Below are 55,281 nucleotides of genomic sequence, written 5' to 3'. Positions count from 1 at the left end.
GGGGCAGGGGCTGGCGCGACGGGTGGTCGGGGCAGCCCTGGAGCACGCGCGGACCATGGGCCCCGAGCGGGCGCTCCTCTTCTGCAGGCCGCCGCTCGTCGCGCTGTACGAGAAGCTCGGCTGGCGCGCGGTCGACGGCGAGGTCCGGGTCGAGCAGCCGCAGGAACGGATCGTGCTCATGCCGCTGCGGACCATGTGGACACCGCTGCGCGGCGACGCGGACTGGCCGGAGGGTGCGGTGCGCCTGCGATCACTGCCGATGTGAGCGGATGAACCAGGTGGGAACCAGCTGAGCGCATGAGAGCGGCTGGTGGAGGGGCGGCAGAGGGAGTACCCACCTCCTGCCACTCTTAACTTATAACGCACTGGGGGCCTTGCGGCAAGGCCCCCACCATGCCGCACAATCACTGGCCTAACGCTTGTACCTGCGGAAATGGGAGATTCACGAAGTGCGTGTGGCTGCTGACACGACCGCTCTGACCACCAGCGCGTTCCACCTGCCCGACCGTCTCGCCGCCAAGGCCGCCCCGACGCTGATCGCCGGCGACGAGAAGCACTTCGAGGCCATAGCGACGAGCCTTGAGGAGTCGATCACCGAACTCTCCGACCGCCTCGACGAGATCCGCAAGGCACCCGGTGGCATCGGCCGCGAGGCGATGGACCGGGACGCGGAGATCCACCGTCTGACCGCCCGGCTGCGCACCCTGCGCCGCTTCGGTCTTGACCTGTGCCTCGGGCACGTCGTCCAGAAGGGCGGTGCGGACGACACCGAGCGCGTGTACATCGGACGTCTGGGCCTCACCGACAGCACCGGGCGCCGACTGCTCGTCGACTGGCGCTCGCCCGCGGCCGAGCCGTTCTTCGCGGCGACCCACGCCAACCCGATGGGGCTGGCGAGCCGCCGCAGGTACCGCTGGACCGGCGGCCGGATCAGCGACTACTGGGACGAGGTGTTCACCGCCGACGCGCTGGAGGGGCATGCCGCGCTCGACGACCAGTCCGCCTTCATCGCCAGCCTGGGCAGCAACCGGTCGGCCCGGATGCGGGACGTTCTCTCCACCATCCAGTCCGACCAGGACTCCATCATCCGCGCGGGATCCCGCGGCGCTCTCGTCGTCGACGGCGGTCCCGGCACGGGCAAGACCGTCGTCGCCCTGCACCGCTCCGCCTACCTCCTCTACGCCGACCCCCGGCTCGGCCACCGCAGGGGCGGCGTGCTGTTCGTCGGCCCGCACCGGCCCTACCTGGACTACGTCGCCGACGTCCTGCCCAGCCTCGGCGAGGAGGGCGTACAGACCTGCATCCTGCGGGACCTCGTCGAGGAGGGAGCCGGAGCGGCGGTCGAGACCGACCCGGACGTGCTCCGTCTGAAGTCCTCCGCCGACATGGTGAAGGCAATCGAGCCGGCCGTCGGCATCTACGAGGAGCCGCCCACCAAGGGGATGACGGTCTCGACCCACTGGTCCGACGTCTGGCTGAGCGCCGACGACTGGTCCGCCGCCTTCGCAGCGGTGGAACCGGGAACTCCGCACAACGAGGCCCGCGACCAGATCCGCGAGGAACTGCTCACGATCCTCATGGACAAGCACAAGGACGAGTACGGGGAGGACGGGGACGACGAGGACGGCGAAGGGGACGGCGCGGTCTCGCCCGAGCTGCTCCGGAGGTCGCTGCTCCAGAACAGGGAACTGATCGGGACCCTCAACCGGGCATGGCCGATGCTGGAGCCGACCGACCTGGTCGGCGACCTCTGGTCGGTACCCGCCTACCTGCGCAAGTGCGCTCCCTGGCTCGACGCCGACGACGTACGGAAGTTGCAGCGCAAGGACGCCCCGCACGCCTGGACGGTGTCCGACCTGCCGCTCCTGGACGCGGCACGGCAGCGGCTCGGCGACCCGGAGGCGTCCGTGCGCAAGCAGCGGCACGAGACCGCCGTCGCCGCCGAACTCGCCCGCAGGGCCGACGTCATGGACAGCCTGCTGCAGAACGTCGAGATCGACGAGAGCGAGGGCGCGCTGGGGATGCTGCACGGGCAGGACCTGAAGGCCTCCCTGGTCGACGAGAACGCGCTGCCCACCGCCGAACCGGACCTCCTCGCCGGTCCGTTCGCGCACGTCATCGTGGACGAGGCCCAGGAACTGACCGACGCCGAGTGGCAGATGCTGCTGCTGCGCTGCCCGTCCCGGAGCTTCACCGTCGTCGGCGACCGGGCGCAGGCCCGGCACGGGTTCACGGAGTCGTGGCGGGAACGGCTGGAGCGGGTCGGCATCGACCGGATCGACGTGGCCTCCCTGACCGTCAACTACCGCACGCCGGAAGAGGTCATGACCGAGGCCGCGCCGGTCATCCGGGCCGCGCTCCCGGACGCCAACGTACCGACCTCCATCCGCAGCAGCGGCGTTCCGGTCGTGCACGGATCCGTGACGGAACTGGACTCGGTCCTCGACACCTGGCTCGGTGCGAACCCCGACGGGATCGCCTGCGTCATCGGCGATCCCCACTTCCGGGCGACGCCCCGCGTCCGGTCACTGACCCCGTCGCTCTCGAAGGGGCTTGAGTTCGACCTGGTCGTCCTCGTCGACCCGGAGGCGTTCGGCGAGGGCGTCGAGGGGGCCGTGGACCGCTATGTCGCGATGACCCGCGCGACACAGCAGCTCGTCGTCCTCCGCAGCGACGCTGCCTGAAACGCCCCATGCCGTCGCGGAGGTGCCCGCGACGGCATGGGCCGGTTCGGCCGGGACCTACGGCCGGCGGGGCTGGGTGAAGCGCACCATGTTCCCGGCGGGGTCGCGGAACGCGCAGTCACGGACGCCGTAGGGCTGGTCGACCGGCTCCTGGAGCACCTCGCCGCCCGCCTTGCTGATGCGCTCGAAGGTCGCGTCGCAGTCCTCGGTCGCGAAGATGACGCCGCGCAGCAGGCCCTTCGCCATGAGTTCGGCCACGGCCTGGCGGTCCGCCAGGGAAGCGTTCGGGTCCGCGAGCGGCGGCTCCAGGACGATGCTCACGTCCGGCTGTGCGGGTGACCCGACGGTCACCCAGCGCATCGACTCGAACCCGACGTCGTTGCGCACTTCCAGACCGAGGACGTCCCGGTAGAAGGTGAGCGCCTTGTCGTGGTCGTCGACGGCGATGAAGCACTGCGAGAGGCTGATGTCCGACTGGCTGGTGACCGACTGGCTGGTGACCGGCTGGCTGGAGTCCGACTGGCTGGTGTTCGTGCGGTTGGTTTCCATGGGTTTCACGCTAGGGGCGGGGGACCGGATCTGGCTTCTCCGTTCCTGACCGGTCGCGTGTGGATCTTGGCGATGCAGGCGGGGACGGCGGCGCCCGCTTCATGGCTGCGGGCCCGGTACGCGCTCGGGCTCTCGCCGACCAGCTCCGTGAACCGCGAGCTGAACGACCCCAGCGACGTACAGCCGACCGCGAAGCACACATCCGTCACCGACAGGTCGCCCCGCCGCAGCAGCGCCTTCGCCCGCTCGATCCGGCGCGTCATCAGGTAGCTGTACGGGGTCTCCCCGAAAGCGGTGCGGAAGCTGCGGGAGAAGTGGCCCGCCGACATGAGGGCGTCGCGCGCCAGCGCGGGAACGTCGAGCGGCTGCGCGTAGTCGCGGTCCATCCGGTCACGGGCCCGGCGCAGCCGGACGAGGTCTTCCAGGTTCACGCACTCACCATCCCACAGCACCGGACGCCCGGTCGGCGGCATCGGCGCACTGCCCACCGCTACTCCGTGCCGTGCTGCCGCTCGTAGTGGCGGGCCACCCGGGCGCGGTTCCCGCAGGAGGGCTTGCACCACTCCTGGCGGCCGTGGCGCTTGAGGTAGTAGCGCACGCAGCGCGGGGCGGTGCAGGCGCGCAGGCGGTCGCGTTCGGGCCCGGCCAGGAAGTCGATGGCGTCGCGGGCCAGGGCGGCGGTGAGCCGTACGAGAGGGTCGGGCTCCGTCGTCAGGAGGCGTGTCGTGGGGAACTCGCCGTCCGCCCAGGCAAGTTGAGGCGCGATCGGCTCCCGTGCGGCGGCGGTGTTCAGGCGTGCCAGGGCCTCGTCCACGGGGAGCAGCCGGCCTGCGTCCGCCGGGCTGGGCGGTGCGGGGCTCACCGCCCGCGCGAACAGGGCCCGTACGGCCTGGCGCAGTGCGACCAGCTCGCTCCGTGCCGCCCGTACGGACTCCGTATCGGTGAAGTCCCCCTCGCCCACCGCGTGGATCCAGCGCTGCGCGCCCCGTTCGTCGGCCAGGTCGTCGGCCACGCCGCCGTCCCCGTCGTGCCGAATGGTGCTCGCCAGCTCCAACGCCAAGTACCGCTCCACTGCGCGCCCTTCGTCCGTACGCGTACCTGTACTCGTACCTCTTGATCATGCCCGGCGGGTAGCTTACGGTCCCTAATGGGAAACAAGCTATTTTCCATTAGGGACATTAGGAAGAAGAGGGAGGGGTCCCGAACGATGAGCACCTTGCTCGCCCAGATCAGCGACCTGCACCTGGACGGCAGCGCACGCGCCACCGAACGCGCCGTGCGCGTCATGGACTACCTGCGCGCGCTGCCGCAGCCGGTGGACGCCGTCCTGGTCACCGGGGACATCGCCGACCACGGCGACCTCGCCGAGTACGAGGAGGCAGCCCGCATCCTCGACGCCCCGTTCCCGGTGCTTCCGTGCCCCGGCAACCACGACGTACGGGCGGCCTACCGCAAGGGCCTCTCCGTGTCCGACGGCGCGGCCGGAGGCGCTCCCGTCCATCAGGTGCACCACATCAACGGCACCGCGATCCTCATGTGCGACGTCACTGTCCCCGGCCGGGACGAGGGCCGTCTCGACGCGGGGACGCTGCGCTGGATCGCCGCCACCCTCGACGCCCTGCCCCGCGAGACCCCCGCGCTCCTCGCCTTCCACCAGCCGCCCGTCGTGCTCCACCACCCGCTCCCGGACGCAGGCCGGCTCGAAAACCCCGCCGACCTGGCCGCCCTGCTCGACGCGTACCCCCAGGTCGCAGCCGTCCTCACCGGCCACGCCCACACCGCCGCCGCCTCCACTTTCGCGGGCCGCCCGCTCGTCGTGGGTCCCGCCGTGACGTGGACCCTGCGGATGCCCTGGGAGGGGGAACGGGCGGCGGACCGCGAGCAGCCGCCGGGTCTCGCGTTCCACGTCCTGGACGACGAGCACCGGTTGACGACCCACTATCGCGTGGTGCTCTGATCCGTTCCCGCCGCCGCCCCTGTCCGGTACTGACCCGGAGTCATGCCGAATTCGCGGCTGAAGGCATGGGAGAGGGCGTACGGGGTGCCGTATCCGACCTGCCGGGCGACGGCGGCCAGCGGGTCGGGGGTGTCGCGGAGCAGGGTGGCGGCGAACGTCAGACGCCACCAGGTGAGGTACGCCATCGGCGGGCGGCCGACCAAGGCGGTGAACCGGCGGGCCAGGGTGGCACGGGACACGCCCGCCTCGGCGGCCAGCCGGTCGTTGGTCCACGGGGCGGCCGGGTCCGAGTGCACCGCCCGCAGGGCGGCGGCCGCCACCGGGTCGCCCAGTACGGCGGACCAGGTGCCGTTCGTGTCCTGGGTCGCCCAGGAGCGGATCATATAGACGAGAAGCAGGTCGAGCAGGCTGGGCACCGCGAGGCAGGAACCGGGCCCCTGGGTGCTCAGCTCGTGGCCCAACAGGTCGACGGCGGCGCGCAGTTCGGGGTGGGCGCCCACTCTGTTCGGCAGGTGGACCACCTCCGGCAGCTCTGCCATCAGCGGATGTACGCGGCTGCGGTCGAGCCGGTACTTGCCGCACAGCATCCGCATCTCGCCGGAGGCGGCTCGGGGCAGCTGAGGTCCGGTCCCGTCGAGCCACCGCTCGAACGGCACGGCCTGCTCCACGGTCGCCGCGTCGGCGGGCGCGTCGGCCATCACATGTCCCGTGCCGTGCGGCAGCAGCACCACGTCACCCGTGCCGAGCGAGAGCGGCGGGCCGCCGTCGGGCAGCAGCCAGCAGCTTCCCTCCAGTACTACGTGGAAGCCCGCACCGTCGTACGGGTCCAGCCGTGTGCACCAGCTCCCGCTCACCCGCACCCGGTTCGATGACGGTCGCCCAATGCGTACCGCCGAGACCGCGTCGCTCACCACATCCATCGGGCGAGGATACCCATGACATCAAGAGTGAGACGGATGCGTATTCGATTGAGTCGAGCGGGCATTGAGAAGCTCATTCGCTCTTCCTAGGGTCGAGGACATGAAGAGCGAGAGCAGCACGAAGAGCGAGAGCACGCAGAGCAATGTGAGCACGCAGAGCAACGTGAGCAGTCAGAGCAGCGCGAGCGCGCCGAGTCTCGTGCTCGGTGATGTCGAGGTCGTCCGGGTCGTCGAGTGGCAGGGGGCGTTCGCGCCCGCACGCAGCCTGGTTCCGGACTCGCGGGCCGAGCTGTGGCAGGACAACGAGGAGTGGCTGGCGCCGCACCACTGGGAGCCGGAGAGCGACAGTGCGGCGGGCGCGGTGCAGAGCTGGGTGCTGCGCAGCTCCGGGCGGACCGTCCTGATCGACACCGGGGTGGGGATGGGGCGCGAGCGGCCGGGGTCGCCGATGTTCCACCACTGGCAGGGCGATCTCCTGGGCGGTCTTGCCAGGGCCGGCATCCGGCCGGAGGACGTCGACGTCGTCGTCAACACCCATGTCCACGGTGATCACGTCGGCGGCAATACCGTGGGTACGGAGGGGGGTTGGGAGCCTGCGTTCCCCAACGCCCAGTACCTCATCCCGGCCGCCGACGACTTCCACTACGGCCCGGACAACGGATACGGGGGCGGCACCGGCCGACCGGACGACCAGTTGATGTACGAGGACAGCATCGCGCCCATTCACCGGGCCGGGCTGAGCGTCCTGTGGGACGGCGCCCACCGCATAGACGAGAACCTCACCCTGGAGTCCGCGCCGGGCCACACACCCGGCTCGTCCGTACTGCGGCTCGCCTCCGGGGACGACCGGGCGGTCTTCGTCGGCGACCTGCTGCACAGCCCGGTGCAGATCCTCGACCCCTCCTGCAACAGCTGCTTCTGCCTGAACGCGGAACAGGCAGTGGCCAGCCGTCGCCGGATCCTCGAACGAGCCGCCACAGAGCGGGAGTTGCTGGTTCCGGCGCACTTCGGCGGGGCGGGCGCCGTGGAAGTCCGGCAGGAGGGCGGCGGATTCACCCTCGGCCGGTGGGCGGCCCAGGGGTGACGTACCGGCCGCAAGAGGCAACCGGCCGTACCCGGGTCATGAGGTAGTGGCGTACCGGCCCCCGCGAGGCATCGGCGGGGCGCACGGGGGCACGTGCCCGTTCCCGGCGCCGGGTCGTGCGCTCGCGGCGGACGGCCAGTGCGCTTGCGCGCCCGCTCGGCCGCCCTTGGCGTCCTGGAGGGTCGGCACTGCAATGAGTCGGGCGTACGAACCCGCGAGAGGAGCACAGAAGTGATCAACACGTCCGAGACCCTGGCCGTTCAGACGATCGAGAGCTTCCTCACCCCCGAAGAGACCGCCCAGGTCACCAAGATCGTCGATGACCAGCTGGCCATCACCGGCTGGGTTCCGGCCCGGCCCAGCGAGGGGCTCGCGCCGCCCGACGCCGTGCAGGAGATCCTGTCGGGCGCGATCGACCGGGCGATGCCCGTCATCCGCCGGGCCTTCCCGTCCGCCGACTCCGTCGCCCCCTGGCTGTACCACGACCTCAAACCCGGAGACAGGATCCGCTCGCACGTGCACGGCCTCGGTGACCCGGACGAGCGCCCCGTCCGGCTGGGCCGGGTGGTGTTCAACCTCCAGGAGGCCGAGAGCGGCGGGGAGTTCTACCTCGACACCAGTGCGTGCGAGGAACTGTGGACCGACCGGCTGACCGAGGCCGACGACATCTTCGAGCCGGGCACCCGGCTGGTGCACGAGATCACCGCCAGGTCGGGACCGGTCTCCCTCGACGCCATCGCCGCCACCCGCTGGGTCTGTCACCCGCCGGCCGGGACCACCCTGGTGTACGGGACGCAGCTGATCCACGGCGTCACGCCGGTGATCGCGGGCCGGGCCCGCAAACTCATCACCGATCTGTGCGCCGGGTCGGCCGCGTGGGCCGGGGGACCGCTGCAGTCGCGGCCGCACTCGGGTCCGGCGCAGACTCCTCCGCACTGAGTGCACTGAGTGGACTGAGCGCACTGAGTGGACTGAGCGCACTGAGGGCCGCCAGGCCCTGCTCCAGCCGGGCGATGGCGGATTCGACGGGCGGCAGCAGGGTTCCGGCGGGCAGCCGGTCCAGCCATTCGCGTACGTCGGCGGCGCGGGCGGGCGTCGTGGCGAGTACCGCGCGGTGGAATCCGGAGGTGCGGGGACCGGGGTAGCCGGGGTTGGCGGTGAAGGCCGACAGGGTCGTGCCGGCCGGGGGCGGCGGCAGCGTCGTGCCGTTCGGCACCGGCAGCTCCAGTGCGGCGCGGACGGCGCGGGTGTGCTCCGGCAGCCGGCCGTGCAGCACGGCTTCCGCGTGGGCGCGGTGCGGATCAGTACCTGTGCTGGTCCAGCTCATGTTGGACACTCCGCCGAACCGTCCGTTGATCTCGATCAGTTGGAGCCGTCCGGCACGGGTGACCGCGAAGTCCAGCTGCCAGGGCCCCACCGGACGGGAGGTCTCGACGATGTCCCGCACCAGGGCGTCCAGCGCGAGACGGGCCGGGCCGGGCAGGAGAGCGGGCTGCACCCGGGCCCGCCGACCCGGGGCGCAGTCGCCGTCGAGGGTTCCGAGCGCGGTGACGGGCCACCGGACGGTGCCGGTGGGCAGAGTGAGCAGCTCGACGGCGAACTCCTCGCCCTGGAGGGCCTGTTGCAGCAGTACGGGGTACGTGAGCGAGGTGCCGAGGGCCGTGAGCCGGGCGGGTTCGCGGACGAAGTGCCGGCCCGCGAAGGACTCGCTGCGTGCTTCCTTCGCCAGCACGGGAAACCCCAACTGCCGGGCAGCACCGATGAGTTGCGCCGGTTGCTCGCACACCACTCCGGCCGGTACGGGCCAGCCGCGCCGGGCCGCCTCCCGGTGCAGGGCCACCTTGTCGCACGCCAGGGTGGCGAACGCTTCGGAGTGCAGCGACATCCGTCCGCCACCGACGGAACGGCCGGTCCTGGCGTACAGCGTGAGCATCTGCTCCTGGCCGGGGGAGGACATACCGGCCACCACGGTGTCCGCCCGGTGTGCGTCGATGAGTACGCGCAGCGCCTCCTCGGTCAGTTCCTTCGGCAGCGGTGCGCAGGTCACCCGGGGGTCCAGGAAGCCCGTCAGGTCCGTGAAGCCGAGGACCGTCACCTGTGCACCGGACCGCAGGAGCGGAGGCACCAGCCGGTCCGCCCGGAACTCGCCCAGTACCAGTACGCGTCTCACGGCTCTTCCCCCCACGGCTTCTCCTCCCACGGCCCTTCCCTCCACGGCCCTTCCTCCCACAGCTCTTCCTCCACGGCTCTTCCTCTCGACAAGCTGCCCCTGAGCCACCGACTCACGCATGAGGAGCACCCAGGTGTCCGAAGCCCTGCACGACAACTTCAAGACCATTCCGCTCACCCACGAGCTGTACGACTACCTGGTGCGCCAGGGCGAACCCCAGACCCCGGCCCAGCGGTGGCTGGAGGAACAGACGCGCGCCCTGGGTCCGGCGGCCGTCATGCGGGTGCCGCACGAGCAGGCCACCCTGCTGACCCTGCTCGCACGTCTGGTGGGCGCGCGGAAGATCGTCGAGGTGGGCACCTTCACCGGCTACTCCACCCTGGCCCTGGCGACCGGACTGCACCCCGGCGGGACCGTCCTCACCTGCGACATCTCCGAAGAGTGGACATCCGTCGCCCGAACCGCCTGGCGGGAGGCGGGAGTTGAGGACCGCATCGACCTGCGGATCGGCCCCGCGCTGGAGACCGTGACGGCCCTGCCAGCACGGAGCGACATCGACCTGGTCTTCCTGGACGCCGACAAGCCCCACTACTGCCGGTACTGGGACCTCCTCGTGCCCCGGCTGCGGCCCGGCGGACTGCTGATCGCCGACAACGTGCTCCAGCAGGGGCAGGTCCATCTGCCCCACGCCACCGGAAACGTCCGCGCCGTACGCGAGTTCAACGCCCGGGTGCGGGCCGACCCGCGCGTCGAGTCCGTGATGCTGCCGGTGGCCGACGGCCTGACCATCGCCCGCAAACGGTCCGAGCCCACGTAGCGCGAGAGCCACCCGCCACCGGAAGTGAGCCACCCGCCACCGGAAGTGAGGCCGATGCGCAGTGAGGCAGACACGCGTGGAACCAGAGACCGAGGTGCTCGTGGTCGGTGCCGGACCCACCGGCCTGCTGCTCGCGGCCGAGCTCGCGCTCGCCGGCGTACGGACGGACGTCGTCGAGCTCCGTACGCGCCCGCAGCGGAACTCGCGTGCGCTCAACCTGCATCCGCGCAGCCTGGAGCTGCTGGACCAACGCGGCCTGGCCGAACGGTTTCTGGCGGCCGGCCGCACCGTGCCCGGCTGGCAGTTCGCCGCCACCCTGCGGACCCCCCTCGATTTCTCCTCGCTCGTCTCCCCGCAGCCGTACGCCCTGCTCCTCGCCCAGTCGCGGACCGAAGCGCTGCTGGAGGAGCGGGCCAGGGAGCTCGGGGTCCGCATCCACCGGGGACACGAGGTGACCGCGCTGAAACAGAAGGACGACAGCGTCGAGGTGGAACTGCGCGGCCCGGCAGGCCCGGCAGGCCCGGCAGGACTGGCAGGCCCGGCAGGCCCGGCAGGCCCGGCCACGGTCCGGGCCGCTTACGTGGCCGGATGCGACGGCGCCCGCAGTACCGTCCGCCGCGCCGCCGGCATCGCCTTCCCCGGCACCGACGAGTCGTTCACCGCCATGGTGGGCGACTTCGCCACCGCCGACCACGCGGACCTGGACCGCGCCAGGCAGCACGGGGTCCTCGTCTCCCGGCTGGAACCCGGCCTGACCCGGTTCGTCGTCATGGACCCCGAGCGCATGAGGGTCCCCTCCACCGCACCGGTCACCCTCGCCGAGTTCCGTACCGCACTCCTCGGCGTGTGCGGCACTGACTGCGGCATCGGGGACCCGACCTGGCTGTCCCGCTTCGGCAACGCCACCCGCCTCGCCGAGCGCTACCGCTCAGGCCGGCTCCTCCTCGCCGGTGACTCCGCGCACATCCACTTCCCCGTCGGCGCCCAAGGGCTCAACACCGGCCTCCAGGACGCGATGAACCTCGGCTGGAAACTGGCGGCGTGCGTCCGGGGCCGGGCCGCACCCGGCCTGCTCGACACGTACGACGCCGAACGCCGCCCGGTCGGCCGGGCCGTCACCGAACGCACCGAGGCCCAGACGCTCCTCGTCGAACTGCCGCTGGTCGAGCGCTACCGCCGACCCGCGAAGCTGCTGTGCGCCCTCTTCGACACGCTCCTCGGCCTTCCGGAAGTCAACCGGCACCTCGCCGGGCACCTCTCCGCACTCGACACCGTCTACCCGCCCACCAGCCCCACCGCACACCCGATGACAGGCCACCGCATGCCCGACGTCCCCCTCACGCTCCAGGACGGCCATCGGATCCGTACCTACGAACTGCTCCACGACGGACGGCCCGTACTGCTCCAACTGGCCGCCGCCCCCGCCGACTTCGCTGCCCCGGAGTACGTCACGGCGGTGACCGCACGGTGCGCGGCCCCCGGCCCTGGGCTGGACGGCACCGCCGAAGTGCTCGTACGGCCCGACGGGCACATCGCCTGGGCCGCCGACATCGCCGACACCACGGACCCCGACACGCTCCGGACCGAGCGGGCACGCGCCATGAGGAACTGGATCAGGCTCTGACGCCTACGGGTACTCGGAGGGCTCGGTCCGCTCCGGCTCGGTCCGCTCCAGTTCGACGCAGGCATCCAGGAGCGCGGTCAGCCGGTGGGACGGGGGATCCGGGCGTACGGCCAGACAGGTCCGGACGGCCGGGGCGGGAGCGGTGAACGGCCGGAAGGCGACGCGGGGAGCCGGCTGGAGCCGGGCCTGGGCCGCGTAGTAGACCGTCCAGCTCGGCCTGCCCGAGGCGATGGCGGCCAGGGTGTCCTGGTCGGTGGTGAAGGCGGGACCCATGACGGGTTCGAATCCGGCCGTCCGGCAGGCGCCGACGACAGTGTCGACCAGCTGCGGGTTGGCTTCCCGGGACGCGATGCGCAGGGGCAGGGCCGCCAGGTCGGTGAGGGCAACCTCCTGTTGTGCTGCCAGGGGATGGTGCGCGGGCAGGGCCACGACCAGGGCGTCCCGCCACAGGGGGAGGAGCTCCAGGTCCTGGCTGTGGTCGACGCCCCGGACGAGGGCCGCGTCCAGCTCTCCCGCGCGAACCTGCTGGAGCCGGGGCGCCCGGTCCACGCTGACCAGCTCGACCGCGAGCCGGGGGGCCCGCTCGGCGAGCGCGGTCAGCAAGGCGTCCAGGCGGGTGCCGAGACCGACGCTGGTGCCGAGCCGCAGGGTCGAATCCTGTTCGGTGCGCAGGACCGCCATCGCCTCGACCGCCGCGCGCTCGGCCCGCAACAGGGCACGGGCGTACGGCAGGAAGGTCCGGCCCGCCGAGGTCAGCACCACGGTGCGCGTGGTGCGGTCGAACAGAGCAAGCCCCAACTCACGCTCCAGCCGCCGCACTTGCTGGCTGACGGTCGGCTGTACGACGTGCAGCCGCTCGGCGGCGCGTCCGAAGTGCAGTTCCTCGGCCACGCCCACGAAGTGGAGCACCTGACGCAGCTCCATGAGCGCCTCGCATTCATCACGGTTCCTGATCAGTCTAGGAGCGGATCGCCCCTTGGTCCGCACCGGCCCGTCCGCTGGAATGGCCCCTGGAACCACCCCTGGAACCGCCCCACGAGCGGCCTCTGAAATGGCCTCTGGAGCAAGGAAGCGAGAGTAGAAATGCCCTACGCGTTCGTCGACGGCACCCGGCTCTACTACGAGGACCACGGCGCCGGCCGCCCCCTGGTGTTCCTGCACGGCTGGGGCACCAGTGGGCGGGTGTGGGACGGCCAGACCGCCGACCTGAGGGCCGATCACCGTGTGATCACCGTCGACTGGCGGGGCTGCGGTCGCTCGGACCGGCCCGCCACCGGCTACACCATCGCCGGGATCACCCACGACATCCTGGAGTTCGTCGACGCTCTGGCACTGGACGAGCCGGTGCTGATCGGATCGTCCATCGCGGGGGCGTTCACCGTCGAGGCGGCCCTGGCCGCTCCGGACAAGATCGGTGCGATCGTCCCCGTCGACGCCGGCCTCCACCACTTCTCCGGGATGCGGGAGTCGATGGACAGGCTGCTGGCGGAGCTGCGCGCCGACCGGGCGGGCACCCTCGCCGACTTCGTCCCGCACTGGTACCGCCCCGGTGCGGACACCGCGACGATCGACCGGACGGTCCGCGAGCTCCTGGAGTCGACCCGCCGCATCGACCGACTCGTCGTCGACCAGGCCGACTACGACCCGCGCGGTCGGCTGGGCCGGGTGCGCGTGCCCACCACGTTCCTGCACGGTGAACTCGACACCGAGGTCCCGCTCGCCATTCCCCGCGAGTGCGCGAGCCTGATCCCCGGTGCCCGGCTGACGGTCATCGAGGGCGCAGGGCACATGTCCCAGCAGGACCAGCCCGAACGCTTCAACCGGGCGCTTCGCGCAGCCCTGCACCAGACGGCCCCCGCACCTGCCGCACCGTGACCCGCCGACGGGCGGAACCGGTCTGCGCGGGATGTTCACACTCGGTGACATGGTCTCCGCAGCAGCTCCGCAGGCTAGGAAGATCACCTTGTTAACTTGCGGTTCTGACCTTCGAGTTCGACGTCCGGTGCTTGGTGACGAGCGTACGGACCGCAGGTGCACGTGATGTACGGGGAGAGGGGCTTCACCATGGCGTTGGACGGCACGCTACCGGGGCCGGGCGGCGGGCCCGCCGGGCCCTTGGGGCCGAGTGGAGGGCTGCCGAACATGGCTTCGTCACCCGCCAGGAAGCGCGCCGCCGCGAACGCGCTCCAGGAGCACATCGAACCGGACACCCGCAAGGCGGGCGACCACGCCGATCAGGAGACCGGGACCGCGGTGAAGGCGTTCGACGCCAAGGACGGGCACGGCTGGCTGACCTCGGCGGGCCTCAGGAAGGTCAACAAGGCGTGGGAGAAGCAGGTACGGGGCCTGATGAGCCGGCTGGGTTCGGAACGTACCGCACTGCGCAGCACGAACCTGCTGCTCACCGGCACCGATCTCGGGGTGGGCGGGGACATCCGGCCGCCGTCGGCAATCGACCGGCTCTGAGCCAGGCTCCAGCCGACGGCCGACGGCCGAAAGGTGCCAAGCGCCAAGCGCCAAGTACCAAGTGCCCGCTTCAGTTTCAGCGTCTCCGGGGGAAGCATGCCGACGTACCACGAGATCATGACCACCGAGCTCTCCGCGCTCACCACCGCCGCCACCCGATGGGACGGCATGGCCGGTGAGTTCAAGAAGCAGGAGCTGGCCTACCGGCGGGACGTGTACGGCGTCTCCCTGGGGGAGACCTGGCAGGGGCTCAGCGCCGACGCGGCCCACAGCCGCTTCGGCGTCACCCTCAGGGAGTTCCGGTACGCCAGGAAAGAGGCCAAGGCGGTGGCCGACCTGCTCCGGGACGCGCACACCCGGTTCGTCGAGCTGCGCGGCAAGCTCCAGAGCGCCCGGCGGGAAGCGGTCGAGGCCGGGATGAAGGTCTCCGACCAGGGGGTCGTCACCTTCGACTCCGAGAAGCTGACCGCCTCCGAGCTCAGCGCCATGCAGCACGATCCCGACTACCAGCAGGCCATGCACAAGTCGGTCAACTCCTGGCAGCAGCTCATCGACCAGGCGGTACGGGCCGTGAACGACGCCGACAAGGGGACCGAGATCGCGCTCCGGGCCGTCGTCGTCGACTCCAAGCCCCTCGACGGCACGACGAACGGCTTCAACTCCGGCGCCCAGGGCGACATCGAGAAGTACGAGGCCCAGGCGCTCAAGGACATCGCGGAGCGGGTCAGTTCCGGCAAGGCCACCGACCAGGACCTCCAGGAGGCCCAGCGGTCCTTCCGGGACAACGCCAAGGACGAGGTGTTCGGCCGGACCCTCCTCAGCAGCCTGGGCGCCGAAGGAACCCTGAAGTTCAACAACTCGCTCACCGACCTGGGGCATTCCGGCGACAGCCACAACAAGGACTACCTGGGACTGCAGAAGGGGCTGGCGACCACGCTGGCCACCGCGACGCAGAACCCGAACTCGGCCTTCTACGACAAATTCCGTACGCAGATGCAGTCGGCCGGGGTCAAGCAGTACGACCTCGACGTCGCCGGGAACAAGATCGACGTCGGCCACGGGCACGGCCAGAAGGCACGCGGCTACCAGAGCCTGGTCACCCTCATGCAGCAGGGCGGCGGCTACTCCGACAGGTTCCTGCACGACACCGCGAACGACATCCGCAAGGCCGAGGACAAGGACAAGGGCGGCGACCCGGACATCTGGGACCTGCGCGGCGACTTCGGCGACAACAAGAAGACCGGGAAGAACGACAGCTGGTTCGCCAACGACCCCCTGGACGGAGTCCTCGGCATCATGGCGAAGGACCCGGCCGCCGCCACCGCCTACCTCGACCCCGGCCCGCACGAGAAGAACGACAACCTCAAGTACCTGCTGGACAAGCGGGACTGGGACCTGGCCGACACCAGGGAGTACCTGCGGGTCGAGACCGCGGGCAAGGACGTCGCCGAGCACGACGTCCGCCAGGGCTTCGGCGCGGCGCTCGAAGCCGCCGCCACCGGCCACCAGCCCGGCACGGAACACAAGCTGGGCGGCCACGGTCTGGAGCAGGCCCGGGTGATGAACGAGACCATCGGCGTGCTGAACGAGTCGGGGCACGCGGACAAGCTCCCCGCCAACCTCCAGAAGCCCCTCGCGAACATGCTGACGGACTACACGCCCGACAGCCACCAGATCCTCGGCATGGACAACGTCACCTACAACGGCAAGGACGAGGTCTGGAAGGACGAGGACGGCACGGTCCGGATGGCCGTGCCCAAGGACGATCTGGTGAAGGTCATGCGGGGCGCGGCGGACGACCCCGAGGCCTTCGGCCAGATGTACCGGGCCGAGAAGCAGTACTCCCAGGACCTCTTCACCGGCATGCCGAACGACTCAGGGAGCGACAGCACGCGGGCGCGCATCCAGGAGACGTCGGCGGCCCTCGGCGCGTACGACGGAGTGCGGTCGGACGTCGTCTTCGACAAGCGCTTCAACAACACCCAGTGGGCGAACGACTTCAACCACGCGCTCACCACGTCCTCGGGAGCGGCACTGACGTTCGTGGGTGCGGCGTACGGTCCTGCCGCGCCGGCGGCGATCGCTCCGACCGGCGACATCGTCAACAGGGTGGTCGACTTCGTGTCGTACGAGGCGACGAAGGAACGCATCGCGGAAGCGAACCTGGAAGCGACCAAGGAGAACGCCCGGATCTTCAACGCGGGGCAGCTGGAGGTCGACGGCATGGTCGCGGCATGGGCCAAGTCCCACGGGCACGAGCCGCAGGACGACTTCGTACGGAACCTGGTCGGCCACGGTCAGGGGAACTACGAGAAGGGGAGGGACGGAGCGCTCCGCGCGATGCGACCGGACTTCTGACCGGCACCGCGCCACACCGGCCCCGCCCCCCTCACACGCACTACCAGAGCGGACCGAACCACCTCTCATGCACTCCACAGCTCACCGCATCCGCCCGGCCAGGGTCGCCATCGGCGCCCTCGCCCTCGTCGTGCTGGCCGCCGGTGCCCTCTACTTCTCCGGTACGTACGACCGCTGGCTGACGCCGGATCCGGCGAGCGCCTGTGCGGGGACGCTGGACCGGCCCGCCCTGCGTGAAGTACTCACCGGCGATGCCGCCAAAGAGATCGAGTACACCGCCCCGGTGCGGCCCGGCAGCCTCACCCAGTGCGTGGTCATGGGCGACGGCCCTGCCGCGGCCCGCTCTGTGTGGGTCGATGTGCGGTGGGGCAGCAAAGCCGACGCGCAGTCGCTCGGGGGCACGGTCGGCGGGGAAAGGATCCACCCGGTGAACGGCTGGCCCGCCGTGGTCGCCGGTTCCACCGCCACGGTCAATCTGCCGTGCCTCGACCGCAAGGACGAGAGCCTTCTCGTCGACGTCTCACTGATGGGCGTCAAGACGCTCGACAAGTGGAAGGTCCGTACCGAACTGGCGAGCTTCTCCGTGAAGTCCGCGGAGCGTGCGGCGAAGCAGTTCGGCTGCGCGATCTCCCCGGGGCCCGAGGTCAAGGACGTGGAGAAGGAGCCCCGCAATTCCGACGCCGTTCCACTCGCCGGGGCACAGGGGACATGCGCCCCGCTGCGCCCCCTGAAATCCGCCGCCGCGCAGGCCGGTGCCACCTTGGCCCTGGAAGAACCCGCAGAGAAGAACGCCCCGCTCACCGAGTGCACCCTCCTCACGTCGAAGCACCAGTTGGGGTACGAGCTGGCCGCCACTTTCGGGCCGTACGCGAAGGCCTTCCGGAACACCAGTACCGCGAACCCACAGTTCCAGCAGTACTTTGGAGCCCAGAACGACTATGCATCGGCCACCGCCCGGTGCCCGGGCTCGCCCGAGCGCGCCCTGTTCACGCTCAGGCACAGGGGCAAGCCCGACCCCGCCTTCGAAGCCGCCGCTCTCAAGGCCTTCGCCACCGACGCGGCGAAGCAGCACGGCTGTACGGACCTGCGGCTGCCGTAGGGCAGTTGTCACCCGTTCACAGGGGCGGACGGGCTCACCGACCGGAACTCGCCCCGTCGTACCGGTCCAGGATCAGCCGGGCCACCGCCCCGTGTGCGCCCAGCGGGGCGGACGTCACCGTTCCGGTGCCGGACGCCGCCTTGCGGGCGAAGAAACCCGGGGTCATCAGATAGCTCGCCACCGCCACGTCCCGGTACCCCTCCGCGTGCAGCGCCGCCACCGCGGCGGCCGGGGTCGGGGCGCCGCCGCACAGATAGGAGGGGATCGCGGGGCGGCCGAGGCGGCGGGTGAGGAGGGTGGCCATGGTGGCGGTCGCGGCCCGGGACGTCGGGTCGCTGGAGCCTGCGGAGGCGAGTACGACGGGGCCGCGGGCAGGAGCGCGTACCTCCGCCAGCCGGTCCGCGAGCGCGGACGCGAGCAGCGGGTGCGGGCCCAGTGCGCGCGAGATCCGCGCCCGTACGTGCGGGGCGGCGGCCAGCGCGTCCGGGATGTCCACCCGGATGTGGAAGCCCGTGCCGAGGAGGAGGGGGACCAGGACGACCTCCCCCGAGAGCCCGGCGAGCACGTCCGAGAGGTGCGGGCGGGCCACGTCCACGTACGCGAGGACCACGGACAGCCCTGGCCGCAACTCCCGCACCCGGTCGAGGAGTTCCTCGGTGGCGGCGGTGCCCGCCGGGTCCCGGGTGCCGTGCGCGACGGCGAGGAGAGGGGGCATCGGCCGGCTCACCTGGGGTCCACCGCCAGCCGGTACCCCCGCTTGGTGACCGTACGGACCAGTGAGGAGTACGGGCCGAGGGCGGTCCGCAGCCGGGCCACCGCCGCCTCCACCATGTGCTCGTCGGTGGGGCGCGGCGTACGGGGGTCCGCGGCCCAGGCGCGCCGCAGCAGCTCGGCGCGGCTGAGGACCGTGCCGGGGCGCCCGGCCAGTGCCTGCAGGATCGCGGCGGGGAGCGGGGTGAGGAGGACCGTTCCCGACGGGCCGGACACCGACGCCCCCTGGAGGGTCAACTGCACGCCATCGAAGGTGAGTTCGCGGCGGTGGCGGGCGGGAAGCTGCTGGTCCAGGGTGCGTACGAGCGCGCCGAGCCGGCCCCGCTCCGGCCACACGCACGGTACGTCCGCCGCCAGCAGCGGGCGGGCGCACACCGGGCCGATGCAGGCCGCCAGGACGTCCGTACGGAGCGCGGTGAGGAGCTGCTCGCGGCGGCCCGTCTCCTGCGCCGCCGCCAGGAACGCCTCGATCGCGGGGGCGCTCGTGAAGGGCAGCGCGTGCACCTCGCCCCGTACCGTCGACTCCACCAGTCGGCGCACCGCTTCGGGGTCCGCCGCCGGACCCCACCGGTACACCGGCACCTCCACCACCTCCGCGCCGCGGGCCCGCAGCGCGGCCGTGAACTCCGGGAGCGGCGCCCCGTGTTCCTGGACCGCGACCCGTTTCCCGGCCAGTTCGTGGTCGAGCAGCCAGGCCAGCATCTCGTCGACGGCCTCGGAAGCGGGTGCGTAACTCTCGCGCAGCCCGGACGCCCGGATCGCGCCGGTCGACTTCGGGCCCCGGCTGATCACCGTCGCTTCCCGGCACGCGTCGACGAGGCGCGCGCCCGTACCCCAGCCCTCCGCCGCGCTGATCCAGCCGCGCCAGCCGACACCGGTCGTGGCGACCACGTAGTCCAGCGGCGCGGACAGGCACGACTCGGTGGCCTCCCGTACGACCGAGTCGTCATCGAGCGGGACGATCCGCAGGGCCGGAGCGGAGACGACCTTCGCGCCGCGCCGTCGCAGCAGGGCTTCGAGTTCGTCCCGGCGGCGGTCGGCGGTCACACCGACCGTCAGTCCGGCCAGTGAGCCCTCCGGCGGAGCAGGGGTGGGGGGCATCGCGGTAGTCATGGCCCGACAGTGACCGAGAGTTGTTAAGCCCCTGTTGCCGACTCGTCTCCTGGGAGTTAGCCCTGCGCTACGGGCGTGTGTCCGGCACCTCGCGCGCTGACCTGCGGAGAGTGAGCGGTCCTTACCGTCCGCGCAACGCACGGGACGTGGGCGCGTAACGGCGCGCGGGCACGGTGGGGCCCATGAACGCGACCACGGCGGCCACCCCCGGTGCACTCGTCCCCGGTGCACTCGTCGACACCCACTGCCCGTACTGCTCGCTGCAGTGCGGGATGCGGCTGCGCCCGGCCGGAGAATCGGCGGAGCAGCCGGTGGAGATCGTCGAGCGGCCCGACTTCCCCGTCAATCAAGGGGCCCTGTGCGGCAAGGGCCACAGCGCCGCCGCCGTCCTCGCACCCGGCGTCCGGCTCACCACGCCTCTCGTACGGGACGGCAGGGGAGGGCCGCTGCGCGAGGCGACCTGGGACGAGGCCCTCGACCGGGCGGCGGAGGCCTTCGTCTCCGCCCGCGCACGGTACGGCCGGGACTCCGTCGGAGTGTTCGGCGGCGGCGGGCTGACCAACGAGAAGGCGTACCTGCTCGGCAAGTTCGCCCGGGTCGCATTGCGTACGGCCAACATCGACTACAACGGCCGCTTCTGCATGTCGTCCGCGGCCGCCGCCCACCGCAACGCCTTCGGCCTCGACCGGGGCCTGCCCTTCCCCCTCGCGGACGTGGCGCGCACCGGCTGCGTGATCCTCGTCGGCAGCAACCTCGCCGACACGATGCCGCCCGCCGTCCGCTATCTGCGTGAAATGCGGGAAGGCGGCGGCAAGTTGATCGTTGTCGACCCGCGCCGCACCCGCACGGCCGACCTCGCCGACCTCCACCTGGCCCCCGCCCCCGGCACCGACCTGGCACTCGCCCTCGGGCTCCTGCACCTGGTCATCGCGGGCGGACACGTCGACGAGGAGTTCGTCTCCTCCCGTACGAGCGGTTACGATGCGGCCCGCGCGGCCGCGATGGCGCACTGGCCCGAGCGGGTGGAGGCCCTCACGGGCGTACCGGTGTCCCAACTCCGGCGCACCGTCGAGCTGTTCGTGGGTGCCGGGACCGGGATGGTGCTCACCGCACGCGGCCCCGAGCAGCAGTCCAAGGGCGTCGACACGGTCGGCGCGTGGATCAACCTGAGCCTGGCGACGGGCCGGGCCGGGCGCCCGCTGTCCGGATACGGCTGCCTCACCGGGCAGGGTAACGGCCAGGGCGGACGCGAGCACGGCCAGAAGGCCGACCAGCTGCCCGGCTACCGGTCCATCACCGACCCGGCCGCCCGCGCCCACGTCGCCGGGGTGTGGGGCGTCGACCCCGCGGACCTTCCGGGTCCGGGCGTCTCCGCGTACGAACTCCTCGACGCGCTCGGCACCGAGGGCGGAGTGCGCGCACTGCTGCTGATGGGCTCCAACCCGGTCGTCTCCGCCCCGAACGCCCGCCACGTCACCGAGCGGATCCGGGCACTCGACGCGCTGGTGGTGTGCGACGTCGTCCTCTCCGAGACCGCCGCACTCGCCGACGTCGTCCTCCCCTCCGCGCAGTGGGCCGAGGAGACCGGCACCATGACCAACCTGGAGGGCCGCGTCATCCTCCGGCAGGCGGCGGTACGCCCGCCGGGCCAGGTGCGCACCGACCTCCGGATCCTGCACGGACTCGCGGCGCGGCTGGGGTGGGAGAAGGGGTTCCCGTACGACGCGGAGGAGGCCTTCACCGAACTGCGCGAGGCATCGGCGGGGGGCCAGGCCGACTACTCGGGCATCAGCTACGAGCGCATCCGAGCAGAGGACGGCGTCTTCTGGCCGTGCCCGGCCGTGCCCCTTCAGGGGCGCGGGGAACTGCGCGACCAGCCACGACGCACCCGCACGACGACCACCAGCCCCGCGGCAGCGCCTGCGGCGGAGCCGCGAAGTGTCACAGCGGGAAGGGGCGGGGAGGGGCAAGCGCCGCAGGCAACGGCAACCACCCACCACCCCGGTACTCCCCGCCTCTTCCTCGACCGGTTCGCCACCCCGGACGGCCGGGCCCGTTTCGCGGACGTCTCGCACCGGCCCGCCGCCGAGGAGCCCGACGCCGAGTACCCCCTCCACCTCACCACCGGCCGCGTCCTCGCCCAGTACCAGAGCGGCGCCCAGACCCGCCGCACGCCCGCGCTGAACAGCGCGGCCCCCGGCCCGTTCGTCGAGCTGCACCCCCGCCTCGCCTCCCGACTGGGCGTCGCGGAAGGGGAGTTGCTCGCCGTCACCAGCAGGCGCGGCCGGGCCACCGCCCCCGCACGCATCACCACGGGCATCCGCCCGGACACGGTGTTCATGCCGTTCCACTGGGCGGGCGACGGCCGAGCGAACTCGCTCACCAACCCGGCGCTGGATCCGCAGTCGCGGATGCCGGAGTTCAAGGTGTGCGCGGTGAAAGTGGAGAAGGCATCGTGACGACACGCATCGCCGTGGTCGGCGCGGGCATGGCCGCCGCCCGCCTCGCCCAGCAGGCACTGGCCCAAGCCCCCTCCGGTGCACTGGAGTTCACGCTCCACGGCAACGAGCCGCACGCCCCCTACAACCGCGCCCTCCTCGCCGGCGTCCTCGACGGCCGGTACACCCCGGACGCGCTCACCCTCCCGACCGGCGGTGCCGCCGTCCGTACGGGCGCGGAGGTCGTCGCCCTCGACACGGCGGCCAGGACGCTGCGTACGGACACGGGGGAGACGGCGTCGTACGACGTCCTGGTCCTCGCGACCGGCGCGAACCCGGTACTGCCGCCCGTCAAGGGCCTGCACGCAGAACCGGCTGCCGGATCCAGGGGTGACGGGCGCGAGCTCAAGGACGGCGTCCACGCCTTCCGCTCCCTCGCCGACTGCGTAGCTCTCGCGGACGCGGCCCGCGGCGCGAAGCGGGCCGTCGTCATCGGCGGCGGCGTACTCGGCGTGAGCGCCGCTCGGGCGCTCGCCGCACTCGGCGTGCTGGTCGAAGTGGTGCACCAGGGCCCGCATGTGATGGAACGTCATCTCGACGAAGAGGCCGGAGCCACCGTCCGCCGCGCTCTCGAAGGCATGGGCGCCGCCGTCTACCCCGGCAACCGAGCCCGAGCCGTCCACGGCACCGCCACCGTCACCGGCGTCGAACTCGCCGGAGGCCATGTCCTCGACTGCGACCTTGCCGTCCTCACCTGCGGTGTCCGCCCCCGCACCGGGCTCGCCCGCGCCGCCGGGATCGACGTCCGGCGCGGCGTCGTCGTCGACGACCGCCTCGCCACCTCCGCACCCCACGTGTACGCGATCGGCGACTGCACCGAACACCGGGGCGCCGTCCACGGTCTGACCGGACCCGCCTGGGCGCAGGCCGACGTGCTGGCCGCCCGGCTCTCCGGGGCCGGCCCGGACGCGCTCTACACCGGGGCGCACGGCATGTCCCGGCTCACCGCGGGCGCCCTCGAGATCGCCGCGTTCGGCGAGGTCGCGGACACCGACGGGGACGCGCTGCGGCTCGCCGACGGGACGCGGGGCGCCTACGGCTCGTACAAGAAGCTCGTGATGCGCGGCGACCGGCTGGTCGGCGCGATCCTCGTCGGCGACCTCGCCCCGATCGGCGAACTCACCCGCACCTACGAGAGGGGCGAGCCGCTGCCGTCGCGCCCCCTCGACCTGCTCACCCCCATCGAAGGAGCCCTCCAGTGACGGAAAAAGACGCCCGGCAGCTGGTCCTCGTCGGCCACGGCATGGTCGGCCAGCGCTTCCTCGAAGCGTTCGCCGAGCGCGGCGGGCACGCGCCCGCGTGGCGGATCACCGTCCTCGCCGAGGAGCCCCGACCCGCGTACGACCGGGTCCACCTCACCTCGTGGTTCTCCGGCACCACCGCCGACGAACTCTCCATGTGGGAAGGGGAGTTCGGCGAGAAGCACGGCATCGACCTGCGGCTCGGCGACCCCGCCGAAGCGATCGACCGCGCGGCGCGCACGGTCACCGCCCGCTCCGGAGAGGTCTTCCCTTACGACGCGCTGGTGCTGGCCACCGGCTCGTACCCCTTCGTGCCGCCCGTCCCCGGGCACGACGCGGCCGGCTGCTTCGTCTACCGGACCATCGAGGACCTGGAGGCCATCCGGGCGGCTGCCGACAGTGCCCGGGTCGGCGCCGTCGTCGGCGGCGGACTGCTCGGCCTCGAAGCGGCGGGCGCGCTGCGCGCGATGGGACTCGACACGCACGTGGTGGAGTTCGCCCCGCGTCTGATGGCCCTCCAGGTCGACGAGGGCGGCGGCGCCGTACTCCGGGACAAAATCCAGGAGTTGGGCGTCACCGTGCACACCGGCGCGGGCACCCAGACCGTCGAGACCGGCGCCGAAGGCGCCGTCACCGGCATGGTGCTCTCCAACGGCGCGACCGTCGACACCGACCTCGTCGTCTTCTCGGCGGGCGTACGACCCCGGGACCAGCTCGCCCGCGACTGCGCGCTGCCCGTGGGCGAGCGCGGCGGCATCGTCGTCGACCCCGGCTGCCGGACCGCCGACCCCGCGATCTGGGCGATCGGCGAGTGCGCACTCGCCTCCGACGGCCGGGTGTACGGGCTGGTGGCACCCGGATACCAGATGGCCGAGGCGGTGGCGAAGCAACTGACCGAGGAAGAAGGCGAGTTCACGGGCGCCGACCTCTCCACCAAGCTCAAGCTGCTCGGTGTCGATGTCGCCAGCTTCGGCGACGCGCACGGCACCACCGCCGACTCCCTCGAAGTGCTGTACGCCAACAGCCGCGAAGGCGTCTACAAGAAACTCGTCATCGGCGCCGACGGCGCGCTCCTCGGCGGCGTCCTGGTCGGCGACACCGACTCGTACGACCTGCTGCGCCCGCTCGCCCTGTCCGGCGCGCCGCTCACAGCCCCGCCCGAGCAGCTCGTCCTGCCCGCCTCGATCGGCGCGGCACCCGGACCGATCGCCCTCCCCGACGAGGCCGTGGTCTGCTCCTGCCACAACGTCACCAAGGGCGCCATCCTCTCGGCCGTCGCCGACGGCGGCTGCGCGGACGTACCCGCCGTGAAGAAGTGCACCCGCGCGGGCACCGGCTGCGGCTCGTGCGTCAAACTCCTCGGCACGCTCGTCGCCGAAGAACTCACTTCGCAGGGCGTCGAGTTGAGCCGCGGGCTGTGCGCGCACTTCACACACACCCGGGCCGAGCTGTACGAGATCGTGCGCGTCAAGGGCCTCACCACCTTCGCGCAGCTCATCGACGAACACGGGCAGCCGGAGTCCGGGGGAGAGGGCTGCGAGGTCTGCAAGCCCGTCGTCGGCTCCGTCCTCGCCTCCCTCAGCCCGGCCCTCGGAGTCTCCGGGCACATCCTGGACGGCGAACAGTCCGCCCTCCAGGACACCAACGACCACTTCCTCGCCAACCTCCAGCGCAACGGCTCCTACTCCGTCGTCCCCCGCATCCCCGGCGGTGAAGTCACCCCCGCCGGGCTCATCACCATCGGCGAGATCGCCCGCGACTTCGGCCTCTACACGAAGATCACCGGCGGTCAGCGGATCGACATGTTCGGTGCATCGGTCGACCAACTCCCCGTCATCTGGCGGCGGTTGGTGGACGCGGGCTTCGAGTCGGGCCACGCGTACGGAAAGTCGCTGCGCACGGTCAAGTCCTGCGTGGGGCAGACCTGGTGCCGGTACGGCGTCCAGGACTCCGTGGCCCTCGCCATCGAGCTGGAGCTCCGCTACCGGGGCCTGCGCGCCCCGCACAAGCTCAAGTCGGCGGTCAGCGGCTGCGCCCGCGAGTGCGCCGAGGCACAGAGCAAGGACTTCGGCGTCATCGCCACCTCGGCCGGCTGGAACCTCTACGTCGGCGGCAACGGCGGCATGACCCCCCGCCACGCCGACCTGCTGCTCACCGACGCCGACTACGACACCCTGCTGCGGACCATCGACCGCTTCCTGATGTTCTACGTGCGCACCGCCGACCGTCTTGAGCGCACCGCGCCCTGGATCGAGCGCATGGAGGGCGGGCTCGACCACCTCCGTGCCGTCGTCGTCGACGACTCGCTCGGCATCTGCGCGGAGCTGGACGAACTGATGAGCCGTCACATCACCTCGTACGAGGACGAATGGCGCGCCACCCTCGACGACCCCGACCGTCTCGCCCGCTTCGTGTCCTTCGTCAACGCACCCGGCACGCCTGACCCGACGATCCGTTTCGTACCGGAGCGCGAGCAGATCCGCCCCGCCGACACGTTCGTCGCGGGCGCCACCCTGGAAGTGAGGTCCCTCGTATGAGCACCGCAGCTGTGGGCTCCGCAGCCATGAGCGCTCCCCTTGTCGCGTCGGCGATGGTCGAAGTGGCCGTCGGGGACGAGTGGTTCCCCGTCTGCCCGTACGACTCCCTCGTCCCCGGCCGGGGCGTCGCCGCCCTCGTCGGCGGCGAGCAGATCGCCCTCTACCGGGACCGCTCCGGCACCGTCCACGCCGTCGGCAACCGCGATCCCTTCAGCGGCGCGCACGTCATCTCGCGCGGGCTGCTCGGCAGCCGCGGCGGCGTGCCCGTCGTCCTCTCCCCGATGTACAAGCAGGCCTTCGACCTGCGCACCGGCGTCTGCCTCGACGACGAAGAGACCCCGGACGGCGGTCCGGCAGCGCTGCCGGTCTGGCCGGTACGTACCAACTCACCTGCCCCGTACGGAAGTTAGGCGGCCTTCTCCATGACCACCACCGTCCGTCCCCCGCAGAGCACCCGCACCCGCACTCGTCCTCCGCTGGAGGACTGGCAGCCCGAGGATCCCGCCTTCTGGGCGGCCACCGGCGCGAAGGTCGCCCGCCGCAACCTCCTCTTCTCGGTGCTCTCCGAGCACATCGGCTTCTCCGTGTGGAGCCTGTGGTCGGTCCTCGTCCTCTTCCTCGGCCCCGAGTACGGCATCGACCCGGCCGGCAAGTTCGTCCTCACCGCCGTGCCCACTCTGCTCGGCGCCGCGCTCCGCCTCCCGTACACCTTCGCCGTGGCGATCTTCGGCGGCCGCAACTGGACCGTCATCAGCGCACTCGCCCTCCTCCTCCCCGCCCTGCTCACCGCCTACGTCCTCGAACCGGGCGTTTCCTATACGACCCTGCTCTGGGTGGCCGCCGTAGCGGGCATCGGCGGCGGCAACTTCGCCTCCTCGATGGCCAACATCAACGCCTTCTACCCCCAGCACCTCAAGGGTCGCGCACTCGGCATCAACGCGGGCGGCGGAAACCTGGGCGTACCGGCGGTACAGCTGCTCGGCCTGCTGGTGCTGGCGACGGCCGGATCCCAACACCCGCGCCTCGTACCGCTGTTGTACGTCCCGCTGATCGTGCTCGCGGCGGTGGCCGCCGCCCTCCGGATGGACAACCTGCCCGCGCTGCGCAACGACCGGGGCGCCCTGCGCGAGGCGTCCCGCGAGCCGCACACCTGGGTGATGTCGCTGCTCTACATCGGTACCTTCGGCTCCTTCATCGGCTTCGGCTTCGCCTTCGGGCAGGTGCTGCTGGTGCAGTTCCACGCGGACTTCCCGACCGCGGTCAGCGCCGCGTACCTGACCTTCCTCGGACCGCTGCTGGGGTCCCTCGTCCGGCCGGTCGGCGGGGCGCTGGCCGACCGGTGGGGCGGGGCGCGGGTCACCTTCTGGAACTTCGTGGCGATGGCGGCGGGCGCGCTGCTGGTGCTGCTCGCCTCACGGGCGGGGTCGCTGCCGCTGTTCCTGACCGGCTTCGTCGCCCTCTTCCTCTTCTCGGGGGTCGGCAACGGCTCCACGTACAAGATGATCCCCGGCATCTTCCACGCGAAGGCGGAACGCGAAACGGCGGCGGGGGCGGACCCGGCCGAGGCCGGGAACCGCTCCCGCCGCCGGGCGAGCGCCGTGATCGGCATCGCGGGCGCGGTGGGCGCGCTGGGCGGGGTGCTGGTGAACATCGCGTTCCGGCAGTCCTTCCTCACGGAGGGGACGGGCGACGCGGCGTACCTGGCGTTCCTCGCGTACTACGTGCTGTGCCTGGTGGTGACTTGGGGCGTCTACCTGAGGCGACGAGGCTGAGCTGCCCGGCCCTCGTGTCAGCTCTCGCTGCGGCGGCCGCGCAGCACGGCGAAGCCGAGTCCGGCCGCACCGGCGGCGGCCAGTCCGCCGCCGGCCGCGAGGAGAGTGGGGTCGGTCCCCTGCGAGGACGCGCCGACGTTCTCGGCACCGGCCTTGACGCCGCCCTTGGGTATGACCTTCTGGCCGGACGCGGGGTGCACGGGCTGTGCGGGCTGCACGGGCCGGACCTGCTTGTGCGCGTGGTTCGTGTGGGTGTGCGTGTCCTTGTGCGGCTGGGGCTTCGGCTTGGGCTGGGGCTTCGGCTTGTCGACCGGGTTGATCCAGGACACGACGTTGCCGTCCGGGTTCAGCACCACGAACATCCCGTTCAGCTCACCCTTGGCAGGCTTCCCGTCGGTGCTGACGAGGGTGCCCACCTCGGAGCCGTTGGCCGTGACGACGGCCTTGTAGGAGTTCTCGCCGGTCTTGTAGACCTTGGCGGTGGAACCGTCGACGAGCTTCACGGAGCGGACGAAGGACGGCTGAGGAGTCTTGTCCTTGCTGTCCTTGCTGTCCTTGCCGTCCGTGGTGCCCTTGTCCTTGTCCGTGCCCTTGTCCTTCTGCCCGTCCTGGTCGCCCTTCGACTGGTCCGTCCCCGTGTCCTTGCTGTCCTTGTCGGGGGTGGTGCCCGTGTCGTCCTTGCCGCCGTTGTCCGGCGTGCTGACCGTGTCGTCCTTGGGCGCGGGGGCACCGTCGTCCGCGAACGCGGCACCCATCGGAAGGGCGAAGGCCACAGTCACACCGGTGGCGACGGCGGCGGTACGGAGGGTGCTGCGGCTGATGCTCATGGGAATGGCGCTCCACATTCTTCGTGCGGTGTCGTGCTGTGTCCTGCTGACACCGACGAAGCTACGGACCCCATATGTGGGCCATCCATCGAGAATGTAACGAAACTCACCAAAACGCCCATCATGCATGTAACCGGGCCGGGGTGCGAGCGAAGGGGGCGCCGTCGGTCACCGACGGCGAAGCGGGTTCAGCATCACGTGCTCTCTGGTCACGCCGTCGGGCAACGGTCCCCTACCCCGCGGCCCCGTGCCCGGGAGCTGACCCACACCGACCTCAGTTCGTACGCACCGCTGCCTCCGGGGAGGCCTGCGGCCATCCCGGCCGTTCGGCCGTCCAGCAACGCGACGATGTTGTAGGCGCCGGGCATCGCCAGGCGTGCACGCCACTGCTCCTCCCCACCGCTGTGCCAGTCCGCGAGCCGCGCCTTGAAGGCGTGCGGGGACTCGCCCAGCGCGGCGAGGCGGGTGTCCCGCCACAGTGGCCAGTCGGTTGCCGTGAGAACCCGCAGCTGCACCATGGCGGCAATTCTGCCGTGCCGCTCGTGGGGCTCGTGGGGCGTGCCTGCGGAGGGTTCACTCACCCGGTGGGGCCGCCTCCCGCCTCCCGTCGCAAGGTCTCGGCGACGCTGGAGAGTGCTGTGGCGAGGTGGCGGCGCTGTGCGGCGGTGAGGGGGTCGAACACGAGTCGGCGCACCTGCGCCACATGCCCCGGTGCGCTGTCGGTCAACTTCTGCCGGCCGCTGTCGGTCAGCGTGGCCAGGGTGTAGCGACCGTCGCTCGGGTCGGTTCGGCGAACGGTCCACTTCCGTGCCTCGAAGCGGTCCATCAGCTTCGACAGCCGCGGGAGGGTGCTGTCGCACTCCCGGGCCAGTTCGCTGAACCGCATGGTGGCCTGCTGTGCCATCGACAGCCGGGCGAGCACGCCGTACTCGAAGTTCGAGATGCCCACGTCGCGCTGCAGCTGCCTGTCCAGGGCCGCGGGCAGCGCGATCACGACGGTGAGAAGGTCCTGCCAGAGTTCCTGCTGCTCGCTGTCGAGCCACGGTGACGGTTCATCCATGAGATTCATTCTACTTGCCCAGGCAAGAGATATCTGTTGCCTGGGCAAGTCAATGTGGTCTACCTTTTGAGTTGCCCAGGCAAGTCAAAAGTGGCCTCAAGGAGTCCTCTGTGATCAAGCTCAGCATCTTCCTGACCCGGCGGGCGGACCTCTCCCACGAGGAGTTCGTGGACTACTGGACGCAGAAGCACACCCCGCTGCTCTCCGGCCTGCCCGCCGGAGCGGTCCCGGTCCGGCGCTACGTCCAACTCCTGCCCACCGGCGACGAGATACCCGGCATCAGCACCGCCGACTACGACGGTGTCGCCGAGGTGTGGGTCGACGACATCGCCGACGCCGCCCGCTGGTTCACCTCCGACACCTACACCACGACCGTCGCCGCGGACGAGGAGAACTTCCTGGACCGCTCCCGGACCCGCTTCCTCTACGCGACCGAGAGCACGATCTTCGGCTGAGCACCGCGAGCCGCGAGCCGCGAGCCGCGAGCCGCCAGGCACAGGTGAATCGCGCGGAACAAGTCCCGGGCGGCCCGACGATCAGGCCGCCCGGGCCACGCCCGCCCCCTGCTCGGTAAGGAGTGACACACCATGACCACCACGCACGTCCCCGACATCCCCCGCATCCCGGCCGGGGCCTACGACGACCACCTCGCCCGGACCCTCTCTCCGGCCCGGGAACAGCAGCTCTGGGTCCCCTCCGACGGGGCACTGCCGAGCCTGTTCATCAGCCACGGAGCGCCCTTCACCCTCGACGATCCGCAGTGGCTCGACGACCTGTTCACCTGGGCGCACTCCCTGCCCAAACCGAAAGCCGTCGTGATCGTCTCGGCACACTGGGAGGACGCCCCGGCCGCGATCTCCGGCGCGGCGGCGGGCACCCCGCTCCACTACGACTTCAGCGGCTTCCACCCCCGCTACAAGACCCTGCCTTACGCGACCCCGGACGCGACCGACCTCGCCCGCCGGCTCGCGGCCGCGCTCGGTCCGACGAGCACGGTGCACGAGCACCCCGACAGAGGCCTCGACCACGGCGCGTTCATCCCCCTCATGGCCATGTATCCCGCGGCCGACGTCCCGGTCGTCCAGCTGTCGATGCCCAGCCTCGATCCCGCCGGCCTGCTCGATCTCGGGGCACGTCTGCGATCCCTGCGCGACGAAGGCGTCCTGGTCATCGGCTCGGGCTTCATGACCCACAGCTTCGCGGTCTTCCGCGACCCGGACCTCGCCGCACACACCGAAGCCTTCGACGAGTGGGCCGTCGACGCGCTCGGGCGGGGCGATGTCGATGCCCTCACCGACTACCGGCGCAAGGCTCCCGGTGCCTCGGTGGCCCATCCGACGGCCGACCACTACGTACCCCTGCTGGTCGCGGTCGGCGCCGCGAGCGACCCGAGCAGCGCCGTCAGTGCGATCGACCGGATGGTCATGGGCAATTCCACCCGCTCGGTGCAGCTGAGCTGAGGGGGCCGGATCGCCCGGGGCGGCGCCGTCGGCGCGAGCGGCCCGCCCCGCCGCGAACCGGAGTCAGACCGCCGAGCGGTACAGCCCGAACTGCGCCACGTTCACCGCCGCGCGCGATCCTGTGATCCGCAGGCGCCACCGCCGTGCGGTCACCGGTCCCGGCAGCAGCAGGATCCGGCCGGCCCCGATCACCCCCGTCTCGGCGACCTTCCGCCACGTACCGTCCGTCAACTCGGCCTCCACCAGCGCGTGTTCGACCTGCTGGCCCTGGCGGATGTCCTCGACGAGCCGGATCCGGTCGATCTGGCGGGTACGACCGAGATCGACGGTCAGCCTTCCTCTCGATGCGCCGGGGGCGACCCACGCCGTGTCCGGGTCGCCGTCCACGGCACGTGCCGGGCCGCACCCGTCGCCCCGGGCGCGCGCACCGCACGCCAGATCGCGCGGCAGCTCCCGCTCCACCCGCTCCCGGAACGCCCGCAGCGCCGCCACGTCCGCCTTTGGCAGCCGCCCCTGCTTGTTCGGCGGCACATTCAGCAGCAGCACCGCATTGCGCCCCACCGAACGGAAGTAGATGTCGATCAGCGCCTCGGTCGACTTCGGCTTCTGCTCCTCGTGGTAGAATCACCCCGGCCGGATCGACACGTCGCACTCGGCAGGCCACCACTGGAGGTACTGCGCGACCTCGCGCGCCTCGACCAGCGCGTCCCGGCTGCCCTGGTCGGGGGCGTCGTACGGCAGCGCGTAATCGGTCCGCCCGTACGCCCCCTCCGTCTCCTTCACCGGTACGGTGCTCCACTCGTTCTCGCGCGCCAGCCCGCCCTCGTTGCCGACCCAGCGCACGTCAGGGCCGCTGACGGCGACGGACGCCTTCGGGGCGAGCGCGCGGATCAGCGCGTACCAGCTGTCCCAGTCGTACTTCTCGACCTTGTCCGGTGGGATCCGGCCCTGTGCGCCGTCGAACCACACCTCGTCGACCGGCCCGTACTCGGTGAGGACCTCGTACAGCTGGTTGAGCATGTACGCGCCGTAGTCGGTGGCCGGGAGGTCGAAGCGGCGCAGCGCCGTGCCCGCCCGGTCGTCGCCCTCGACGAGCGTGGGGATCGAACGGGGCCTGCGCGCACTGCCGTTGGCGTACACGCCGTGCAGGAACTGGTTCTCGTCGGCGGGCGAGAGGTAGATGCCGACCTTGATGCCGTGGGCGTGCATGGAGGCGGTGAAGTTCCGCAGTACGTCGCCCCTGCCGCCCTGCCAGGTGGAGGAACGGACGCTGTGGGTCGTGTACCGGGACCGGCTGAGGACGAAGCCGTCGTGGTGCTTGACGGTGAGGACGGCCAGCTTGAACCCGCCGTCGCGCAGGGCGCGCGCCCACTGGTCGGTGTCGAGGCCGACGGGCTGGAAGAGGTTCGGGTCCTCGTCGCCGGTGCCCCACTCCAGGCCGGTGAAGGTGTTCACACCGAAGTGCAGAAAGGCCGTCCGCTCCAGCCGCTGCCAGGCCACCTGACGCTCGTCGGGACGCAACGCGCTTGCCTTGGCGACGAGTTGGCCGGGGGTGTCGGTGGGGTGCACGGGGATGCGGTACGAGGTCGGGCGGGTGGGCCGCCGGGTGGGGGTGGGTGCGGGGGTGGGTGCGGGCGGTGTGCGGCCCGCAGCGGCGGCGGGGCTGCCGGGAGCGAGAGCTGTCGCGGCGGCCGTGGCGGTGAATCCCGTGACGAAAATTCGTCGGCTGACGGACATGGCCAGGTCCTTCCGGAGAGGAGAGGGGGAGTGGCGCTGTACGTGGGAGAGGGATCGACTCCGTGCGATGCAGGATGCCCGAGACAGGCGCGAACCCTCCCGGGGCCGGTGCGATTTCGGGGCTCGGAGTCCAAGCACTCGGGACGGAAGTCCATGCGGAGGCATGTGGGGGAGTCCGTGCCCGAGGAGGCAATGCTGGGAGGCGGGAGGCGGGAGGCGGGAGGCGGGAGGCGGGAGGCGGGAGGCGGGAGGCGGGAGGTGTGGGAGGTGGGAGCCCGAGGGCCTGGGGTCGGGGGAGCGGGCGGGACCGGGCCAGGGGCAAGTGCCGTCGGCCGGGAGGGACGGTGGTCCGCCGGGCCATCCGAATGCACGGCACGTGCCGTATGCACGGCGGCACGTGCCGTGCCGGGACGCGCTACGGGACACGCCGTGCTGACAGGACGCTCGTGCTGGGCCGCGCGATGGCGCGTGCTGCGACGGGGCGCGCTGTGCCGTGCCGCGACGGGACGCGCGACTGCACGTGCCGCCCTGTCCCATCCGCCCTGTCCCGTCCGTGCCGTGCCGCCCCCGTGCCGCCCCCGTGCCGCCCCCGTGCCGCTCCCGCCCCCGTGTCGCTCCCGTCCCGTGCCGTTCTCGTCCCGTGCCGTCCCGTCCTGTCGCCCCGCGCCGCCCCGTCCCGTCCCGCGCCGCCCCGTCCCGTCCCGTGCCGTGCCGCGCCGGCACGCGTCGTGGCGTGCCACGACGTGACGGGGTCAGGGCGCATCGGGACGGGACTCGCCGGGAAGTCCCGTCATCCGCAGCGGCGGTGACGGTGTGTCCCGCTCTCCGCCCGCGGCGGCGACGGTGCGCCCCGCCATCCGCAGCTGCGGCGATGGTGCGTCCGTCATGCCGCCCTCCGCCCCTCCACCGCATCCTCGTCCCACTCGATTCCCAGCCCCGGTGCCTCCGGCGGGATCACGTGCCCGTCCTCGATGTGCAGCGCACTGTGCGTGATCGCGCCGAGTTGCGGGATGTGTTCGACGTACATTCCGGCGGGGACCGCGCAGGCGAGGCTCGTGTGGAGTTCCATCAGGAAGTGCGGGGCGACCTTCACGTTGAAGGCCTCCGCCGCGTGGGCGATCTTCAGCCAGGGGGTGATGCCGCCGACCCGGGCCACATCGGCCTGTACGATCCCGGCCGCGCCCGCCGACAGGTACTCCGCGAAGTGGCCCGCGCTGTACATCGATTCGCCCACCGCGACCGGGACCGTCGTGGCGCGGGCGAGCCGGACGTGGCCCGCGACGTCCTCCGCCGGGAGGGGTTCCTCGAACCAGGCGATGTCGAGCGGTTCGAAGGTACGGGCGCGGCGGATCGCCTCCGCCCCGGTGAGGGACTGGTTGGCGTCGACCATCAGCTCGAAGCGGGGCCCCACCGCCTCGCGCACGGCAGCGAGACGTTCCGCGTCCTCCACCGCGGTCGGCTTGCCCACCTTGAGCTTTGCGCCACGAAGTCCAGCTCGCTGGGCGGCAGTTGTGTTCTCGACGAGTTCCTCCTGGGTCAGGTGCAGCCAGCCGCCCTCGGTGTCGTACACCGGCAGGCTCGGATGCGCCCCGCCCGCCAGCCGCCACAACGGTTCGCCCGCGCGCAGACAGCGCAGGTCCCACAGCGCGGTGTCCACGGCGGCGAGCGCGAGCGACGTCAGCACGCCGAACGCGGTGGCGCGGGTGGCGGCCAGCATGCGTGCCCAGACCGCTTCGACGTTACGTGCGTCCTCGCCGAGTACCGTGGCGGCCAGGTGGTCGCGGATCAGGGCGAGTACGGAGGAGCCACCGGTGCCGATCGTGTAGGAATACCCGGTTCCGGAGAGCCCGTCGTCGGTCCGGACCGTGACCAGGATCGTCTCCTGGCGCACGAAGGTCTGGGCGGCGTCGGTGCGCAGGGTCTCCGGCTCGATGTGGACCAGCCTGGTGCCCACGTCGACGATCTTGGTCATACGGTCGTCACCTCGCTTTCTCGTGCGGTGCGTTCCCCGTCCCGGCGGCGCCAGTCGGCCTCGATGTCCTCCAGCGAACGGTTCGCCGTCTCCGGCACCTTGGCCAGCACGAAGGCCAGACCGAGTGCGGAGAGGACCGCGTAGATGCCGAAGACCCGGAAGCCGATCGCGGCCAGGACGTCAGGGAAGGTCAGGGAGAAGAGGAAGTTGAAGAGGTACTGGGTGAAGGTGACCACGCCCATGCCCAGCGCACGGGCCCGCAGCGGCAGGATCTCCGGGACGTACAGCCAGAACACCGGGCCGAGCCCGAAGCCGAACGCGAAGGTGAAGACGGAGACGCAGATCACGTCGAGCGTCGCGGAGTGCGGGAAGAGGGCGAGGAGGAGCAACGGCGGGATCTGGCCGCCGAGGCTCAGGGCGAGCATCTTCACCCGGCCGAGCCGGTCGATCAGGGGGAGGGAGAGCGCGGTGGAGACGACCAGCGCGCCGCCGACGCTGTAGTTGGCGATGACGCCGGTGGACGCGGAGTGGCCGGTGGCGTCGGCGAACACGGTGGGGGCGTAGTAGACGACCGCGTTGATGCCGGTGAACACCTGGAAGAAGGTCAGGGTTAGCCCGATGGCGAGGGCCCGCCGGTTGCGGTGCAGCAACTCCCGCAGTCCGGCCTCCTGTTGGCGCAGGCTCTGCCGGATCTCGGACGCCTCGGTGTCCGCCTCGGCGGGCGTGGCCCGCAGCCGCAGCAGTACGCTCCGGGCCTCGGCGTCCCGGCCGCGCAGGGTCAGCCAGCGCGGACTGTTCGGGCTGAGCAGCATCCCGGCCAGGAAGAGCACGGCGGGCACCGCGCCGAGCCCGAGCATCCACTCCCAGGAGCCGGAGGAACGCAGCGCGTCCCCGGTTCCGTACGCGATCAGGATGCCCACGTTGACGCTGAGCTGGTAGAGGGCGCTGATCATGCCGCGTACGCGTTTGGGGGCGAGCTCGGTCAGGTGGATCAGGCCGAACATGTTGGCCAGGCCGACCGCGAGCCCGAGTACGAAACGGGAGACGAGCAGGGCCGCCACGCTGGTGGACACCGCGCAGCCGACCGAGCCGACGATGAAGATCACGCCGGCCGCGATCAGCAGATGGCGGCGGTCGAACCGTCCGGCGGCGAGGGCGCCGGCGGCGATCGCGGGCAGCGCGCCGAGCAGGATCAGGCTGGTGACCAGGCCCTGCTGGGTGGAGGTGAGGCCGAACCGCTCGGTGGCGAAGGGCAGCGCGGTCGCGATGGCACCGGAGTCGAAGCCGTACAGCAGACCCGCCATGCCGCCGAGCACGGCGACCACCTTGACGAAGCGGGGGAGGGGCGGAGCGGGTGGTGCGGTCATGACGCCCTCCTGGGCAACCGACTTATTTCCTATAGGAAGTTGACGCGAGGGTGAGGCTAGCGGCGCGCACGGGCTCGGAGTCAACCCCTCGGACGTGAATCCCCGGCAACCTCGCGCCCTCTCCTCGCCCGCCCTCGCCGTATGCGCACTTTTCCTATACGTTCCGGAGCGGGAGGTGATCTCGCATGGAGCGGATCGCACAAGTCATCCGGGTCAGGCCCGAAAAGCTCGCCGAGTACCGGGAGTTGCACGCGGCGGTGCCCGAACCCGTCCTCGCCCGGCTGCGCGCCAGCCACATCGCCAACTACTCGATCCATCTGCTCGGCGACCGGCTCTTCAGCTACTTCGAGTACCACGGCGCCGATCTCGCCGCCGATCTCGCCGTGCTGGCCGACGACCCGGCCACCCAGGAGTGGTGGAAGCTCACCGACCCCTGCCAGGAACGCGTGCCGGAAGCCCGCGACGGCGAGTGGTGGGCGGCCGCGGAACAGGTCTTTCTCATGGAATGAGCCGATTCGCCGCAGTCAACTGCCCCTAGAGTTACGTCCCATGAGCGAGCGCCAAGTACTAGCCGACAGCGTCTACGAGGCCGCCAAGGCGATGGTCATGGACCACGAGATAGAGCCCGGCGCCCGCGTCGGCATCGAAACCCTCGCCCGTACGCTCCGGGTCTCGCCCACCCCGGTGCGCGAGGCCCTGGCCAGGCTGGAGTCCGACGGCCTGGTCACCAAGCGCTCCCTGGCCGGCTACCGGGCGACCGAACTCCTCACCCCGCAGGGCCTGGAGGAGCTCTTCGAGATGCGCCTGCTCCTGGAACCCCGGGCCGCCGCACTCGCCGCCGAGCACGCCACCGACGCCCAGCTCGACACCATAGAGAGCCTGGCGGAGGAGATGCGGGGCGCGCCCGAGTCCGGTGAACGCTTCGCCGACTTCCGGGAGTTCGTCGCCCTCGACCAGCGCTTCCACGACACGGTCGCGGCTGCGGCCGCCCGCCCGCTGCTCGCGGACGCGGTCGAACGCCTCCACTCCCATCTGCATCTGTTCCGCCTCAGCAGCATCCCGGGCGCGGGCCCGCAGACCCTGGCCGAACACGACAGGATCCTGCGGGCGGTACTGCGCCGCAGCCCGGAGCGGGCGGCGGAGGCGATGACCGACCACCTCACCAGGAGCCTGGAACGCCAGCGCGGGAGGCGGACGTCCCAGGGCTCCTGAAGGTGGCTGCTTCTGCCGCGGCGCGCGGCGGACGGCTTTGACGCGGCGCGCGCCGGGCTACCGCTTCGCTGCGGCCCCGATCTCCCGCAGCCGGTCCGCGTACGACTGCTCGATCTTCCCGTCCTTGCCCGGACCCACGTTGAGCAGGTACAGCCCGTTGCCCGCGTTGACCTTGTCGAGGTTCCCTGCGATGTCGACGGCGGGCTTGGGCGCCCCGGTGCCAGTCGTCCGGAACCACGTCGACCGGGTGTCGAGCGTGTCGGAGGCGTCGATCGGCTGCGGGTTGCCGGCCGGCGGCATGCCCTGCACCGGCACTTCGTACACGATCACGTCGGTGGTGTGCAGCGTCCCGAAGTGGTCGTTGTTGGCGACGACCGTGTCCGGCGAGAGCCGGCGGACGTGGTCACGTACGGGCCGGTACGGAATCTGCGCGTACGGAACCTGCCAGCCCCACCCGTCGAACCACAGGTAGTCGATCTTCCCGTACTTGGTGAGCAGCTCGCTCAGCTGCTTCTTCACCAGGTCGGTCGTCTCCCCGTTGTGCCGGTCCCAGATGGAGAAGTACAGCCCGACCTTGAGCCCGTTGGCCCGCATGGCGTCGACGTAACTCTTGACCACGTCGCCCTTGCCGTCCTGGTACGGACTGCTCGCCACGCTGTACGGGGACTGCTCCGTCGGCCAGAGCGCGAAGCCGTCGTGGTGCTTGGCGGTGAGCACGCCGAACTTCATCCCGGCGGACTTCATGGACCTGGCCCACTGGCCGGGATCGACCCCGGCCGTCGGGTTGAAGACGGCGGGCGGGGTCTGCGGGTCCGCCCACTGGGAATCCGTATAGGTTCCCATCCCGTAGTGCAGGAACATTCCGAACGGGTTCTGCTTCACCCACCGCTGGGCCGCGGCGGACGGCGACACCAACTCCGCGCCGAAGACCTGGACTTCGGCCAGCGAAAGGTATCCGCTGCCCGCCCGCTGGACCCGTAGGTAGCGCGTGGAACCGGTCAGGGGGACGGTCACCGACGCGGCGTCGAGACCGCTGACGTGCTGGGACCGTACGCCCGGGGTGTTCCGTGCCTCGTCGAGGCCGGCGGCGGTGATCGGCCGGTCCGAGGTCAGCACCCAGAAGTCGGAGAGCCGGTCGGTGCAGCAGTCCGTACGGTTCCAGAGCACCGCCCGGTCGGCCTGCTTGGCGGCACCGAGGTCGACCTGCCACCAGGGCTGATTCTGCTCGGCGGTGTGCGTGACGGAGTTCGCGGCGTAGTTGCCGTCGGCCTTCCCGTCGACGGCCCGGCTCGCGACGCCGTCGAAGCCGGTGCTGCTCTGGCTGGCGGTGGCGTTGAACGCGTGGTTACGGGGCTCGGAGCCCGGCGGAGGAGCGGGGGAGGAGGAAGAGGAAGAGGAGGAAGAGAGGGAAGAGGAGGAGGGTGCGCCGGTCGCGCCGGGGGCCGAGAGGCCGCCCAGCGCGAGTAATGCGGAGAGGGCGAGCAACACAGATGTACGTCTCATGACGGTGGCTGCCTCCGTGGGGACACATGCCCGTGGGGAAGGTAGGTGCCCATGGGGAAGTGCCCGAGGGGGAATTTCCTATATGATGTTGGCCCCTCAGGCGACACGTCAATACGCGTGCGGCACCCTGCTGCCGGTCGCCTGCCGGAGGAGCGCGAGGGCTTCCTTGGACGAGGAGCCGGCAGGGGTCGTGCACACGATGAGCGCCTGCTCCGGTGAACGGGCGATCGCCAGCGTCTGCTGAGTCACCGTCACCGTGCCGACGACGGGGTGGTGCAGCTCGTAGGTCGTGGCATCGCACGGCGTCACCCGGTGGTCCCCCCACAGCGCGACGAACTCCGGGCTCTTCATGGTCAGTTCGCCGATCAGCTCCGCGAGCAGCGCGTCCTCGGGGTGCCTGCCGACGGCGACGCGCAGATTGCCGACCACCGCGCGCGCCTTGCGCTTCCAGTCCGCGTACAGCTCCCGACAGTGCGGGTCCAGGAACAGCAGTCGGCTCATGTTCGGGCGTCGCGCCGGGTCGCTCGGGCCGAGGAGGTCCAGGTGACCGGCGAGCAGCGCGTGTCCGAGGGTGTTCCAGGCCAGCACGTCCGTACGGCGGCCGAGCACCAGCGCCGGGACGCCGTCGACGGCGCGGAGGAGGTCGCGCGTTTCGTCGGCGAGCTTCTCGGGTCGCGGGCGGCGCATCCGGGGCGCGTGGCGGGCGGCTCCGGCGAGCCGGTCGAGGTGTTCGCGCTCGTGGCCGTCGAGCAGGAGAGCGCGGGCGATCGCGTCGAGCACCTCGGCCGAGGCCCCGCGGGACAGGCCCTGTTCGAGCCGTGCGTAGTACGAGACGCTGACGCCCGCCAGCTCGGCCAGCTCCTCGCGCCGGAGCCCGGCCACCCGCCTGCGGGGCCCGAGTTCGCGCAGGCCGACGTCCTCGGGTCGCAGCAGCGTCCGTCGGGCTTGGAGGAAGGTTCCGAGTGGTCCGGGTCCGTTCATGGCCCCAGTATTCGGCGCGCGGCCCGGTCCCAGCCACACCCTGCGAGGGGTAGGACAACCCGGGAGTGGTGCGAACGCGTCCGCGCGTCCAGGCTCGGTCTCGTTCGGCCACGTACCCCAGACCTGAGGACGGATCCCATGGATCAGCACACGGACCAGACCACGGACCAGACCATGGATCAGAACCCGGACGCGAACCCGGACGCGAACCCGGACCAGATCGCCCTTGGTGACGTCACCGTCACCCGGATCAAGGAGTTCTACGGCTCGGTCGGGATGTCCCCGGGCCAGTTCTTCCCCGGCAGCCCCGACGGCTCGTGGGACGAGCACCGCGACTGGCTCGCCCCCGACTTCTGGAACCCGGAGACGGACGAGTGCCGTACGGCGATCCAGTCCTGGCTGCTGCGGAGCGAGGGGCGTACGATCCTCGTCGACACCGGCGTGGGCAACCACAAGGACCGGCCCTACGCGCCGGTGTGGAGCCGCCTGGACACGCGCTACCTCGACAACCTTGCCGCCGCCGGGGTGCGGCCCGAGGACGTCGACATCGTGGTCAACACCCACCTGCACATCGATCACGTCGGCTGGAACACCCGCCTGGACAGCCGGAGTTGGGTGCCGACCTTCCCGAACGCCACGTATCTGATGACCCGGCGGGACTTCGAGTTCTGGGACCCGGCCAACGGGAACAGGACCGTGCTGGGCCCCGGGAACCAGAACGTCTTCGAGGACAGCGTCACGCCGGTCCACCGGGCGGGACTCACGCACCTGTGGGAGGGGACGTACCGGATCGACAAGAACCTGCGTCTCGATCTCGCTCCCGGGCACACTCCCGGCTCGTCCGTGCTCACCGTGGAGTCCGGCGGCGATCAGGCCTTGTTCGTCGGGGACCTGATGCACACCGCGCTGCAGATCGCGGAGCCGGACACCAATTCCTGCTTCTGCGAGGACCCGGCGGAGTCCCGCGCCACCCGGCACAGGCTGCTCGGCCGCGCCGCCGAGAACAACGCACTGGTCATCCCGGCGCACTTCGGCGGCCGGGGCGCCATGGAGGTCGCGCGCAACGGCTCGAAGTTCGCGATCAAGGAGTGGGCGGGCTTCTCCCGCCTCTCCTGATGCCCCGACAGCGATGCCCCGACAGCGATGCCCTCGCCAGTGATCTCCCCCTCCGGTGATGTCCCCTCCAGCGATCTCCCCCTCCAGTAAGGAAGCGTGTCCCGTGCCCCGACAGGCAGATCCGGTCGTCGAAACCCCCGCGGGCGCCGTGCGCGGCCTCCGTGTCCGTGGCGGATCGGGCGAGCGCTATCGCTCCCTCCCCTACGCGGCGGCCCCGACCGGCGCCGGCCGTTTCGCCCCGCCCGTACCGCACCCGGGCTGGTCCGGGGTCCGCGACGGCACGCGGCCCTCGCCCACGGCTCCGCAGCCGGCCCGCGACTTCGGCCGGCTCGACATGGTCCCGTACTTCGGCCCTGGCTGGGTGCCGGGCGAGGAGTACCTGACCGTCGATGTCCACACGCCGGCCGCCGACGGCGGCAGGCGCCCCGTCATGGTCTTCGTGCACGGCGGCGGGTTCGTCACCGGCTCGAACCGTGCCGTGCTCTACGACGGCCGCGCGTTCGCCCGCGACGGCGTCGTCCTTGTGACGGTCAACTACCGCCTCGGCATACCCGGGTTCCTCGATCTGGCGGGTGCTCCGGCCAATCGCGGACTGCTGGACGTGCTCGCCGCACTCCGCTGGGTGTGCGACACCGTCGCGGCATTCGGCGGCGACCCCGAGAACGTCACGGTCTTCGGCCAGTCCGCGGGCGCCACGCTCACCGGCGCGCTGCTCGCGACACCGGAGGCGGGCGGTCTGTTCCGGCGGGCGATCGTCCAGAGCGGCAACGGCACCGGCGCGTTCACCCCGGAACAAGCACAACGGGTCACCGCCGCGGCGGCCGCCGCGCTGGGCGTCGAGCCGACCGCCGATGCGTTCGCCCCGATCCCGGACGAGCGCTTCCTGACGGTCCTGCCCGCACTGACCGGTCTCGATCTGCGCACCGCCACCGCCACGGATCCGCTGGCCGGACTCAGCCCGTTCAGCCTGGTCCTGCCGGTCCAGCCCGCCGACGGACTTGCCGAAGGCCCGGCCGGTGACGTCGACCTGCTCATCGGCACCAACACCGAGGAGGGGCACCTCTACCTCGCACCCCACGGCGCGTTGGAGTCCACCACGGAAGCCGATCTGCTCGCCGTCGCCACCCGGGCGCACGCGGACCCTGAGACCACCCTCGCGGCGCACCGCGCGGCACGACCGCGCGCGACACCGGGCGAGCTGCGCTCCGCCGTGCTCGGGCAGGCCCTGTTCGAGTCCGGTACGACGCGCATGGCGCGGGCCCACGCACGGATCTCGGGCGGCCGTACGCACGTCTACTCCTTCGGGTACCGCTCGACGGCCCTGGGCGGGCGACTCGGCGCCGCCCACACCGTGGAACTGCCCTTCGTGTTCGACATCGCCGACGAACCCCGGCTGCACGGGGAGACCTGCCTGCTCGGCCCGGACCCCGCGCCGGAAGGACTCGCGGCCCAGGTACACGGCGCCTGGGTCGCGTTCGCCCGCACCGGGAACCCCGGCTGGGCCCCCTACGCCCCTCGGCGTCCCGCGGTGGAAATCATCAATCCTTGATGAGCCAAGAACCGCACCTTCACCGGCTTCTCGTTCGGGCGCTATTTATTGCCGCCGGGCCATTTCAATGATCCTCTCGACTTGGGAATCGACTCGGGAAACCGCTACTCGTGACGCTCACTGCCGCTGCACTTGGTGCATACACGTACAGGTGCAACAGAAAAGGATTCGGAATGTCGAACCTCGTCCGCAGAGTTTCCCGGACACGCCGTGATGATCTGCTCGATGTCAATCCGCTGTACGCCGGACTGATGTCGGCCGACGGGGTCCCCATGTACGAGCTGCCGGCGGGACCGATTTCCCCGGATTCTGCACTGGCCATCGTCCGTGACGAGCTCATGCTTGACGGCAATGCGCGGTTGAACCTGGCCACTTTCTGTTCCACCTGGATGGAGCCCCAGGCTCGGGAACTGATTGCCGAGACGCTCGACCGCAATCTGATGGATCACGACCAGTACCCGCAGACCGCTCAGCTGGAGAAGCGCTGCGTCAACATCCTGGACAACCTCTGGAAGGACCCGGACGGCCAGGGCATCGGATGTTCCACCGCGGGCTCCAGCGAGGCGGCCATGCTGGCCGGGCTGGCGATGAAGTTCGCCTGGCGGACCCGGCAGAAGGCAGCGGGACGTGCCACGGACCGGCCCAACCTGGTGATGGGCACCACGGTGCACACCTGCTGGCCGAAGTTCGGACGCTACTGGGACGTGGAAATCAGACAGGTGCCCATCGAGGAGGGCTGCCTGACGTTGGACCCGCAAGGCGTCATCGAGCGCTGCGACGAGAACACCATCGGCGTGGTCGCCGTACTCGGATCCACCCAGCTCGGGCTCTACGATCCGATCGCCGACATCGTGGCCGCACTGGACCGGCTCAGCGACGAGCGTGGACTCGACGTCCCGCTGCACGTCGACGCCGCCGTCGGTGGATTCATCGCCCCGTTCCTGGAGCCGGACCTGGTCTGGGACTTCAGGCTGCCGCGGGTGCAGTCGATCAATACGTCGGGGCACAAGTTCGGCCTGGTCTACCCCGGCGTCGGCTGGGTCGTCTGGCAGGAGCCCGACGACCTGCCGGAGGAACTGGTCTTCAAATGCGAGCTGCTGGGGGGCTCCATCGACACCTTCGCCCTCAACTTCTCCCGGCCCGGGGCCCCGGTGATCGCCCAGTACTACAACTTCCTGCGGCTGGGCTTCGCCGGTTACCGCGCCGTCCAGCAGACCTCGCGTTCCGTGGCTCGGTTCATCGCCGAGGCGGTGGCCGCGATCCCCGGTCTCCAGCTGCTCGCCGACGGGTCCCAACTGCCGGTGGTCGCCGTGCGGGTACGCGAGGGGTTCGACGGGTTCACCGTCTTCGACCTCGCCGATCGACTGCGCAGCCGCGGCTGGCAGCTGCCCGCGTACTACCTGCCACCGGACCTGGAACACATCGGGGTCCTGCGCATGGTGATCCGCAACGGGTTCAGCCACGCCACCGCCTCCCTGCTCATCGCCGACCTGAGGCGCGAGGTCGACGCGCTGACACAGGCCGGTGCCGGAGGCCGCCGGACGGCACCGCCGCCCACTGAGCAGTGCGACGGCTCATCGCTGTGAGCGCGTTCCGGCACCGTACGGCCCGTACGGGCTCTCAGCACTGGAAGGCGCGGTATGTCCGGTCTCACTGAGGCAATCACCCTGGCGCAGCTCGACGACGACCCCTACCCCGTCTACGCGCAACTGCGGGACCGGGAGCCGGTGGCATGGGTCCCCGTGCTGAACGCGTGGTTCGTCACCCGCTGGCACGATGTCCGCAGGGTCGCCGAGCATCCCGAGTCCTTCACCACGGCCAATACCAGGAGCCCGCTGGCCCAGTACTGCGGCGTGCAGAACATCCTCCTCCAGGAGGGCGACCAGCACGCGGACACCCGCGCGAGCGTGGACGACCGCTTCGCCCGGCCCGCTCCGGCCACGGTCAGTGCCGACGTGCGGAAGCTCGCAGCCGAGCGGCTGCGGTTGTTGTCCGGGCGTGACGAGGCCGACTTGATGACCGAGTACTTCGAGCCGGTCACCGTGGCCGCCCTCGGCCGGTTCCTGGGCCTGGACGGCATCGAGCCGACACTGCTCGCCCACTGGTCCACCGCACTCACCGACGCCCTGTACAACCCGGCGCAGGATCCGGCCCGAGCGGCGGCGGGCACAGCTGCTTCGGGCGACATCGACGAGGTGGTGGGCACGCGGTTGCGGGAACTGTCCGCACGGCCGGACGACTCCGTGCTGTCCCGCCTGCTGCACTCAGGCTGTCCCGGTCGACTGCCGCGACCGGTTCCGGAAGCCCTCGCCACCCTGAAGATGATGTTCAGTGCGCTGCGGGAGCCCAGTTGGCTGGCGGGGAACACCCTGTACGCACTGCTGACCCACCCGGACCAGCTGGCGGCGCTGCGCGCCGACCCCGCACTGCTCGGCGCTGCCGTGCACGAAGGCACCCGCTGGGGTGCTCCGGTGGGCGCGATCGGCAGGACGGCCGTCAAGGACGTGGTGCTGGGCGGAGTCGGGATTCCGGCGGGCGCGACGGTACTGAGCGCTGTCGCCTCCGCGAACCGTGACGCGTCCGTCTTCTCCTCCGGAGAGACATTCGACCTGCACAGGACACCCACGCCCCACCTCACACTCGGCTACGGCCGACACGGGTGCCTGGCAGCCGGCATCGTGCCGAGGGTCGTGGAGGCAGCGCTGTCGGTGCTGCTCAGCGACGGCCCGCAGGAGTTGCGGATGACCAGCGATACGCGCCCGTCCGGCTGGAAGTTCCGCAAAATGCCGACCGTGCGGGTGGCCTGGCACTGAGCCGCTGCGCGACGTTCTGCCGGGCGGTTGGGGGCGGCCGAGGGCTTCGAGCGGGGGAAGCAAGCACGGACGAGTCGGCTCGTGCCAGGATGCTGTCCATGTCTGATCGCGCGCTGAGCTTCGGAGTGAGGGCGGAATCGTACGAACGGTTCCGGCCCGGGTATCCCGTGGAACTCTTCGACCTGGTGAGGGCGTACGCGGGCCGGCCCATCCGGACCGCACTGGAGATCGGCGCCGGTACGGGCAAGGCGACCCGCCTGTTCGCCCGACAGGGGGTCGCGGTCACCGCGACCGAGCCCGACGGGGCCATGCTCGCCGAGCTGAGCAAGCACGTGCCGGCAGACGTCAAGGCGGTGCGGGCCGCGTTCGAGGACGTACGACCGGGAGAGAAGTACGGGCTGGTCTACGCGGCAGCGGCGCTGCACTGGACGGACCCGGAGGGCCGCTGGTCACGCGCGGCCGCGCTGCTGGAACCGGGAGGCGTTTTCGCCTCTTTCGGCGGGCAGTTCCAGCTGGCCGACCCGACGGTGGAGGAGGCCGTCCGCGCGGCACGGTCGCCGTTCGTGGAGAGCGACGAGATTCCGTCCCCGGACGGGACGCCTCCGGGGCACGACATGCAGTGGCCGGGGACGGAACTCCAGCGGTCCGAGTGGTTCACCGACGTCCAACAGGCCGTGATCGAACGGCACTTGACGATGAGCGTGCGCGACTACATCGGCCACCTCTCGACCGTCTCGGCCTACTTCGCCCTGCCCGCCCCGGAGCGGACGCAGGTATTCGGCGAAATCCTGCAGGTTCTGCCCGAGACGGTCGAGATCGCCGCCGACCTCACCGTCCATCTCGCGCGCCGGGGCAACGAGCAGTAACGCAGTAGGACGGACATCCGTGGGGGAGCGCACCCGCACCCGTGGGGAGCGCTCGCGTCCACGATGCCGTTCGGGGTTCTGCTAGGGCGCGCTCGGCATGTGTTCGACGATGACGAGCGTGCCCCGACTGCCGGGGCGCACGGCGTGCTCCACTCCCGCCTCGACGACGTACATCTCACCCGCGCCGACTTCGACCTCGATGCCGTCGGCCACCAGGTGCATGACGCCGTCCACCACCAGCAGCGCCTCCGCCGTGTCGTGGGACTCCGTTTCCAAGGGGTGCCCGTCCATCCGCAGCACCTTCACCGCCGTGCTCCCGACCTGCCCGAGCACGAGCGAACTCCAGCCGTCCGGCAGTTCCGCGGCCGTGCTCCGTATGTCGACAACGTTCATGACATGCCTCCTGACGAGTCGTCTCGCCGGAGGACGGAAGGGCCGCCGGAGACACTCGCGATCGTGTTCAAGGGATGCCGTTGACGTTACGACGCGACGGCGCGCCGCTGGTCGACCGTTGGGTAAAACCTCCGCACCCGCGGGTCAGCCTCCGCACCCGCGGGTCAGTCCGTCCAGGCGCCGAGCAGTATCCGGGCGTGGTCGGCGAGCAGGTCGGGCGGCAGGGGGTTCCCGGTCTCCAGGATGACCGCGATGACGGGTCCGGTGAGCTGGGCGGCGGCCAGCGGCGGAGGGGGCATGCCGGTGGTGTGCGGGCGTACGCGCGCGAGTACGGCCGAGGCGGCCGTGCCGACGAGGTCGGCGGCGCGGACGAGGTCGCGCACCGTGGTGTCGTGCTGCGCCTCGCCCAACAGCGCCCGGAAGGCGAGACCCGCCGGTGAGGCGGCGAGGAAGGCGGTCAGCGCTTCGAGGAAGGCGGTGAGGTCGTCGACGGGACGGGCCTGCGGCGTGGTGGCCAGCTCGTGGGCGGCGTCGGTGATGCTCGCCTCCAGCAGGATCTCCGCCTTGGTGGACCACCATCGGTAGACGGTCTGACGCCCGACACCGGCGCGTTCCGCGATGCCCTTCATGGTCATCGCCGCGTACCCCTGCTCGACGAGCATGTCGTCGACGGCGTGGAGGACGGCGATCCGCGCCGCTTCGCTGCGGGGGCGTCCGGCTGTGGCCTGCCCGTGGGTGGTGCGTGACATGGGATCCAGCTTATGCGAGACACAGTGCCTCGTAATACTGCTAGCCTCATAACGAGGCGCGGTGCATCGAAATTGGTACGGGCGGCTACAGGCATGCCCTGTCGCCCCGCAACCCCTGCCACCCCTGCCACCCCTGTGCCACCCCTGCCACCCCTGCCACCCCGAACTTCAGCGGATATCAGCGGAGATCAGAGGAAGCCCCCATGAACGCAACCCATCTGAACGCAACCCATCGCTGCACGGTGCTCGCCCGTCGGCACCTCACCCCCCGCACGGTCAGACTGACCCTGGGCGGCCCGAGCCTCACCGGCCTCACGCCCTTCCCGGCCCAGGACATCGAGGTACTGCTCACCGACACCCGCGGAAAGCGGGTCAAGCGGCGCTACACCATCCGCCACGCCCGCCCCCGGGCCGGCGAGTGGGACATCGACGCGGTCCTGCACACGGGCGGCGGACCGGGCAGCGCCTGGGCGGCGAGCGCCCGGCCAGGCTCTCCCGTGGAGTTCGTCGGCCCACGGGGGAAGCTGCGACTGCGCCCGGCGGACGGCCATCTGTTCGTCGGCGACGAAGCCTCCCTGCCGGCGATCGCGGCCCTGGCCGAGGCGCTGCCGTCCGGCCAGGAGGCCACTGCCGTCATCGAGACCGCCTCCGCGGCGGACCGGGTTCCGATCGCGGCGGACCGGCTGCGCTGGCTCGATCGCGTCGACTGCCTGCCCGGCACTCCGGAGGGGCTTCTCGCGGCGGTCGCCCAGGAGATACGGGCGAGGAACTTCGGGCAGGTCTACGTTCTCGCCGAAACCCGCGCGACCCGGGCGGTCCGCGAACTCGCGCACAGCGCGGGCGTACGGCCCGACCAGGTCTTCGCCAAGGGCTACTGGACCGCCGGACGCCGTACCTCCGTGGACCCGACATGACGGTCCAGGCACCCGCACCCCGGAGCGGTCTGACGGAGCGACAGGTCAAGCGGGCCTTCCGGGGGCTCCTGACCGTCCGGCTGCTCGGCGCGCTGGCCGACGGCGTCATGCTGCCGTTCGTCATCCTGTGGGCCCACCGGGTCGGCGGGCTGAGCGGGGCGGCGGCCGGTGCGCTGTTCCTGGTCCAGGCGGTCGGCGAGTTCACCGGCGGCCTGGCCGGGGGAGCCCTGGCCGACCGCATCGGACACCGCCGCATGCTGCTGCTCTCCACCGCCGGGATGGCTCTGGGCTACGGCAGCCTCTTCCTGGTGCACCACGCGGCGTTCGCCCTCGGCCTGTTCCTCGTCGCCGGGCTCTTCGAGTCGGCGTTCCACCCCACCATCGCGGCCCTCGTCGGCGACCTGCACGCCGACGAGGACCTCCACCACGCCTACGGCCTGACCCGTGTGGCCGCCAGCATCGGCGGCGTGATCGGCCCGATCCTGGGAGCCGCGGCCGTCGCCCTCTCGCTCTCCAGCGTGTTCGCGGCGGCCGGAGTCCTGCTCGTCGTCGCCGTCGTGGCGGTGCTCACCGCCGTTCCCGCCGACCGCACCATCGGCCAGGAGAGGGCCGAAGCGGACACCGGAGAGAGTGCCGGAGAGGGTGCCGGAGAGGAAGCCAAGGCGGTGCCCGGCGCGTTTACGCAGATCCTGCGCGACCGCCGACTGGCGCTGCTCGTCCTGGGCGGCAGCCTGCTCAGCATCACCTTCACCTGGTGGGCGGCCGACGGCCTGGTCCTGCTGAACCGCATCCAGTCCCTGGACACCACCGCCTACGCGGCCCTGTTCGCCGTCGACGCCCTCGCCATCGTCCTGTTCCAACTCCGGGTCAGCCGCTGGGCCCGCAGGCGGGACACCGGCCGCCTGCTCTTCCTGGGCGCCGCGCTCCAAGGGATCGGACTCGCGGGATTCGCCGCCGCCGGACTCGGCTACCCGGTCCTCGTCGTCGCCGTACTCATCACCTCCTTCGGAATGATGATCTACGGCCCCACCACCTCGGCCTTCATCAGCCGCCATGCACCGCCGGGCCGCAGCGCCACCTACCAAGCGGCCCTGTCCACCTCGCAGGACATCGGCACCGCGATCGGACCCACCTCAGGACTCGCCATCGGCCGCATCGGCCCACCGGCCCTGGTATGGCTCTCGGCGCTCCCGCTGGGCCTGCTCGCGGGCCTCGCCACCGCACGGGCCACCCGCCGGCCGGCCAGGGAAGGCTCCCGGCCAAGGATCTGACCTGCACCGGGGGTTAGCCCCACCAGCAGCCGGGCGGGTAGCGGGATCGTCCAGGGCGGCCGCATTCGGAAAGCTGGGCCTGACACATACCGCTGGTTTCCCCATGATGTTGCAGGAGTCGATTCGTGCGTGAGCAGGCAGGGCAGACGGTCCGTACTTCCGGACGGCGGTGGGGCGGTCGGCGCAGAGCGGTGCTGGGCGCGGCCGGAGTGGCCGTGGTGACCGCGGGTGTCATCACGATAGGTGCCCTGGGACAGCAGCCCGCCGCCTCTCCCGCCGCCGGGCCGGACACCGTCCAGCAGGGCCTGAGCGCGCTGGTGCGCCCCGACGGCCCGCCCGGCGTGCTGGCGAGCGTCAAGGACCGCGAGGGCAACACCCGCAACTACACCGCAGGGGTGGGCGATCTGGCCACCGGCGCGAAGGTGCCCGAGGACGGCCGGGTGCGGATCGGCAGCAACACCAAGGCGTTCACCGCGGTGGTCGTGCTGCAACTGGTCGGTGAGGGGAAGATCGCCCTCGACGCCAAGGTCGACACCTATCTGCGGGGCCTCGTACGCGGGGAGGGGATCGACGGACGCCGCATCACCGTCCGTCAACTCCTCCAGCAGACCAGCGGACTTCCCAACTACAGCAACTACCTCGGGGAGGAAGTCCGCCGGTTCGCGCCCCGCGAGCTCATCGACATCGCGCTCAAGCACAAGGCCGACTTCGCCCCCGGGACCAAGTGGGCGTACAGCAACACGAATTACGTGCTGGCCGGTCTGATCGTCGAGAAGGTCACAGGCCGCTCTCTCGCCCACGAGATGGACCGGCGCATCATCAAGCGCATCGGGCTGCGCCACACCTACTTCCCTGCCCCCGGCGACGCGACCGTCCGGGGCCCCCACCCCAAGGGCTACCTCCGGGAATCGGCGGGCGCGCCGCCGCGCGACATCACGGAGATCGACCCCTCCTGGGGCTGGGCGGCAGGCCAGCTGATCTCGACCAACTCCGACGTCAACCGGTTCTTCAGCGAGCTCCTGGGCGGCGGCCTCCTGCCACCGGCCCAGCTCGCCGAGATGCGCGGCTCCACCCTCCCCGCCGACAAGACCTTCGGCCCCGGCGCCCGTTACGGACTGGGGCTCGTGAGCAAACCCCTGCCGTGCGGCGGCCTCTACTGGGGCCACGGCGGCAGCTTCCCGGGTTACGAGACCCGGGGCGGAGCCACCGAGGACGGCCGCGCCGCCAACGTCGCGGTGACCGTCCAGCTGGCCGACGAGGCAGCCAGGGGCCGTGTCGACGGCGTCGTGACCACGGCCCTGTGCGGCTGAACCGGACCGGTCGGCCGGCCGACTGAGCGCGGGAGCGCGGTCGTCAGTTCTTCTTCAGCTCCTCGGCGAGCATCACGAGGATGCCGCTCGGGCCACGGAGGTACGTGAGCTTGTAGACGTCCTCATAGGTCGCCACACCGCGAAGCGGAAGGCATCCGTGCTTTGCGGCCGTCTCCAGGGCTTCGTCGATGTTGTCGACCGAGAAGGCGACGCGGTGCATGCCGATCTCGTGGGGCCGGGTGGGCTCCGTCTCGATCGCTTCGGGGTGGATGTACTCGAAGAGCTCAAGGCGGCCGTGACCGTCCGGTGTCTGGAGCATCGCAATCTTGGCGTGATTGCCGTCAAGGCCGACGGCGGTGTCGGTCCACTCACCACTGACCGTGTCACGGCCGACGACCGTGAGGCCGAGGTCGGTGAAGAAGGAGATCGTTGCTTCGAGGTCGCGAACAGCGATGCCGACGTTCTCAAGTCTGATGGCCATGCGTCGCATGCTAGCGAGCCGGGCCGGGCCGATCGGGTGCTCCAGCCGTCGCCCGCGCTGGGAGGCGGTCCTCCGTGCGGCGGATGACAGGGGCGACAGTGGCCAATTCCTGTGGTTTCGGGCGGGCCGGGCGAAAGGTAGTGTCCGGGCCGAAGTCGCCCCCGTTCGTATGAGCGTCAAGGAGACCGACTGTGCCCAGCATCTTCGTGAACAGCACGTCCACCGGCCCGTACATGTTCATCCACGAGGTCACCGGCACGTACCTGGAGACCGACAACTACAACGACGACATCGGCCAGGCCGTACAGATCTGGAACCTCGACCCGGTCCAGAAGGACAAGGGCCTGCTGGGGCACCTCTGGCACATCGAGGCCGCTTCCGAGAGCGGGTACTTCCTGATCAAGAGCCACGAGAACGGCCACAGCCTCACGGCGGGCAGCAGCGCCTCCGACTATCCCCGCCTCCAGAAGGCCGACAACAGCGAGAAGCAGCAGTGGAAGCTGCTGCGGGTGCACGGCAGTGACTCCATCGGCCAGGACGCGGACAGCTACGCCCTGATCCCGAGGGCCTATCCGGGTCACGCGCTCGCTCCGCAGGGCCAACGTCAGTTCAACGACGTCTACGTGGTGCCGACCTCCATGTGGGGCACCGCGCCCTCGTTCTCCCAGTACTGGAAGGTCGTCCGGAAGTCCGAGAAGACGGAGTCCGCGGCGGGCGGTACGGCCTGACCGCAGGGTGCCGGGGCGGGCACTGCCCGCCCCGCTTCGACGGGGTTCAGCCCAGGTGCGCGACGAATGCCTGCCAGGCGGTGCGGGGGAAGGTCAGGACCGGCCCGTCGGGGCGCTTGCTGTCGCGGACGGGGGTGAGGTGGGGGATGTTGTCGGCGACCTGCACGCAGTCTCCTTGTCCCCCGCTGTACGAGCTGGTGCGCCATGCGGCGTCCGTGAGGTCGGGCAGCGGGAGGCGGGTCTGCTTCACGGTCTGAACTCCTTGGCGGTACGGCGAATGAAGTTGAGCGATTCCGTAGCGGGGAGCGCCGTGGTGCGGGCCGTGTCGAAGAGTTCCTGGTACCGGGCTACGTCCGTCTCACGTTCTATCCAGATGTTGCCGGTCGGGGTCTCCGTCAGCACGAGGTCCAGTGAGGCCACCTGCGGGAAGCTCAACAGTAGGTACGGTCCGAACATACCCGGGTGCACTCCGCGTGAGAACGGCAGCACCTGGACCGTGATGTTGGGCAACTCCGCCATGGCGGCGATGTGTTCCAGCTGTGCGCGCATCGCGGCCGGTTCGCCGACCTGCTGCCGCAGCACGCCCTCGGCGAGGATCGCCCAGAACTCCATGGGCGATTCGCCGGTGAGACGCTGCTGCCGGGTGAGGCGGACCTGTACGAACTGCTCGACCTCTTCAGGGGTCTGCCAGGTGCGTGAGGCGACCGTCACCGCGCGCCCGTACTCCTCGGTCTGCAAGAGGCCGGGGACCAACTGCGCCTGATAGGTGCGGACGCGCTCGCAGATGGCCTCCATCTCGATCTGATCGCGGTACGCATCGCCGAGCACGGCACCGTACTGGTGCCACCAGCCCTCGCGGCGACGGCGGTTGGCCCTGCGTGCGAGTGCCGAGAGCCGTTCGCGTGCTGCGGGGTCGTCCACCCCGTACGCCTGGAGCAGTGCTGCCAGGTCGGGTGCGCGCACGGGGACGTGACCGTTCTCGATCCGGCTGATCTTGCCCTTGGTGCAGTCGAGGAACTCTGCCGCCTCGGCGGTGGACAGCCTGGAGCGTTCGCGGAACTTGCGTAGTTCGTCGCCGATTTGGCGACCGAGGACGGTGGACGGCTTCACGTTCGGCATAGCCCCTTGCTAGCAGATCCAGTCCCCTGGGCGTTGCGGAATCCCCGAACGGGTGAAGTATGCGCCTGGCTCTCCCTTCAACGTTGCGCGATTCGCCGACGGCTCGTCACTATCGGTGCAAGAAGTCCCGAACTCAAGCGTGTCGGGCGGGACTTGATCGACATCGGCCCACTCTCGGGAGCTGTCATGGCAGAGCGATCCGCACCGAACGAAACAATCTTCCGGCTGACCCGCAGCCCCGAAAGCGTGCCGCGTGCGCGCGCCACCTTGAGAGCCGTGCTCAACGACTGGCTCGTTGACGAACAAGGCCTTCAATCCGCCGAGTTGGTCGTGTCGGAGCTCGTGACCAACGCCGTCCGGGCCCCGGTGACTGCGGCTCGCGGGCGGCTCGTGGAGGTGCGTGCCCGTTACGCATCCGGCGACGGCCTGCTCACGCTGGAGGTGAGCGACGAAGGTGACGGCATGCCCGAGGCCCGCGTACCGGAGGACGACGAGACCCGTGGGCGCGGGCTGCTGCTCGTACAGGCGTTGGCCGAGCGGTGGGGCGTACGGAAACGGTCCGGCGGCAGCGGCAAGACGGTCTGGGCCGAGCTGAAGGCGGGCCGGTCGAGCGTGCCGGTGATCGTGGATCCGACGGTCGCGGCCATCACCGTACGGCCCGGCCAGGCCGTCCGGGTGTGGGGGACCTGGCGCACGGTCCGCAGCGTGCGGTTCGTCACGGAGGGGCGGGCCGTGGTACTCGGCCTGGACGAGGGACCGGCGCTGCGCCTGCGCGCGTCGGAGCCGCTGACCGTGCGGGGCGGTGCAGCGCCGGGGTGAAACCTCGACGGGTCAGCCGTTGATCCCCTCCGGGCGGATCGTCTGGCGTTCGGGGGCGTCCTGTTGCTGGAGTTCCCTGGCGGCCTCCTTGTGCAGGTCGACCATGCGGGAGATCGCCGCGTCCCGTGCGGCCGTGTTTCCCGAATCGGCCGCTTCCTTCAGGAGGTTGCCGACCTGGAGGATGCGGCGGCCGAGGGCCGAGGAGACGCGGCCCTGGGAGGCGGAGGCGAGGGCCGACACGGTTCGGTAGAGGTCGTCGCCGAGCTGGTCCTTGAGGGCGATGACCTCCTCGGCGATCGTGTGCGCGACCTGGAGGTCTCCTTCCTTCCGCGCCGCGCGGATGTCCGCGTTGTTGTTCCGCATGGTGGCGAGGTCCGCCGCGGACATGAGGTGCGGTACGTAGCGCGGGTAGAGGGCGGAGAGCGCGGAGGCCCAGCGGACCGAGTCCTGCTGTTCGCGCCGGCGCCGCGCGTCGTCGAGCAGGTGGTCCAGGGTGCCGCTGGTGCTGCCTCCGGCGAGCAGCGCGCGCAGTTTCTGCTCGGTCTCCTCCAGCTGCCGCACCTCGGCCTGTTCGAGGTCGTGCTGCCAGTTGGCGAGGTAGGTGACGTAGTCCCGGTGCACGTTGAGCACGCGGCTGCGGAACTTGCTCGTCAGCGGATTCCGGTTGAGTTTGACCGCGTGCCAGTCGGCGTTGTCGATGCGGAATTCGAGGTCGATGATGCGGTCGCTGTTCAGCCTGGCCCGGATGACGAGCGACCTGGTGCCCGCGATGTCCTCCTCGATCTCGTACGTATGGCTCGCACAGAGGTCGTTGAGGTGGGCGGGCTGGAGGTCGCCCTCGCGGAGCAGGATCTCCAGCATGTCGCCCTTGTGACCGGTGAGCTGGAAGTCCTTGACGTGCCAGTCGGTGGGGTACGACTCCCCGGCCTCGACCAGGACCCGGAGGGTGCCGTCCTTCTGCTGGATGCCGAAGGGAAGCGCCGTCACCTCAAGGGGGGTGGAGACGGCGAACTCCCGGTCGCAGTGGGAACAGGCGCTGAGCCCCGCCGAGTTCACCATTCCGCAGCCCGGACACTTCAGCCCGGCGAACCCGGGGAGCGGCTCCTCGCACAGGGTGCACAGCATCGCCGCGGCGGGGTTCTCCTCGCCGCAGCGGGAACACTCCACCACCGTCGCCTTCAGCGGCGGCGGGGCCAGCCCGGAGAGGTCGTCCGTACAGACCTGGCAGGCCGGACTCCCCGCCGGTGCCGGGACGTGGCAGCGCGGACAGTCGACCGTCGCCGCACCGACGAGGGGCGCCTCGCAGCCGTGGCAGGCGTCGGCATCGATCGGTGAGACGACGTGGCACTCGGGGCAGGTCAGCTCCTCCAGCAG

General features: G+C 71.0%; 53 protein-coding genes and 2 pseudogenes (2 of these 55 running past the window's edge). 30 read left to right on the top strand and 25 right to left on the bottom strand.

Going from position 1 to position 55,281, the window contains the following annotated elements; translation table 11 throughout:
- Positions 1-265, top strand: partial view of a GNAT family N-acetyltransferase gene (locus tag ACH4SP_RS01280; protein ID WP_398408105.1) — the 3' portion only. 287 nt of this gene lie to the left of the window's left edge; 265 of the gene's 552 nt are visible here — the last part of the coding sequence; the start codon falls outside the window, past its left edge; the stop codon is at positions 263-265.
- A gap of 190 nt (positions 266-455) precedes the next feature.
- The gene (helR, locus tag ACH4SP_RS01275; protein ID WP_398408104.1) at positions 456-2,684 is read left to right on the top strand and encodes an RNA polymerase recycling motor ATPase HelR; all 2,229 of its coding nucleotides are present in this window, start codon (positions 456-458) and stop codon (positions 2,682-2,684) included.
- 57 nt (positions 2,685-2,741) lie between these two features.
- Here helR and ACH4SP_RS01270 read toward each other — a convergent pair whose 3' ends face one another.
- The 3 genes from ACH4SP_RS01270 to ACH4SP_RS01260 are packed head-to-tail and all read right to left on the bottom strand — an operon-like array spanning position 2,742 to position 4,305.
- Positions 2,742-3,233, bottom strand: a complete 492-nt coding sequence (locus tag ACH4SP_RS01270) for a VOC family protein (protein ID WP_398408103.1) — start codon at positions 3,231-3,233, stop codon at positions 2,742-2,744.
- A gap of 5 nt (positions 3,234-3,238) precedes the next feature.
- On the bottom strand, positions 3,239-3,664 hold the full coding sequence (locus ACH4SP_RS01265) for a helix-turn-helix transcriptional regulator (RefSeq protein WP_398408102.1): 426 nt from the start codon (positions 3,662-3,664) through the stop codon (positions 3,239-3,241).
- A gap of 59 nt (positions 3,665-3,723) precedes the next feature.
- Complete coding sequence (locus ACH4SP_RS01260) at positions 3,724-4,305, bottom strand: CGNR zinc finger domain-containing protein (protein ID WP_398408101.1); 582 nt, start codon at positions 4,303-4,305, stop codon at positions 3,724-3,726.
- 135 nt (positions 4,306-4,440) lie between these two features.
- On the opposite strand from ACH4SP_RS01260, the gene ACH4SP_RS01255 reads away from it, so the two are divergent.
- The gene (locus ACH4SP_RS01255) at positions 4,441-5,190 is read left to right on the top strand and encodes a metallophosphoesterase (RefSeq protein WP_398408100.1); all 750 of its coding nucleotides are present in this window, start codon (positions 4,441-4,443) and stop codon (positions 5,188-5,190) included.
- Here the strand turns inward: ACH4SP_RS01255 and ACH4SP_RS01250 are convergent.
- On the bottom strand, positions 5,172-6,110 hold the full coding sequence (locus ACH4SP_RS01250; protein ID WP_398408099.1) for an AraC family transcriptional regulator: 939 nt from the start codon (positions 6,108-6,110) through the stop codon (positions 5,172-5,174). The two genes, ACH4SP_RS01255 and ACH4SP_RS01250, sit on opposite strands and share 19 nt — an antisense overlap.
- A gap of 100 nt (positions 6,111-6,210) precedes the next feature.
- On the opposite strand from ACH4SP_RS01250, the gene ACH4SP_RS01245 reads away from it, so the two are divergent.
- Positions 6,211-7,194, top strand: coding sequence for an MBL fold metallo-hydrolase (locus tag ACH4SP_RS01245; protein ID WP_398408098.1), 984 nt, complete (start codon positions 6,211-6,213; stop codon positions 7,192-7,194).
- Between the two features lie 231 nt (positions 7,195-7,425).
- Positions 7,426-8,133: a hypothetical protein gene (locus tag ACH4SP_RS01240; protein WP_398408097.1), complete on the top strand. Its 708-nt coding sequence runs from the start codon at positions 7,426-7,428 to the stop codon at positions 8,131-8,133.
- On the opposite strand, the gene ACH4SP_RS01235 is transcribed toward ACH4SP_RS01240, so the two are convergent.
- The gene (locus tag ACH4SP_RS01235) at positions 8,042-9,364 is read right to left on the bottom strand and encodes a hypothetical protein (RefSeq protein WP_398408096.1); all 1,323 of its coding nucleotides are present in this window, start codon (positions 9,362-9,364) and stop codon (positions 8,042-8,044) included. The two genes, ACH4SP_RS01240 and ACH4SP_RS01235, sit on opposite strands and share 92 nt — an antisense overlap.
- A 118-nt stretch (positions 9,365-9,482) precedes the next feature.
- Between ACH4SP_RS01235 and ACH4SP_RS01230 the strand changes: the two genes are divergently transcribed.
- Together ACH4SP_RS01230 and ACH4SP_RS01225 are read left to right on the top strand one after the other, a co-directional pair.
- Entirely contained in the window at positions 9,483-10,181 is a 699-nt protein-coding gene (locus ACH4SP_RS01230; protein ID WP_398408095.1) for an O-methyltransferase, read from the top strand.
- 76 nt (positions 10,182-10,257) lie between these two features.
- On the top strand, positions 10,258-11,805 hold the full coding sequence (locus ACH4SP_RS01225; protein WP_398408094.1) for an FAD-dependent monooxygenase: 1,548 nt from the start codon (positions 10,258-10,260) through the stop codon (positions 11,803-11,805).
- Positions 11,806-11,808: 3 nt separating this feature from the next.
- Here ACH4SP_RS01225 and ACH4SP_RS01220 read toward each other — a convergent pair whose 3' ends face one another.
- Positions 11,809-12,729, bottom strand: a complete 921-nt coding sequence (locus ACH4SP_RS01220) for a LysR substrate-binding domain-containing protein (protein ID WP_398408093.1) — start codon at positions 12,727-12,729, stop codon at positions 11,809-11,811.
- A gap of 159 nt (positions 12,730-12,888) precedes the next feature.
- Between ACH4SP_RS01220 and ACH4SP_RS01215 the strand changes: the two genes are divergently transcribed.
- The 4 genes from ACH4SP_RS01215 to ACH4SP_RS01200 all read left to right on the top strand — a co-directional run bounded on the left by ACH4SP_RS01215 (position 12,889) and on the right by ACH4SP_RS01200 (position 17,728).
- Positions 12,889-13,680 carry an alpha/beta fold hydrolase gene (locus tag ACH4SP_RS01215; RefSeq protein ID WP_398408092.1) on the top strand — a complete coding sequence of 264 codons (792 nt, stop codon included), beginning with the start codon at positions 12,889-12,891 and terminating at the stop codon, positions 13,678-13,680.
- A 267-nt stretch (positions 13,681-13,947) separates the two neighbouring features.
- Positions 13,948-14,271: a hypothetical protein gene (locus tag ACH4SP_RS01210; RefSeq protein ID WP_398408091.1), complete on the top strand. Its 324-nt coding sequence runs from the start codon at positions 13,948-13,950 to the stop codon at positions 14,269-14,271.
- 96 nt (positions 14,272-14,367) lie between these two features.
- Positions 14,368-16,629, top strand: coding sequence for a DUF6571 family protein (locus ACH4SP_RS01205; protein ID WP_398408090.1), 2,262 nt, complete (start codon positions 14,368-14,370; stop codon positions 16,627-16,629).
- A gap of 67 nt (positions 16,630-16,696) precedes the next feature.
- A complete protein-coding gene (locus ACH4SP_RS01200) occupies positions 16,697-17,728 on the top strand; it encodes a hypothetical protein (protein ID WP_398408089.1) in 1,032 nt (343 codons plus the stop codon).
- A gap of 34 nt (positions 17,729-17,762) precedes the next feature.
- Here the strand turns inward: ACH4SP_RS01200 and ACH4SP_RS01195 are convergent, their stop codons facing one another.
- Together ACH4SP_RS01195 and ACH4SP_RS01190 are read right to left on the bottom strand one after the other, a co-directional pair.
- Positions 17,763-18,443 (bottom strand): sirohydrochlorin chelatase, encoded by a 681-nt coding sequence (locus ACH4SP_RS01195; RefSeq protein ID WP_398408088.1) that lies wholly within the window; start codon positions 18,441-18,443, stop codon positions 17,763-17,765.
- 8 nt (positions 18,444-18,451) lie between these two features.
- On the bottom strand, positions 18,452-19,612 hold the full coding sequence (locus ACH4SP_RS01190; protein WP_398408087.1) for a uroporphyrinogen-III synthase: 1,161 nt from the start codon (positions 19,610-19,612) through the stop codon (positions 18,452-18,454).
- Between the two features lie 182 nt (positions 19,613-19,794).
- Here ACH4SP_RS01190 and ACH4SP_RS01185 point away from each other — a divergent pair, with 182 nt between their 5' ends.
- From ACH4SP_RS01185 to ACH4SP_RS01165, 5 genes are read left to right on the top strand one after another with little or no spacing between them, the layout of a single operon-like run.
- A complete protein-coding gene (locus tag ACH4SP_RS01185; RefSeq protein ID WP_398408086.1) occupies positions 19,795-22,071 on the top strand; it encodes a molybdopterin oxidoreductase family protein in 2,277 nt (758 codons plus the stop codon).
- Positions 22,068-23,312 carry an NAD(P)/FAD-dependent oxidoreductase gene (locus ACH4SP_RS01180; RefSeq protein WP_398408085.1) on the top strand — a complete coding sequence of 415 codons (1,245 nt, stop codon included), beginning with the start codon at positions 22,068-22,070 and terminating at the stop codon, positions 23,310-23,312. Before ACH4SP_RS01185 ends, ACH4SP_RS01180 begins: the two co-directional genes overlap by 4 nt.
- Before the next feature lie 41 nt (positions 23,313-23,353).
- Positions 23,354-25,888, top strand: a complete 2,535-nt coding sequence (nirB, locus tag ACH4SP_RS01175; RefSeq protein WP_398409471.1) for a nitrite reductase large subunit NirB — start codon at positions 23,354-23,356, stop codon at positions 25,886-25,888.
- Positions 25,885-26,298 carry a nitrite reductase small subunit NirD gene (nirD, locus tag ACH4SP_RS01170; RefSeq protein ID WP_398408084.1) on the top strand — a complete coding sequence of 138 codons (414 nt, stop codon included), beginning with the start codon at positions 25,885-25,887 and terminating at the stop codon, positions 26,296-26,298. Before nirB ends, nirD begins: the two co-directional genes overlap by 4 nt.
- 12 nt (positions 26,299-26,310) lie before the next feature.
- Positions 26,311-27,660, top strand: coding sequence for a nitrate/nitrite transporter (locus ACH4SP_RS01165; protein ID WP_398408083.1), 1,350 nt, complete (start codon positions 26,311-26,313; stop codon positions 27,658-27,660).
- 17 nt (positions 27,661-27,677) lie between these two features.
- Here ACH4SP_RS01165 and ACH4SP_RS01160 read toward each other — a convergent pair whose 3' ends face one another.
- From ACH4SP_RS01160 to ACH4SP_RS01150, 3 genes and pseudogenes are all read right to left on the bottom strand, one after another.
- Positions 27,678-28,487, bottom strand: coding sequence for a hypothetical protein (locus ACH4SP_RS01160; RefSeq protein ID WP_398408082.1), 810 nt, complete (start codon positions 28,485-28,487; stop codon positions 27,678-27,680).
- Positions 28,488-28,714: 227 nt separating this feature from the next.
- Positions 28,715-29,005, bottom strand: a pseudogene (locus ACH4SP_RS01155) (GNAT family N-acetyltransferase); the annotation flags it as partial.
- Positions 29,006-29,064: 59 nt separating this feature from the next.
- The gene (locus tag ACH4SP_RS01150; RefSeq protein WP_398408081.1) at positions 29,065-29,547 is read right to left on the bottom strand and encodes a MarR family winged helix-turn-helix transcriptional regulator; all 483 of its coding nucleotides are present in this window, start codon (positions 29,545-29,547) and stop codon (positions 29,065-29,067) included.
- Between the two features lie 110 nt (positions 29,548-29,657).
- Between ACH4SP_RS01150 and ACH4SP_RS01145 the strand changes: the two genes are divergently transcribed.
- Complete coding sequence (locus tag ACH4SP_RS01145; protein ID WP_398408080.1) at positions 29,658-30,002, top strand: EthD domain-containing protein; 345 nt, start codon at positions 29,658-29,660, stop codon at positions 30,000-30,002.
- Positions 30,003-30,254: 252 nt separating this feature from the next.
- Positions 30,255-31,007, top strand: coding sequence for a dioxygenase (locus tag ACH4SP_RS01140; protein WP_398409469.1), 753 nt, complete (start codon positions 30,255-30,257; stop codon positions 31,005-31,007).
- Positions 31,008-31,070: 63 nt separating this feature from the next.
- Here ACH4SP_RS01140 and ACH4SP_RS01135 read toward each other — a convergent pair whose 3' ends face one another.
- The 6 genes and pseudogenes from ACH4SP_RS01135 to ACH4SP_RS01110 all read right to left on the bottom strand — a co-directional run bounded on the left by ACH4SP_RS01135 (position 31,071) and on the right by ACH4SP_RS01110 (position 36,284).
- Positions 31,071-31,469 carry a discoidin domain-containing protein gene (locus ACH4SP_RS01135; protein WP_398409467.1) on the bottom strand — a complete coding sequence of 133 codons (399 nt, stop codon included), beginning with the start codon at positions 31,467-31,469 and terminating at the stop codon, positions 31,071-31,073.
- 21 nt (positions 31,470-31,490) lie between these two features.
- Positions 31,491-31,616, bottom strand: a pseudogene (locus ACH4SP_RS01130) (alpha-L-fucosidase); the annotation flags it as partial.
- Between the two features lie 15 nt (positions 31,617-31,631).
- Positions 31,632-32,744, bottom strand: a complete 1,113-nt coding sequence (locus ACH4SP_RS01125) for an alpha-L-fucosidase (protein WP_398408078.1) — start codon at positions 32,742-32,744, stop codon at positions 31,632-31,634.
- A gap of 752 nt (positions 32,745-33,496) precedes the next feature.
- Complete coding sequence (locus ACH4SP_RS01120; RefSeq protein ID WP_398408077.1) at positions 33,497-33,631, bottom strand: hypothetical protein; 135 nt, start codon at positions 33,629-33,631, stop codon at positions 33,497-33,499.
- Positions 33,628-34,716 (bottom strand): mandelate racemase/muconate lactonizing enzyme family protein, encoded by a 1,089-nt coding sequence (locus ACH4SP_RS01115; RefSeq protein WP_398408076.1) that lies wholly within the window; start codon positions 34,714-34,716, stop codon positions 33,628-33,630. Before ACH4SP_RS01115 ends, ACH4SP_RS01120 begins: the two co-directional genes overlap by 4 nt.
- Positions 34,713-36,284 carry a sugar porter family MFS transporter gene (locus ACH4SP_RS01110; RefSeq protein WP_398408075.1) on the bottom strand — a complete coding sequence of 524 codons (1,572 nt, stop codon included), beginning with the start codon at positions 36,282-36,284 and terminating at the stop codon, positions 34,713-34,715. Before ACH4SP_RS01110 ends, ACH4SP_RS01115 begins: the two co-directional genes overlap by 4 nt.
- On the opposite strand from ACH4SP_RS01110, the gene ACH4SP_RS01105 reads away from it, so the two are divergent.
- Both ACH4SP_RS01105 and ACH4SP_RS01100 read left to right on the top strand, forming a co-directional pair.
- Positions 36,269-36,592 (top strand): L-rhamnose mutarotase, encoded by a 324-nt coding sequence (locus tag ACH4SP_RS01105; RefSeq protein WP_398408074.1) that lies wholly within the window; start codon positions 36,269-36,271, stop codon positions 36,590-36,592. The two genes, ACH4SP_RS01110 and ACH4SP_RS01105, sit on opposite strands and share 16 nt — an antisense overlap.
- Positions 36,593-36,632: 40 nt before the next feature.
- Positions 36,633-37,295: a GntR family transcriptional regulator gene (locus ACH4SP_RS01100; protein ID WP_398408073.1), complete on the top strand. Its 663-nt coding sequence runs from the start codon at positions 36,633-36,635 to the stop codon at positions 37,293-37,295.
- Between the two features lie 57 nt (positions 37,296-37,352).
- On the opposite strand, the gene ACH4SP_RS01095 is transcribed toward ACH4SP_RS01100, so the two are convergent.
- Together ACH4SP_RS01095 and ACH4SP_RS01090 are read right to left on the bottom strand one after the other, a co-directional pair.
- Entirely contained in the window at positions 37,353-38,798 is a 1,446-nt protein-coding gene (locus ACH4SP_RS01095; protein ID WP_398408072.1) for an alpha-L-fucosidase, read from the bottom strand.
- Between the two features lie 108 nt (positions 38,799-38,906).
- Positions 38,907-39,779, bottom strand: a complete 873-nt coding sequence (locus ACH4SP_RS01090) for a helix-turn-helix domain-containing protein (RefSeq protein WP_398408071.1) — start codon at positions 39,777-39,779, stop codon at positions 38,907-38,909.
- Positions 39,780-39,953: 174 nt separating this feature from the next.
- Between ACH4SP_RS01090 and ACH4SP_RS01085 the strand changes: the two genes are divergently transcribed.
- From ACH4SP_RS01085 to ACH4SP_RS01065, 5 genes are all read left to right on the top strand, one after another.
- Complete coding sequence (locus tag ACH4SP_RS01085) at positions 39,954-40,895, top strand: MBL fold metallo-hydrolase (RefSeq protein WP_398409464.1); 942 nt, start codon at positions 39,954-39,956, stop codon at positions 40,893-40,895.
- Between the two features lie 103 nt (positions 40,896-40,998).
- Complete coding sequence (locus ACH4SP_RS01080; RefSeq protein ID WP_398408070.1) at positions 40,999-42,444, top strand: carboxylesterase/lipase family protein; 1,446 nt, start codon at positions 40,999-41,001, stop codon at positions 42,442-42,444.
- A gap of 173 nt (positions 42,445-42,617) precedes the next feature.
- The gene (locus ACH4SP_RS01075; RefSeq protein WP_398408069.1) at positions 42,618-44,030 is read left to right on the top strand and encodes a glutamate decarboxylase; all 1,413 of its coding nucleotides are present in this window, start codon (positions 42,618-42,620) and stop codon (positions 44,028-44,030) included.
- A gap of 54 nt (positions 44,031-44,084) precedes the next feature.
- Entirely contained in the window at positions 44,085-45,257 is a 1,173-nt protein-coding gene (locus ACH4SP_RS01070; RefSeq protein WP_398408068.1) for a cytochrome P450, read from the top strand.
- Between the two features lie 98 nt (positions 45,258-45,355).
- Positions 45,356-46,123, top strand: a complete 768-nt coding sequence (locus ACH4SP_RS01065; protein WP_398408067.1) for a class I SAM-dependent methyltransferase — start codon at positions 45,356-45,358, stop codon at positions 46,121-46,123.
- An 81-nt stretch (positions 46,124-46,204) separates the two neighbouring features.
- Here ACH4SP_RS01065 and ACH4SP_RS01060 read toward each other — a convergent pair whose 3' ends face one another.
- Both ACH4SP_RS01060 and ACH4SP_RS01055 read right to left on the bottom strand, forming a co-directional pair.
- A complete protein-coding gene (locus ACH4SP_RS01060) occupies positions 46,205-46,516 on the bottom strand; it encodes a cupin domain-containing protein (protein ID WP_398408066.1) in 312 nt (103 codons plus the stop codon).
- Positions 46,517-46,680: 164 nt separating this feature from the next.
- Positions 46,681-47,265 carry a TetR/AcrR family transcriptional regulator gene (locus ACH4SP_RS01055; protein WP_398408065.1) on the bottom strand — a complete coding sequence of 195 codons (585 nt, stop codon included), beginning with the start codon at positions 47,263-47,265 and terminating at the stop codon, positions 46,681-46,683.
- A 203-nt stretch (positions 47,266-47,468) separates the two neighbouring features.
- On the opposite strand from ACH4SP_RS01055, the gene ACH4SP_RS01050 reads away from it, so the two are divergent.
- From ACH4SP_RS01050 to ACH4SP_RS01040, 3 genes are all read left to right on the top strand, one after another.
- A complete protein-coding gene (locus ACH4SP_RS01050) occupies positions 47,469-48,179 on the top strand; it encodes a siderophore-interacting protein (protein ID WP_398408064.1) in 711 nt (236 codons plus the stop codon).
- Entirely contained in the window at positions 48,176-49,450 is a 1,275-nt protein-coding gene (locus tag ACH4SP_RS01045; RefSeq protein ID WP_398408062.1) for an MFS transporter, read from the top strand. Before ACH4SP_RS01050 ends, ACH4SP_RS01045 begins: the two co-directional genes overlap by 4 nt.
- 125 nt (positions 49,451-49,575) lie before the next feature.
- Positions 49,576-50,760 carry a serine hydrolase domain-containing protein gene (locus ACH4SP_RS01040; RefSeq protein ID WP_398408061.1) on the top strand — a complete coding sequence of 395 codons (1,185 nt, stop codon included), beginning with the start codon at positions 49,576-49,578 and terminating at the stop codon, positions 50,758-50,760.
- Between the two features lie 43 nt (positions 50,761-50,803).
- Here ACH4SP_RS01040 and ACH4SP_RS01035 read toward each other — a convergent pair whose 3' ends face one another.
- Complete coding sequence (locus ACH4SP_RS01035; protein ID WP_398408060.1) at positions 50,804-51,241, bottom strand: VOC family protein; 438 nt, start codon at positions 51,239-51,241, stop codon at positions 50,804-50,806.
- 191 nt (positions 51,242-51,432) lie between these two features.
- Between ACH4SP_RS01035 and ACH4SP_RS01030 the strand changes: the two genes are divergently transcribed.
- Positions 51,433-51,969, top strand: a complete 537-nt coding sequence (locus ACH4SP_RS01030) for an RICIN domain-containing protein (RefSeq protein ID WP_398408059.1) — start codon at positions 51,433-51,435, stop codon at positions 51,967-51,969.
- 46 nt (positions 51,970-52,015) lie between these two features.
- Here ACH4SP_RS01030 and ACH4SP_RS01025 read toward each other — a convergent pair whose 3' ends face one another.
- Both ACH4SP_RS01025 and ACH4SP_RS01020 read right to left on the bottom strand, forming a co-directional pair.
- A complete protein-coding gene (locus tag ACH4SP_RS01025; RefSeq protein WP_398408058.1) occupies positions 52,016-52,219 on the bottom strand; it encodes a DUF397 domain-containing protein in 204 nt (67 codons plus the stop codon).
- The gene (locus tag ACH4SP_RS01020; protein ID WP_398408057.1) at positions 52,216-53,088 is read right to left on the bottom strand and encodes a helix-turn-helix domain-containing protein; all 873 of its coding nucleotides are present in this window, start codon (positions 53,086-53,088) and stop codon (positions 52,216-52,218) included. Before ACH4SP_RS01020 ends, ACH4SP_RS01025 begins: the two co-directional genes overlap by 4 nt.
- A gap of 186 nt (positions 53,089-53,274) precedes the next feature.
- Here ACH4SP_RS01020 and ACH4SP_RS01015 point away from each other — a divergent pair, with 186 nt between their 5' ends.
- Positions 53,275-53,907, top strand: a complete 633-nt coding sequence (locus tag ACH4SP_RS01015) for an ATP-binding protein (protein ID WP_398408056.1) — start codon at positions 53,275-53,277, stop codon at positions 53,905-53,907.
- Between the two features lie 12 nt (positions 53,908-53,919).
- Here ACH4SP_RS01015 and ACH4SP_RS01010 read toward each other — a convergent pair whose 3' ends face one another.
- A protein-coding gene (locus ACH4SP_RS01010) for an Hsp70 family protein (protein WP_398408055.1) crosses the window boundary here: on the bottom strand, positions 53,920-55,281 show its 3' portion. The gene runs 1,155 nt beyond the window's last position; only the last 1,362 of its 2,517 coding nucleotides appear in the window; the start codon falls outside the window, past its right edge — the gene reads right to left on this strand; its stop codon occupies positions 53,920-53,922.

Origin of the sequence: Streptomyces sp. NPDC021093 (genome assembly GCF_044333135.1) — a bacterium.
In the GTDB taxonomy this organism is placed as follows: domain Bacteria; phylum Actinomycetota; class Actinomycetes; order Streptomycetales; family Streptomycetaceae; genus Streptomyces.
The sequence above is the reverse complement of the archived record's forward strand: the minus strand, read 5'-3'. Positions and strand labels throughout refer to the sequence as shown.

Excerpts from the sequence above, each read along its gene's own strand:
- ACH4SP_RS01270 (WP_398408103.1), bottom strand. The coding sequence starts at position 3,233 with ATGGAAACCAACCGCACGAACACCAGCCAGTCGGACTCCAGCCAGCCG.
- ACH4SP_RS01255 (WP_398408100.1), top strand. The coding sequence starts at position 4,441 with ATGAGCACCTTGCTCGCCCAGATCAGCGACCTGCACCTGGACGGCAGC.
- ACH4SP_RS01250 (WP_398408099.1), bottom strand. The coding sequence starts at position 6,110 with ATGGATGTGGTGAGCGACGCGGTCTCGGCGGTACGCATTGGGCGACCG.
- ACH4SP_RS01245 (WP_398408098.1), top strand. The coding sequence starts at position 6,211 with ATGAAGAGCGAGAGCAGCACGAAGAGCGAGAGCACGCAGAGCAATGTG.
- ACH4SP_RS01230 (WP_398408095.1), top strand. The coding sequence starts at position 9,483 with ATGAGGAGCACCCAGGTGTCCGAAGCCCTGCACGACAACTTCAAGACC.
- ACH4SP_RS01220 (WP_398408093.1), bottom strand. The coding sequence starts at position 12,729 with ATGGAGCTGCGTCAGGTGCTCCACTTCGTGGGCGTGGCCGAGGAACTG.
- ACH4SP_RS01215 (WP_398408092.1), top strand. The coding sequence starts at position 12,889 with ATGCCCTACGCGTTCGTCGACGGCACCCGGCTCTACTACGAGGACCAC.
- ACH4SP_RS01210 (WP_398408091.1), top strand. The coding sequence starts at position 13,948 with ATGGCTTCGTCACCCGCCAGGAAGCGCGCCGCCGCGAACGCGCTCCAG.
- ACH4SP_RS01205 (WP_398408090.1), top strand. The coding sequence starts at position 14,368 with ATGCCGACGTACCACGAGATCATGACCACCGAGCTCTCCGCGCTCACC.
- ACH4SP_RS01200 (WP_398408089.1), top strand. The coding sequence starts at position 16,697 with ATGCACTCCACAGCTCACCGCATCCGCCCGGCCAGGGTCGCCATCGGC.
- ACH4SP_RS01195 (WP_398408088.1), bottom strand. The coding sequence starts at position 18,443 with ATGCCCCCTCTCCTCGCCGTCGCGCACGGCACCCGGGACCCGGCGGGC.
- ACH4SP_RS01190 (WP_398408087.1), bottom strand. The coding sequence starts at position 19,612 with ATGACTACCGCGATGCCCCCCACCCCTGCTCCGCCGGAGGGCTCACTG.
- ACH4SP_RS01185 (WP_398408086.1), top strand. The coding sequence starts at position 19,795 with ATGAACGCGACCACGGCGGCCACCCCCGGTGCACTCGTCCCCGGTGCA.
- nirB (WP_398409471.1), top strand. The coding sequence starts at position 23,354 with ATGGTCGGCCAGCGCTTCCTCGAAGCGTTCGCCGAGCGCGGCGGGCAC.
- nirD (WP_398408084.1), top strand. The coding sequence starts at position 25,885 with ATGAGCACCGCAGCTGTGGGCTCCGCAGCCATGAGCGCTCCCCTTGTC.
- ACH4SP_RS01165 (WP_398408083.1), top strand. The coding sequence starts at position 26,311 with ATGACCACCACCGTCCGTCCCCCGCAGAGCACCCGCACCCGCACTCGT.
- ACH4SP_RS01160 (WP_398408082.1), bottom strand. The coding sequence starts at position 28,487 with ATGAGCATCAGCCGCAGCACCCTCCGTACCGCCGCCGTCGCCACCGGT.
- ACH4SP_RS01150 (WP_398408081.1), bottom strand. The coding sequence starts at position 29,547 with ATGGATGAACCGTCACCGTGGCTCGACAGCGAGCAGCAGGAACTCTGG.
- ACH4SP_RS01125 (WP_398408078.1), bottom strand. The coding sequence starts at position 32,744 with ATGTCCGTCAGCCGACGAATTTTCGTCACGGGATTCACCGCCACGGCC.
- ACH4SP_RS01120 (WP_398408077.1), bottom strand. The coding sequence starts at position 33,631 with ATGACGGACGCACCATCGCCGCAGCTGCGGATGGCGGGGCGCACCGTC.
- ACH4SP_RS01115 (WP_398408076.1), bottom strand. The coding sequence starts at position 34,716 with ATGACCAAGATCGTCGACGTGGGCACCAGGCTGGTCCACATCGAGCCG.
- ACH4SP_RS01105 (WP_398408074.1), top strand. The coding sequence starts at position 36,269 with ATGGAGCGGATCGCACAAGTCATCCGGGTCAGGCCCGAAAAGCTCGCC.
- ACH4SP_RS01100 (WP_398408073.1), top strand. The coding sequence starts at position 36,633 with ATGAGCGAGCGCCAAGTACTAGCCGACAGCGTCTACGAGGCCGCCAAG.
- ACH4SP_RS01095 (WP_398408072.1), bottom strand. The coding sequence starts at position 38,798 with ATGAGACGTACATCTGTGTTGCTCGCCCTCTCCGCATTACTCGCGCTG.
- ACH4SP_RS01090 (WP_398408071.1), bottom strand. The coding sequence starts at position 39,779 with ATGAACGGACCCGGACCACTCGGAACCTTCCTCCAAGCCCGACGGACG.
- ACH4SP_RS01085 (WP_398409464.1), top strand. The coding sequence starts at position 39,954 with ATGGATCAGAACCCGGACGCGAACCCGGACGCGAACCCGGACCAGATC.
- ACH4SP_RS01075 (WP_398408069.1), top strand. The coding sequence starts at position 42,618 with ATGTCGAACCTCGTCCGCAGAGTTTCCCGGACACGCCGTGATGATCTG.
- ACH4SP_RS01070 (WP_398408068.1), top strand. The coding sequence starts at position 44,085 with ATGTCCGGTCTCACTGAGGCAATCACCCTGGCGCAGCTCGACGACGAC.
- ACH4SP_RS01065 (WP_398408067.1), top strand. The coding sequence starts at position 45,356 with ATGTCTGATCGCGCGCTGAGCTTCGGAGTGAGGGCGGAATCGTACGAA.
- ACH4SP_RS01060 (WP_398408066.1), bottom strand. The coding sequence starts at position 46,516 with ATGAACGTTGTCGACATACGGAGCACGGCCGCGGAACTGCCGGACGGC.
- ACH4SP_RS01055 (WP_398408065.1), bottom strand. The coding sequence starts at position 47,265 with ATGTCACGCACCACCCACGGGCAGGCCACAGCCGGACGCCCCCGCAGC.
- ACH4SP_RS01050 (WP_398408064.1), top strand. The coding sequence starts at position 47,469 with ATGAACGCAACCCATCTGAACGCAACCCATCGCTGCACGGTGCTCGCC.
- ACH4SP_RS01045 (WP_398408062.1), top strand. The coding sequence starts at position 48,176 with ATGACGGTCCAGGCACCCGCACCCCGGAGCGGTCTGACGGAGCGACAG.
- ACH4SP_RS01035 (WP_398408060.1), bottom strand. The coding sequence starts at position 51,241 with ATGGCCATCAGACTTGAGAACGTCGGCATCGCTGTTCGCGACCTCGAA.
- ACH4SP_RS01020 (WP_398408057.1), bottom strand. The coding sequence starts at position 53,088 with ATGCCGAACGTGAAGCCGTCCACCGTCCTCGGTCGCCAAATCGGCGAC.
- ACH4SP_RS01015 (WP_398408056.1), top strand. The coding sequence starts at position 53,275 with ATGGCAGAGCGATCCGCACCGAACGAAACAATCTTCCGGCTGACCCGC.